General features: G+C 55.7%; 60 protein-coding genes and 2 tRNA genes (2 of these 62 only partly in view). 36 read left to right on the top strand and 26 right to left on the bottom strand.

All coding sequences use genetic code 11. The features are described 5' to 3' along the window. From rsxC to gstA, 7 genes are all read left to right on the top strand, one after another. A protein-coding gene (gene rsxC / locus FOY93_RS09875; RefSeq protein WP_136194742.1) for an electron transport complex subunit RsxC crosses the window boundary here: on the top strand, positions 1–1585 show its 3' portion. It extends 437 nt beyond the left edge of the window; 1585 of the gene's 2022 nt are visible here — the last part of the coding sequence; its start codon lies beyond the left edge, outside the window; its stop codon occupies positions 1583–1585. Beyond that, entirely contained in the window at positions 1586–2638 is a 1053-nt protein-coding gene (gene rsxD, locus FOY93_RS09870; RefSeq protein WP_111965669.1) for an electron transport complex subunit RsxD, read from the top strand. 10 nt (positions 2639–2648) lie between these two features. After that, complete coding sequence (rsxG, locus tag FOY93_RS09865) at positions 2649–3269, top strand: electron transport complex subunit RsxG (RefSeq protein WP_143345020.1); 621 nt, start codon at positions 2649–2651, stop codon at positions 3267–3269. Between the two features lie 2 nt (positions 3270–3271). Then, positions 3272–3958, top strand: coding sequence for an electron transport complex subunit E (locus tag FOY93_RS09860; protein WP_023617347.1), 687 nt, complete (start codon positions 3272–3274; stop codon positions 3956–3958). Next, complete coding sequence (nth, locus tag FOY93_RS09855; RefSeq protein WP_008500570.1) at positions 3955–4590, top strand: endonuclease III; 636 nt, start codon at positions 3955–3957, stop codon at positions 4588–4590. The genes FOY93_RS09860 and nth overlap by 4 nt, the downstream gene beginning before the upstream one ends. Positions 4591–5181: 591 nt before the next feature. Next, a complete protein-coding gene (dtpA, locus tag FOY93_RS09850) occupies positions 5182–6690 on the top strand; it encodes a dipeptide/tripeptide permease DtpA (protein WP_063409046.1) in 1509 nt (502 codons plus the stop codon). A 105-nt stretch (positions 6691–6795) separates the two neighbouring features. Next, a complete protein-coding gene (gene gstA / locus FOY93_RS09845; protein WP_133294249.1) occupies positions 6796–7401 on the top strand; it encodes a glutathione transferase GstA in 606 nt (201 codons plus the stop codon). An 87-nt stretch (positions 7402–7488) separates the two neighbouring features. Here gstA and pdxY read toward each other — a convergent pair whose 3' ends face one another. The 5 genes from pdxY to anmK all read right to left on the bottom strand — a co-directional run bounded on the left by pdxY (position 7489) and on the right by anmK (position 12072). Further along, a complete protein-coding gene (gene pdxY, locus FOY93_RS09840) occupies positions 7489–8349 on the bottom strand; it encodes a pyridoxal kinase PdxY (protein WP_143345019.1) in 861 nt (286 codons plus the stop codon). 66 nt (positions 8350–8415) lie between these two features. After that, positions 8416–9690 (bottom strand): tyrosine--tRNA ligase, encoded by a 1275-nt coding sequence (tyrS, locus tag FOY93_RS09835; protein ID WP_136194739.1) that lies wholly within the window; start codon positions 9688–9690, stop codon positions 8416–8418. Positions 9691–9816: 126 nt separating this feature from the next. After that, entirely contained in the window at positions 9817–10473 is a 657-nt protein-coding gene (gene pdxH, locus FOY93_RS09830; protein WP_111965664.1) for a pyridoxamine 5'-phosphate oxidase, read from the bottom strand. A gap of 57 nt (positions 10474–10530) precedes the next feature. Beyond that, positions 10531–10854, bottom strand: coding sequence for a C-type lysozyme inhibitor (gene mliC, locus FOY93_RS09825; protein ID WP_023335447.1), 324 nt, complete (start codon positions 10852–10854; stop codon positions 10531–10533). Between the two features lie 93 nt (positions 10855–10947). Further along, the gene (gene anmK / locus FOY93_RS09820) at positions 10948–12072 is read right to left on the bottom strand and encodes an anhydro-N-acetylmuramic acid kinase (RefSeq protein WP_111965663.1); all 1125 of its coding nucleotides are present in this window, start codon (positions 12070–12072) and stop codon (positions 10948–10950) included. A gap of 254 nt (positions 12073–12326) precedes the next feature. Here anmK and slyB point away from each other — a divergent pair, with 254 nt between their 5' ends. After that, the gene (slyB, locus tag FOY93_RS09815) at positions 12327–12794 is read left to right on the top strand and encodes an outer membrane lipoprotein SlyB (RefSeq protein WP_047348789.1); all 468 of its coding nucleotides are present in this window, start codon (positions 12327–12329) and stop codon (positions 12792–12794) included. A gap of 198 nt (positions 12795–12992) precedes the next feature. After that, positions 12993–14354 carry a sensor domain-containing diguanylate cyclase gene (locus tag FOY93_RS09810; RefSeq protein ID WP_143345018.1) on the top strand — a complete coding sequence of 454 codons (1362 nt, stop codon included), beginning with the start codon at positions 12993–12995 and terminating at the stop codon, positions 14352–14354. Between the two features lie 35 nt (positions 14355–14389). Here FOY93_RS09810 and slyA read toward each other — a convergent pair whose 3' ends face one another. Further along, positions 14390–14830 (bottom strand): transcriptional regulator SlyA, encoded by a 441-nt coding sequence (gene slyA, locus FOY93_RS09805; RefSeq protein WP_111965661.1) that lies wholly within the window; start codon positions 14828–14830, stop codon positions 14390–14392. Positions 14831–15016: 186 nt separating this feature from the next. Between slyA and FOY93_RS09800 the strand changes: the two genes are divergently transcribed. From FOY93_RS09800 to FOY93_RS09790, 3 genes are read left to right on the top strand one after another with little or no spacing between them, the layout of a single operon-like run. Next, the gene (locus FOY93_RS09800; RefSeq protein WP_111965660.1) at positions 15017–15253 is read left to right on the top strand and encodes a DUF1656 domain-containing protein; all 237 of its coding nucleotides are present in this window, start codon (positions 15017–15019) and stop codon (positions 15251–15253) included. A gap of 2 nt (positions 15254–15255) precedes the next feature. Beyond that, positions 15256–16116 (top strand): efflux RND transporter periplasmic adaptor subunit, encoded by an 861-nt coding sequence (locus tag FOY93_RS09795; protein ID WP_115874865.1) that lies wholly within the window; start codon positions 15256–15258, stop codon positions 16114–16116. After that, positions 16116–18149, top strand: coding sequence for an FUSC family protein (locus FOY93_RS09790; RefSeq protein WP_143345017.1), 2034 nt, complete (start codon positions 16116–16118; stop codon positions 18147–18149). The genes FOY93_RS09795 and FOY93_RS09790 overlap by 1 nt, the downstream gene beginning before the upstream one ends. Here FOY93_RS09790 and sodC read toward each other — a convergent pair. From sodC to FOY93_RS09775, 3 genes are all read right to left on the bottom strand, one after another. Next, positions 18128–18646, bottom strand: a complete 519-nt coding sequence (sodC, locus tag FOY93_RS09785; protein WP_143345016.1) for a superoxide dismutase [Cu-Zn] SodC — start codon at positions 18644–18646, stop codon at positions 18128–18130. The genes FOY93_RS09790 and sodC overlap by 22 nt on opposite strands. Before the next feature lie 80 nt (positions 18647–18726). Further along, positions 18727–19623, bottom strand: coding sequence for an aldo/keto reductase (locus tag FOY93_RS09780; protein WP_143345015.1), 897 nt, complete (start codon positions 19621–19623; stop codon positions 18727–18729). Positions 19624–19671: 48 nt separating this feature from the next. Next, positions 19672–19911 carry a DUF1289 domain-containing protein gene (locus FOY93_RS09775; RefSeq protein ID WP_008500587.1) on the bottom strand — a complete coding sequence of 80 codons (240 nt, stop codon included), beginning with the start codon at positions 19909–19911 and terminating at the stop codon, positions 19672–19674. Between the two features lie 149 nt (positions 19912–20060). Between FOY93_RS09775 and eptA the strand changes: the two genes are divergently transcribed. From eptA to rnt, 5 genes are all read left to right on the top strand, one after another. Next, positions 20061–21686: a phosphoethanolamine transferase EptA gene (gene eptA, locus FOY93_RS09770; RefSeq protein WP_143345014.1), complete on the top strand. Its 1626-nt coding sequence runs from the start codon at positions 20061–20063 to the stop codon at positions 21684–21686. Between the two features lie 41 nt (positions 21687–21727). Further along, positions 21728–22327, top strand: coding sequence for a TetR/AcrR family transcriptional regulator (locus tag FOY93_RS09765; RefSeq protein WP_111965654.1), 600 nt, complete (start codon positions 21728–21730; stop codon positions 22325–22327). A 54-nt stretch (positions 22328–22381) separates the two neighbouring features. Continuing rightward, a complete protein-coding gene (locus tag FOY93_RS09760; RefSeq protein ID WP_115874861.1) occupies positions 22382–23479 on the top strand; it encodes an alkene reductase in 1098 nt (365 codons plus the stop codon). Between the two features lie 100 nt (positions 23480–23579). Further along, a complete protein-coding gene (gloA, locus tag FOY93_RS09755) occupies positions 23580–23987 on the top strand; it encodes a lactoylglutathione lyase (protein WP_008500591.1) in 408 nt (135 codons plus the stop codon). Positions 23988–24082: 95 nt separating this feature from the next. Further along, a complete protein-coding gene (gene rnt / locus FOY93_RS09750) occupies positions 24083–24733 on the top strand; it encodes a ribonuclease T (RefSeq protein ID WP_061098432.1) in 651 nt (216 codons plus the stop codon). Positions 24734–24777: 44 nt separating this feature from the next. On the opposite strand, the gene grxD is transcribed toward rnt, so the two are convergent. Next, positions 24778–25125 carry a monothiol glutaredoxin 4 gene (gene grxD, locus FOY93_RS09745; protein ID WP_003832760.1) on the bottom strand — a complete coding sequence of 116 codons (348 nt, stop codon included), beginning with the start codon at positions 25123–25125 and terminating at the stop codon, positions 24778–24780. Between the two features lie 338 nt (positions 25126–25463). Here grxD and FOY93_RS09740 point away from each other — a divergent pair, with 338 nt between their 5' ends. Beyond that, positions 25464–26237, top strand: coding sequence for a C40 family peptidase (locus FOY93_RS09740; RefSeq protein WP_133294243.1), 774 nt, complete (start codon positions 25464–25466; stop codon positions 26235–26237). A 122-nt stretch (positions 26238–26359) separates the two neighbouring features. Then, positions 26360–26941: a superoxide dismutase [Fe] gene (sodB, locus tag FOY93_RS09735; protein ID WP_023311353.1), complete on the top strand. Its 582-nt coding sequence runs from the start codon at positions 26360–26362 to the stop codon at positions 26939–26941. A gap of 38 nt (positions 26942–26979) precedes the next feature. Here sodB and FOY93_RS09730 read toward each other — a convergent pair whose 3' ends face one another. Beyond that, positions 26980–28146, bottom strand: coding sequence for an MFS transporter (locus tag FOY93_RS09730; protein WP_115874859.1), 1167 nt, complete (start codon positions 28144–28146; stop codon positions 26980–26982). 163 nt (positions 28147–28309) lie between these two features. Further along, positions 28310–28399, bottom strand: a complete 90-nt coding sequence (cydH, locus tag FOY93_RS09725; protein ID WP_008500596.1) for a cytochrome bd-I oxidase subunit CydH — start codon at positions 28397–28399, stop codon at positions 28310–28312. Positions 28400–28696: 297 nt separating this feature from the next. On the opposite strand from cydH, the gene purR reads away from it, so the two are divergent. Then, positions 28697–29722, top strand: coding sequence for an HTH-type transcriptional repressor PurR (gene purR / locus FOY93_RS09720; RefSeq protein WP_008500597.1), 1026 nt, complete (start codon positions 28697–28699; stop codon positions 29720–29722). 17 nt (positions 29723–29739) lie between these two features. On the opposite strand, the gene punR is transcribed toward purR, so the two are convergent. Further along, on the bottom strand, positions 29740–30651 hold the full coding sequence (gene punR / locus FOY93_RS09715) for a DNA-binding transcriptional activator PunR (RefSeq protein ID WP_048222755.1): 912 nt from the start codon (positions 30649–30651) through the stop codon (positions 29740–29742). Between the two features lie 114 nt (positions 30652–30765). Between punR and punC the strand changes: the two genes are divergently transcribed. Together punC and cfa are read left to right on the top strand one after the other, a co-directional pair. Then, entirely contained in the window at positions 30766–31965 is a 1200-nt protein-coding gene (gene punC, locus FOY93_RS09710) for a purine nucleoside transporter PunC (RefSeq protein WP_143345013.1), read from the top strand. A gap of 298 nt (positions 31966–32263) precedes the next feature. Beyond that, complete coding sequence (gene cfa, locus FOY93_RS09705) at positions 32264–33412, top strand: cyclopropane fatty acyl phospholipid synthase (protein WP_143345012.1); 1149 nt, start codon at positions 32264–32266, stop codon at positions 33410–33412. 31 nt (positions 33413–33443) lie between these two features. Here cfa and FOY93_RS09700 read toward each other — a convergent pair whose 3' ends face one another. Further along, on the bottom strand, positions 33444–34085 hold the full coding sequence (locus tag FOY93_RS09700; protein WP_095442481.1) for a riboflavin synthase subunit alpha: 642 nt from the start codon (positions 34083–34085) through the stop codon (positions 33444–33446). A 225-nt stretch (positions 34086–34310) separates the two neighbouring features. Between FOY93_RS09700 and mdtK the strand changes: the two genes are divergently transcribed. The 4 genes from mdtK (at position 34311) to FOY93_RS09680 (ending at position 37710) form a co-directional block, all read left to right on the top strand. Then, positions 34311–35684, top strand: coding sequence for an MdtK family multidrug efflux MATE transporter (gene mdtK, locus FOY93_RS09695; RefSeq protein WP_111965646.1), 1374 nt, complete (start codon positions 34311–34313; stop codon positions 35682–35684). A gap of 153 nt (positions 35685–35837) precedes the next feature. Further along, positions 35838–35914: transfer RNA gene (locus FOY93_RS09690), tRNA-Val, on the top strand. Between the two features lie 4 nt (positions 35915–35918). Continuing rightward, positions 35919–35995: transfer RNA gene (locus FOY93_RS09685), tRNA-Val, on the top strand. A 119-nt stretch (positions 35996–36114) separates the two neighbouring features. After that, complete coding sequence (locus tag FOY93_RS09680) at positions 36115–37710, top strand: FAD-NAD(P)-binding protein (protein ID WP_143345011.1); 1596 nt, start codon at positions 36115–36117, stop codon at positions 37708–37710. Positions 37711–37738: 28 nt separating this feature from the next. Here the strand turns inward: FOY93_RS09680 and FOY93_RS09675 are convergent, their stop codons facing one another. Together FOY93_RS09675 and FOY93_RS09670 are read right to left on the bottom strand one after the other, a co-directional pair. After that, positions 37739–38374, bottom strand: coding sequence for a carbonic anhydrase (locus tag FOY93_RS09675; protein WP_109844381.1), 636 nt, complete (start codon positions 38372–38374; stop codon positions 37739–37741). Positions 38375–38446: 72 nt separating this feature from the next. Beyond that, positions 38447–39229 carry an MBL fold metallo-hydrolase gene (locus FOY93_RS09670; RefSeq protein ID WP_133294236.1) on the bottom strand — a complete coding sequence of 261 codons (783 nt, stop codon included), beginning with the start codon at positions 39227–39229 and terminating at the stop codon, positions 38447–38449. 125 nt (positions 39230–39354) lie between these two features. Between FOY93_RS09670 and FOY93_RS09665 the strand changes: the two genes are divergently transcribed. Then, positions 39355–39495, top strand: coding sequence for a hypothetical protein (locus FOY93_RS09665; protein ID WP_003857665.1), 141 nt, complete (start codon positions 39355–39357; stop codon positions 39493–39495). Between the two features lie 94 nt (positions 39496–39589). On the opposite strand, the gene FOY93_RS23525 is transcribed toward FOY93_RS09665, so the two are convergent. After that, entirely contained in the window at positions 39590–39757 is a 168-nt protein-coding gene (locus FOY93_RS23525; protein ID WP_038419198.1) for a hypothetical protein, read from the bottom strand. Positions 39758–40002: 245 nt separating this feature from the next. On the opposite strand from FOY93_RS23525, the gene FOY93_RS09660 reads away from it, so the two are divergent. The 4 genes from FOY93_RS09660 to FOY93_RS09645 are packed head-to-tail and all read left to right on the top strand — an operon-like array spanning position 40003 to position 43097. After that, on the top strand, positions 40003–40833 hold the full coding sequence (locus FOY93_RS09660; protein ID WP_172621914.1) for an ABC transporter substrate-binding protein: 831 nt from the start codon (positions 40003–40005) through the stop codon (positions 40831–40833). Between the two features lie 2 nt (positions 40834–40835). After that, positions 40836–41651, top strand: coding sequence for an amino acid ABC transporter ATP-binding protein (locus tag FOY93_RS09655; protein WP_143345010.1), 816 nt, complete (start codon positions 40836–40838; stop codon positions 41649–41651). Then, a complete protein-coding gene (locus FOY93_RS09650) occupies positions 41651–42427 on the top strand; it encodes an amino acid ABC transporter permease (RefSeq protein WP_127730517.1) in 777 nt (258 codons plus the stop codon). Before FOY93_RS09655 ends, FOY93_RS09650 begins: the two co-directional genes overlap by 1 nt. Beyond that, positions 42411–43097, top strand: coding sequence for an amino acid ABC transporter permease (locus FOY93_RS09645; protein WP_127730515.1), 687 nt, complete (start codon positions 42411–42413; stop codon positions 43095–43097). Before FOY93_RS09650 ends, FOY93_RS09645 begins: the two co-directional genes overlap by 17 nt. Here FOY93_RS09645 and fumD read toward each other — a convergent pair. From fumD to FOY93_RS09625, 4 genes are all read right to left on the bottom strand, one after another. Beyond that, positions 43078–43287: a fumarate hydratase FumD gene (gene fumD, locus FOY93_RS09640; protein WP_008500615.1), complete on the bottom strand. Its 210-nt coding sequence runs from the start codon at positions 43285–43287 to the stop codon at positions 43078–43080. The two genes, FOY93_RS09645 and fumD, sit on opposite strands and share 20 nt — an antisense overlap. A gap of 110 nt (positions 43288–43397) precedes the next feature. Next, a complete protein-coding gene (locus FOY93_RS09635; RefSeq protein WP_008500616.1) occupies positions 43398–44210 on the bottom strand; it encodes a MetQ/NlpA family ABC transporter substrate-binding protein in 813 nt (270 codons plus the stop codon). Between the two features lie 23 nt (positions 44211–44233). Beyond that, positions 44234–44902 (bottom strand): methionine ABC transporter permease, encoded by a 669-nt coding sequence (locus FOY93_RS09630; protein ID WP_008500617.1) that lies wholly within the window; start codon positions 44900–44902, stop codon positions 44234–44236. Next, positions 44895–45917: a methionine ABC transporter ATP-binding protein gene (locus FOY93_RS09625; RefSeq protein WP_045910313.1), complete on the bottom strand. Its 1023-nt coding sequence runs from the start codon at positions 45915–45917 to the stop codon at positions 44895–44897. The genes FOY93_RS09630 and FOY93_RS09625 overlap by 8 nt, the downstream gene beginning before the upstream one ends. A gap of 400 nt (positions 45918–46317) precedes the next feature. Between FOY93_RS09625 and FOY93_RS09620 the strand changes: the two genes are divergently transcribed. The 5 genes from FOY93_RS09620 to lpp all read left to right on the top strand — a co-directional run bounded on the left by FOY93_RS09620 (position 46318) and on the right by lpp (position 51190). Then, positions 46318–47688: a pyridoxal-phosphate dependent enzyme gene (locus FOY93_RS09620; protein WP_143345009.1), complete on the top strand. Its 1371-nt coding sequence runs from the start codon at positions 46318–46320 to the stop codon at positions 47686–47688. Between the two features lie 11 nt (positions 47689–47699). After that, positions 47700–48845, top strand: coding sequence for a trans-sulfuration enzyme family protein (locus FOY93_RS09615; protein ID WP_143345718.1), 1146 nt, complete (start codon positions 47700–47702; stop codon positions 48843–48845). Positions 48846–49020: 175 nt separating this feature from the next. Continuing rightward, positions 49021–49215, top strand: coding sequence for a protein YnhH (gene ynhH, locus FOY93_RS24035; protein WP_418721936.1), 195 nt, complete (start codon positions 49021–49023; stop codon positions 49213–49215). A gap of 7 nt (positions 49216–49222) precedes the next feature. Further along, entirely contained in the window at positions 49223–50644 is a 1422-nt protein-coding gene (pykF, locus tag FOY93_RS09610; protein WP_023311333.1) for a pyruvate kinase PykF, read from the top strand. Between the two features lie 309 nt (positions 50645–50953). Beyond that, on the top strand, positions 50954–51190 hold the full coding sequence (gene lpp, locus FOY93_RS09605) for a murein lipoprotein Lpp (RefSeq protein ID WP_001082307.1): 237 nt from the start codon (positions 50954–50956) through the stop codon (positions 51188–51190). Between the two features lie 60 nt (positions 51191–51250). Here lpp and ldtE read toward each other — a convergent pair whose 3' ends face one another. From ldtE to sufC, 5 genes are all read right to left on the bottom strand, one after another. Beyond that, on the bottom strand, positions 51251–52264 hold the full coding sequence (ldtE, locus tag FOY93_RS09600; RefSeq protein ID WP_133294230.1) for a L,D-transpeptidase LdtE: 1014 nt from the start codon (positions 52262–52264) through the stop codon (positions 51251–51253). Between the two features lie 97 nt (positions 52265–52361). Beyond that, on the bottom strand, positions 52362–52778 hold the full coding sequence (gene sufE / locus FOY93_RS09595; protein WP_136194726.1) for a cysteine desulfuration protein SufE: 417 nt from the start codon (positions 52776–52778) through the stop codon (positions 52362–52364). A gap of 14 nt (positions 52779–52792) precedes the next feature. After that, positions 52793–54013: a cysteine desulfurase SufS gene (gene sufS / locus FOY93_RS09590; RefSeq protein ID WP_143345008.1), complete on the bottom strand. Its 1221-nt coding sequence runs from the start codon at positions 54011–54013 to the stop codon at positions 52793–52795. Further along, complete coding sequence (gene sufD / locus FOY93_RS09585; RefSeq protein ID WP_143345007.1) at positions 54010–55281, bottom strand: Fe-S cluster assembly protein SufD; 1272 nt, start codon at positions 55279–55281, stop codon at positions 54010–54012. Before sufD ends, sufS begins: the two co-directional genes overlap by 4 nt. After that, on the bottom strand, positions 55256–55629 hold the 3' portion of the coding sequence (gene sufC / locus FOY93_RS09580; RefSeq protein WP_014831592.1) for a Fe-S cluster assembly ATPase SufC. 373 nt of this gene lie beyond the right edge of the window; only the last 374 of its 747 coding nucleotides appear in the window; its start codon lies beyond the right edge, outside the window — the gene reads right to left on this strand; its stop codon occupies positions 55256–55258. Before sufC ends, sufD begins: the two co-directional genes overlap by 26 nt.

The raw sequence follows: 55629 nt of genomic DNA, 5'->3' as shown, positions 1-55629 counted from the left end.
CCTCGGCGGCGCAGGCTTCCCGACAGGCGTCAAGCTGCGCGGCGGTGGCGATAATATTCAGACGCTGATTATCAACGCCGCCGAATGCGAACCGTACATTACCGCTGACGATCGTCTGATGCAGGACTGCGCCGCCCAGGTGGTGGAAGGCATCCGCATCCTGGCGCACATTCTGCAGCCGCGGGAAGTGCTGATCGGTATCGAAGACAATAAACCTCAGGCTATCTCGATGCTTCGCGCCGTGCTGGCCGGTAGCCACGATATCAGCCTGCGCGTCATCCCGACCAAGTACCCCTCTGGCGGTGCTAAACAGCTGACGCAAATCCTTACCGGTAAGCAGGTGCCGCACGGCGGACGCTCTTCGGATATCGGCGTGCTGATGCAGAACGTCGGCACCGCGTACGCCGTGAAGCGCGCGGTGATCGACGGCGAGCCGCTGACCGAGCGCGTGGTAACGCTGACCGGGGAATCGGTCTCTCGTCCGGGCAACGTCTGGGCACGACTGGGTACGCCGGTGCGTCACCTGCTGGAGCAGGCTGAGTTTTGCCCGGGCAGCGACCAGATGGTGATCATGGGAGGCCCGCTGATGGGCTTTACCCTGCCGTGGCTCGATGTGCCTGTAGTGAAAATTACCAACTGTCTGCTCGCCCCTTCCCCGACCGAGATGGGCGAAGAGCAGGAAGAGAAAGGCTGCATCCGCTGCAGCGCCTGCGCCGATGCCTGCCCGGCGGATCTGCTGCCGCAACAGCTGTACTGGTACAGCAAAGGGCAGCTGCACGACAAGGCAAAAGCCCATAACCTAGCCGACTGCATCGAATGCGGCGCCTGCGCCTGGGTCTGCCCAAGCAACATCCCGCTGGTGCAGTATTTCCGCCAGGAGAAGGCTGAGATTTATGCTATCTCCATGGAAGAAAAACGCGCCGCGGAAGCTAAGGCACGTTTCGAAGCGCGCCAGGCGCGACTGGAGCGCGAAAAAATCGCCCGTCAGGAGCGCCATAAGCAGGCCGCGGTTCAGCCCGGCGAGAAAGATCAGGATGCCATTAACGCCGCACTGGCGCGCGTTCGTGAGAAAAAAGCGACAGCTGCGCAGCCTGTGGTGATCCCGGCCGGCGAGAAGCCTGACAACAGTGAAGCCATCGCGGCGCGTGAAGCTCGCAAAGCCCAGGCTCGCGCTCGTCAGGCTGAAAAAGCGCAAACGGTCCAGACGGATGCCGAGGTTGACCCGCGTAAAGCGGCCGTTGAAGCGGCAATAGCCCGCGCCAAAGCGCGCAAAGCCGGCGAGCAGAACGTGGTGGTTGAGCAGGAAGCGGTCGACCCTCGCAAAGCGGCCGTCGAAGCGGCGATTGCCCGGGCCAAAGCGCGCAAGGCGGCGCAGCAGACGCCAGCTGCAGAAACAGAAGCACCGGTCGACCCGCGTAAAGCCGCCGTCGAAGCGGCGATTGCCCGGGCTAAAGCCCGTAAGGCGGCGCAGCAGGAAGAGCAGCCGCAGGCCGCCAACGATGACCCGCGCAAAGCCGCCGTGGCCGCCGCCATCGCGCGCGTTCAGGCGAAGAAAGCCGCACAGCAAGCAGTTAACGAGGATTAAATGGTTTTCAGAATCGCAAGCTCCCCTTACACCCACAATCAGCGCCAGACGTCGCGCATTATGATGCTGGTCTGCCTGGCGGCGCTGCCGGGCATTGCCGCTCAGTGCTGGTTTTTCGGCTGGGGAACCCTGTTCCAGATAATCCTGGGCTGTGCCAGCGCCTTAGCGGCGGAAGCCCTTGTGCTTAAGCTGCGCAAGGCGGCTGTCTCCCGTATTCTTGCCGACAACTCCGCGCTGCTGACCGGCCTGCTTCTCGCCATCAGTATTCCGCCGTTTGCCCCGTGGTGGATGGTAGTGCTCGGCACCGTGTTTGCCGTGATCATTGCCAAACAGCTGTATGGTGGACTGGGCCATAACCCGTTTAACCCGGCGATGATTGGCTACGTGGTGCTGCTGATCTCCTTCCCGGTGCAGATGACCAGCTGGCTGCCACCGCACGAGATTGCGGCCACGGTTCCGGGCTTTATGGATGCCCTGCACGTCATCTTTACCGGCCATACGGCACTCGGTGCGGATATGAACGCGCTGCGCATGGGCGTGGACGGTATCAGCCAGGCGACGCCTCTCGATACCTTTAAAACATCCCTGCATGCCGGGCACAGCGTTGAGCAGATCATGAAGTCCGCGATCTACAGCGGCATGCTGGCGGGCGCGGGCTGGCAGTGGGTCAACCTGGCGTATCTGCTGGGCGGCCTGTTCCTGCTGCAGCAGAAAGCCATCCGCTGGCATATTCCGGTCAGCTTCCTCGTGACGCTGGCGGTGTGCGCCACGCTGGGATGGGTCTTTTCTCCTGAATCACTGGCCAGCCCGCAGATGCATTTGCTCTCCGGTGCCACTATGTTAGGAGCCTTCTTTATCCTGACGGATCCGGTGACGGCGTCAACGACTAACCGCGGCCGCCTGATCTTCGGCGCGCTGGCGGGCCTGCTGGTCTGGCTCATCCGCAGCTTTGGCGGGTATCCGGACGGTGTGGCCTTTGCCGTCCTGCTTGCCAACATTACCGTTCCGCTCATCGACTACTACACGCGCCCTCGCGTGTATGGCCATCGCTAGGGGTTTCGCCATGTTAAAAACGATGCAAAAACACGGCGTCACGCTGGCTGTCTTCGCCGCGGTCCTGACGGGGCTAACGGCACTGGTTAATGCGCTGACCAAAACGACCATCGAAGAACAGGCCTCGAAGCAGCAAAAGGCGCTGTTCGATCAGGTGATCCCGTCCGATTTCTACGATAACGATCTGCAAAAAAGCTGCTTTGTGGTAGACGCGCCGCAGCTTGGGAAAGGCCCGCACCGCCTCTTTATCGCCCGCAAAGGGGATAAACCGGTCGGCGCGGTGATGGAAGCGACCGCGCCTGACGGCTATTCCGGCGCCATTCAGCTGCTCGTGGGCAGCGATTTCTCCGGCACCATACTGGGCACCCGCGTAACGGAACACCATGAAACGCCGGGTCTTGGCGATAAAATTGAAACCCGTCTTAGCGACTGGATTTTGTACTTTGCCGGTAAAGCGATCCATGGCGAAGGTGACACCGCGTTTGCGGTGAAAAAAGATGGCGGCGAGTTCGACCAGTTCACCGGTGCGACCATCACCCCACGCGCGGTGGTAAATGCCGTAAAACGAGCCGGGCTGTACGCTGAAACGCTGCCCGCGCAGATCAACAATCTTCCGGTCTGTGAGGAGTAATCATGAGCCAGGTTAAAGAGGTTATTGTCCAGGGATTGTGGAAGAACAACTCCGCGCTGGTGCAGCTTCTGGGGATGTGCCCACTGCTGGCGGTAACGTCCACCGCCACCAACGCGCTCGGTCTGGGTCTGGCAACCACCCTGGTATTGACCCTGACCAACCTCTCCATCTCTGCCCTGCGACGCTGGACGCCGTCGGAAATTCGTATTCCGATTTACGTCATGATCATTGCGTCGGTGGTCAGTATTGTTCAGATGCTGATTAACGCCTACGCGTTCGGCCTGTACCAGTCGCTCGGGATCTTTATTCCTCTTATCGTCACCAACTGTATCGTCGTTGGGCGTGCGGAAGCGTTCGCGGTGAAAAATAGCCCCGCCATGTCGGCGCTGGACGGTTTTTCCATAGGCATGGGCGCCACCTGCGCCATGTTCGTGCTGGGCTCTCTGCGCGAAATCCTCGGCAATGGTACGCTGTTCGACGGCGCAGATGCGCTGCTGGGCGGCTGGGCCAAAGCCCTGCGCGTTGAAGTGTTCCACACCGATACGCCATTCCTGCTGGCGATGCTGCCGCCCGGCGCGTTTATTGGCCTTGGCATGATGCTGGCGATAAAATACCTGATTGATGAGAAACGTAAGCGCCGCGCGGCTGAGCGCAGCGTTCTGGAAGGGACACCCGAGAAGGCTTCATGAATAAAGAAAAGCGCATTGCGATCCTGACCCGTCTGCGGGACGAGAACCCGCACCCGACGACGGAGCTGAATTTTACCTCCCCGTTTGAGCTGCTGATCGCCGTGTTGCTCTCCGCACAGGCTACCGACGTGAGCGTCAATAAAGCCACCGCCCTGCTCTATCCGGTCGCCAATACGCCGAAGGCCATGCTGGAGCTGGGCGTGGAAGGCGTGAAGTCGTATATCAAAACCATCGGCCTGTTTAACAGCAAAGCCGAGAACGTCATTAAGACCTGCCGGATCCTGCTCGAACAGCATGGAGGGGAAGTGCCGGAAGATCGCGCCGCGCTGGAAGCCTTACCGGGCGTGGGGCGTAAGACTGCCAACGTGGTGCTCAACACCGCGTTTGGCTGGCCCACTATTGCCGTAGATACGCATATTTTTCGCGTCTCTAACCGAACCAACTTCGCGCCGGGGAAAAATGTCGAGCAGGTCGAAGAGAAGCTGCTTAAAGTGGTTCCGGCTGAGTTTAAGGTTGATTGCCATCACTGGCTGATTCTGCACGGTCGTTACACGTGTATTGCCCGTAAGCCTCGCTGCGGCTCCTGTATTATTGAAGATCTCTGCGAATACAAAGAAAAAGTGTATCCCTGAATGTCACAATCCCTTACCAAAAGAAGGGCTACCAGAAGCCCTTCTTTTGCCCGCTATTTGTCCGCCTTTCGTTTACCCTCACCTGTCACTTCTTCGGTTGTTTAACGCTCAAACAGGTTAATAGTTTTTTCATAGCCAAAAATTTCTATACATCTGTGATCGCGATCACCCTGATAACTTCATGTTGTATTTTTGTTGTCAAAATCAGCCTAAACCCTTTATCTGACAAGACACTCTTCTTTTTTTGCCGACGATAAGACCATCTATTTTTCAGAATATGGGCTATATCACTGCCAGAAGCAGCAAATAGCAGAACATATCGCCAAACACCGGTCCTGACGGGGCTCTGCCAGTCGAAAAAACTACCTTTATACATCGTATAAAATTTAACGCTGAATAACATTTGCATGAACCGACGATTATACCACTTCAGATATATGTAACAGATTATTACAAACGTATTGCCAGATGGGGCAGGATAGTGAACATTACCCGCCGTTTCTCCTCCCAATATAACTATAAGGCGTATGGACTACGGCCATCACGCTATGAACACCCCCGTTAATATGGGATGTAAAAAAAGAGGTATATGTGTCTACTGCAAACAATAAACCAACAGATGAAAGCGTGAGTCTTAACGCTTTTAAACAGCCTAAAGCGTTCTATCTCATCTTCTCTATCGAGTTATGGGAGCGTTTTGGTTATTACGGCCTGCAAGGGATCATGGCGGTTTACCTGGTCAAACAGCTGGGTATGTCTGAAGCTGATTCCATCACGCTGTTCTCCTCCTTCAGTGCCCTTGTCTATGGTCTGGTTGCTATCGGCGGCTGGCTGGGTGATAAAGTTCTGGGTACTAAGCGCGTCATTATGCTGGGCGCGATTGTACTGGCAATTGGCTATGGCCTGGTTGCATGGTCAGGGCACGATGCCGCTGTCGTGTATATGGGCATGGCAACGATCGCCGTGGGTAACGGTCTGTTCAAAGCAAACCCGTCTTCCCTGCTCTCTACCTGCTACAGCAAAGATGACCCGCGTCTGGACGGTGCATTTACCATGTACTACATGTCCATCAACATCGGTTCATTCTTCTCGATGCTGGCAACCCCATGGCTCGCCGCGAAATTCGGCTGGAGCGTGGCGTTTGCGCTGAGCTTCGTGGGTATGCTGATCACCGTTGTGAACTTCCTGTTCTGCCGCAGCTGGGTGAAAGACTACGGTTCAAAACCTGACTTCGAGCCTGTACACATGGGCAAACTGCTGGCGACTATCGTGGGCGTTGTTGTCCTCGCGGCAATCGCCACCTGGCTACTGCACAACCAGGGTATTGCTCGCGCCGTTCTGGGCGTGGTTGCGCTGGGTATCGTGGTTATCTTTGCGAAAGAAGCGTTCGCCATGCAGGGTGCTGCCCGTCGTAAGATGATTGTGGCGTTCATTCTGATGCTGGAAGCGATTATCTTCTTCGTGCTGTACAGCCAGATGCCAACCTCACTGAACTTCTTCGCCATTCGTAACGTTGAGCACTCTATTCTGGGCATCGCGTTCGAGCCGGAGCAGTATCAGGCGCTGAACCCGTTCTGGATCATGATTGGTAGCCCGATTCTGGCGGCTATCTATAACAAGATGGGTGACCGTCTGCCAATGCCGCACAAGTTCGCAATCGGTATGGTACTGTGCTCAGGCGCGTTCCTGGTGCTGCCGCTGGGTACCAAGTTTGCCACTGACGCAGGCATCGTCTCCGTTAACTGGCTGATCCTGAGCTACGCGCTGCAGTCTATCGGCGAACTGATGATCTCCGGTCTGGGCCTGGCGATGGTTGCACAGCTGGTGCCGCAGCGTCTGATGGGCTTCATTATGGGTAGCTGGTTCTTGACCACTGCCGGTGCGGCAATCATTGCGGGTAAAATTGCGAACCTGATGGCTGTGCCTGAAAACGTCACTGACCCACTCGTCTCCCTGAACGTCTACGGTACCGTGTTCATGCAGATTGGTATCGCGACAGCGGTGATCGCTGCGCTGATGCTGCTGACCGCGCCGAAACTGAATCGTATGACTCAGGACGACGACAAGACGGCTGAAGCGACCAAAACCGCTACTGCGTAAGATTATTGAGAAACGACTGAACAGAAGCCGCTAATGCATTAGCGGCTTTTTTTTTGGCCGTTCGCGCACTAACATAGCTGAAACCTCAGCAAAAAGGAGTTACCGATGAAACTGTTCTACAAACCGGGCGCGTGCTCTCTTGCTTCCCATATCACCCTGCGCGAGAGCGGCAAAGATTTCACGCTGGATGGCGTTGATCTGATGAAAAAGCGCCTGGAAAATGGCGATGACTTTCTTGCCATTAACCCGAAAGGACAAGTTCCGGCGCTCCTGCTGGATGACGGTACTCTGCTGACCGAAGGCGTGGCGATTATGCAGTTTCTGGCCGATAGCGTGCCCGATCGCCAGCTGCTGGCACCGGTCAGTACCATTTCTCGCTATAAGACGCTGGAATGGCTGAACTACATTGCCACCGAGCTGCACAAAGGGTTTACCCCCCTGTTCCGCCCGGATACGCCGGAAGAGTTTAAGCCGACCCTGCGTGCGCTTCTTGAGAAAAAGCTGCAGTACGTTAACGAATCACTGAAAGACGGACAGTGGATTGGCGGGTCGCGCTTCACGATTGCCGATGCGTATCTGTTCACCGTGCTGCGCTGGGCTCGTGCGGTTAAGCTGAATCTGGAAGGGTTAGACCACATTGCATCGTATATGAAGCGTGTGGCAGAGCGTCCTGCGGTGGCTGCGGCGCTGAAAGCGGAAGGGTTGAACTAACCGAGCGGCCTCTGTTGCCGGGTGGCGCTGCGCTTACCCGGCCTACAAAATTCACAGCCCCTCACGCGCAGCGCCACCCGGTATCGTTTAAAGCTGGGTTGCGCTGAAATAGTGCTCCGGCTTCGCGATACGATCCTGTGCCGCAACCACCTGCAGCTCATATTCCTGCATCTCTTTCGTCGCCATCATAATTTCGTATACTGCCGCAGTCACATGCTCCAGCGCATCGCGCAGCGTTGCCCCCTGAAGTAATTTCACCAGCAGCAGGCCGCTGGTCACATCCCCCACGCCCACCGGCTGGCGTTTACCAAAATCCACCAGCGGACGGCTGATGTGCCAGGCATCGTCTTTCGTCACCAGCAGCATCTCAAAGCGATCCTGACTTAGCCCTGCGCGTGCGAGATGTTTTACCAGCACAACCTCAGGCCCCTGCGCGATCAGCTCGCGAGATGCAGTTACTGCCTCTTCTACGCTGTTAACCGGATGCTCGCAGAGGATCTCCAGTTCCACCAGGTTTGGCGCAATGATATCGCTGGCGGGCAGAGCGTGGCGGACGTGGAACTCCGCAACGCCTGGCGCCACGATGCAGCCTTTTTCCGGATGACTCATAACCGGGTCGCAGAAGTATTTTGCCGACGGATTTGCGGCTTTCACCTGGCGTACGATGCCGAGGATATGCTCCCCCTGCTCCGCTGAACCAAGATAACCGCTCAGTACGGCATCACAGCGCTTGAGCTGGTCGATATCGGCAATGCCCTGCACAACCTCGGTAAGGTGCGAAGGCGGCATCACGCAGCCGGTCCATTTGCCGTACTGCGTGTGATTGGAAAACTGGACGGTATTGAGGGGCCAGACGTTGGCGCCGAGGCGACGCATCGGGAATTCCGCTGCGCTATTGCCAGCATGTCCAAAAACGACGTGGGACTGAATGGCGAGGATGTTCTTCATTATTTTCTTACCAAACCCTGAAAAAACAAAAGGGGCGTGGTTTCCCACGCCCCTGGAGACTGCTAATTACTTCCAGCAGACAAGGCAGTAGTTTTTCTTGCCGCGACGCAGCAGCGTGTAGCGACCATACAGACGATCGCCGTCAACGAAGGTGTATTCCGGGTCGGCCTGTTTCTCACCGTTGATGGTGATCGCGTTAGACGCGATGGTTTTACGCGCCTGACCGCGGGAAGGCTGGAGCTCAGAGTCCACCAGCGCCTGCATCAGGTCAGCCCCTCTCTCCATCTCAACCATTGGCACGCCGTCCTGCGCCAGCTGTTCAAAGTCCGCTTCGCTCAGATCGCTCAGGGTGCCGTTAAACAGGCTAGCGGTAATGCGTTTTGCCGCGGCCAGACCTTCTTCACCGTGAACCAGTTTGGTCACTTCATCCGCCAGCACGTACTGCGCGCGTGGCGCTTTACCGCTGTTCTTATCTTCTTCTTCCAGCGCGTTGATCTCTGCGATATCCATGAAGGTGAAGAACTTCAGGAAGCGATAAACATCGGCATCCGCCGTGTTGATCCAGAACTGGTAGAATTTGTACGGACTGGTTTTCTTCGGATCGAGCCATACCGCGCCGCCCTCAGTCTTACCAAATTTGGTGCCGTCTGCTTTGGTAATCAGCGGAACGGTCAGACCAAACACCTGGTTCTGGTGCAGACGACGGGTCAGATCGATACCGGAGGTGATGTTGCCCCACTGGTCAGAACCGCCAATCTGCAGGGAAACGCCGTGCAGTTTGTTCAGGCAGGCAAAGTCATACCCCTGCAGCAGGTTGTAGGAGAACTCGGTAAAGGAGATACCCTGGTCGTCACGGTTCAGACGCTGCTTCACAGCCTCTTTGTTAATCATCTGGTTAACAGAGAAGTGTTTGCCGATGTCACGCAGGAAGGTCAGCACGTTCATGCTGCCAAACCAGTCGTAGTTGTTGGCGGCAATCGCGGCGTTATCACCACAGTTGAAGTCGAGGAACGGCGCAACCTGTTTGCGGATCTTATCCACCCACTCCTGCACGGTATCTTCGGTGTTCAGTTTACGCTCAGCGGCTTTAAAGCTTGGGTCACCAATCAGACCGGTCGCGCCGCCCACCAGGGCAACAGGCTTATGGCCCGCCATCTGGAAGCGTTTCAGGCATAACAATGGAACAAGATGCCCCAAATGCAAGCTGTCAGCGGTGGGATCGAAGCCGCAATAGAGCGCGATCGGGCCTTGCGCCAGTCGCTCTGCTAACGCTTCCTCGTCCGTCACCTGGGCCACGAGGCCCCGCTCTTGCAATTGTTTAATCAAGTTACTGCTTGCCATCAAATTCTCCATGTATAAACGACTGCACCTTTGCCGGTACACGACTTTTCGCCTGATGCGAAAGGACCCATAGAATAAAGCGCAAGCGCGGCGTGCGCTAGCGCTAAAATCAACAAATTTCGGGGATTACGGTGCCAGTCTGTCGATTTTCCAGCCGCCATTCTCGCGCTGGTATAAAAAGCGGTCGTGCAGGCGATGTTCGCCCCCCTGCCAGAACTCAATCTGATCTATCGGGATGCGGAAACCACCCCAGAAGCTCGGCAGCGGGATTTCACCCTGCTGGAACTTCTGCTTCAGCTCCAGGAATTTACTTTCCAGCACGCCGCGTGCGGAAATGCGGCTCGACTGTTTTGATACCCAGGCGCCAATCTGGCTGTCACGCGGGCGGCTGTGGAAATACTTCACCACTTCCAGCGTCGAAAGACGTTCCGCTTTGCCGGTCACCATGACCTGACGTTCCAGCATGTGCCACGGGAACAGCAGGCTGATACGCGGATTGTTTTCCAGATGGTGCGCTTTGCGGCTGCCAAGGTTGGTGTAGAACACCAGTCCTTTCTCGTCATAATGCTTGAGCAATACGATGCGCTGATAGGGTTGACCGTTTTCATCCACCGTCGCGACAACCATGGCCGTTGGGTCGGCGAGCTTCGCTTCGCAGGCCTGTTTCAGCCAGCGTTCAAAAAGCACGAGGGGTTCAGCGGGAAGATCCTGGCGACGCAGGCCGCCTTTGGTGTATTCACGGCGCAGATGCGCAATTTGCTGCAGTTCGTCGTTATCTGACATGGCGTTAGCTGACATTGAGAGTGGGTGGCGCTATTGTGCGCCGCCCCTGTAAAAATCTCAACGCTTAGGATTTTCAAGCTGGCAATTGTTCAGCACAATGCGGTCGCGTTTGTAGACCGTGGCGCTGTCGCCTTTCGACCAGAAGACATAGATACCGTCAGTGTAGCGGGCGCCTGAGGCTGACATGCCCTGCTTCAGCGTAAGCAATTTATTGTCGTAAACAAAACTGGCTTCCTGGCGTGGATTGTTCAGCTTCACGGTCAGCGGTTTTTCGTCGCAGCGATACTCCAGCGTATCGGTCTGCATGCGCTCAAGGAGCTGGTTGTAGACGCTGCATCCTGACAGCAACAAAGGAGCGGCAATAAGAAGAAGTTTTTTCATGGGCGTATTCCGAAGACTTTCCTGGTCCTGGAGGGCATGTCCGCCCTCCTGTTTCGTTCCATTCTAACGGCGACGCACCGCGCTGAATTTCAGTTAACTCTGATTATGACGCGGATTCGCCGGGAAAATCGCCCCAAGAACGCTCGCCTCGCGAGCACCGGTTACCGACGGCAAATTGCCCGGCAGCCCGGCAATGGTGCGCCAGGCAAGCCAGGCGAAAGCCAGCGCCTCCATGTCATCCCCGCTGATGCCAGCCTCATCGGTCGTAGACACTTCGGTACCCGGCAGTAGCCCCGCAAGACGCGCCATCACCAGCGGGTTACGGCTTCCCCCGCCGCACACCAGCAGGCGTTCGCATCCGCCGCTGAGGAGCACCTGTTCGGAAATCGACACGGCCGTGAGCTCGGCAAGCGTCGCCTGGACATCCTGCGGTGCAAGCGCCGGGAATGATGCCAGCTGGCGCTCAAGCCAGCCAAAGTTGAAGTATTCACGCCCCGTACTTTTCGGTGCCGGTAAGGCAAAATAAGGGTCGCTCAGCATGGACTGCAGCAGCGGGATAATCACCTTACCCTCGCTCGCCCACTCCGCGTTTTTATCATAAGGTTGACCGCACTGACGCCAGATCCAGGCATCCATCAGCATATTGCCCGGGCCGGTATCGTAGCCGCGCACCGGCTGCCCCGGGATCAGCATCGACAGATTGGCGATCCCACCAATGTTGAGCACCATACGACGTTCTGAAGGGTGCGCCAGTAGCGCCTGATGGAACGCAGGCACCAGCGGCGCGCCCTGTCCGCCAAGGGCGATATCGCGACGACGGAAATCGCCAACCACCGTCACGCCCGTCTTCGCCACAATCTGGTTGTTATCACCGATTTGCAGCGTATGCGGGGCATCTCCTCCTGGTTCATGCCAGACCGTTTGTCCATGACACCCGATGGCCACCACATCCTGCGGGCGAAGATGTTCTTTCTGCATTAAAGCCAACACCGCATCCGCAAACAGCGCCCCCAGGCGAACATCAAGCTGTCCAAGCTGGGAGAGGGTCAGCTGCTGCCCCTGACAAATGCTCAGAATATCCTCTTTCAGTGAAATGGGGATTGGCCAGGTCAGGCTCGCCTGCTGTGCCACCATGTTTTCGTCAATGGCGGCCAGAACGACATCTACCCCATCCAGACTGGTGCCTGACATCACACCAATGTAGCGACCCGATTTCATGCGCTTTCCTTACGTTGCGTGGGCTAAGGATACCCACTCAACCATAAACGGCGCAGCTTTGCCATCCGGCGATAATATTTTTTAACAATGTCAGACGCGTAACGCGGGCGGTTCCTGTTTATCTCTCGTTAAGTCAAATTCAAGTACAATTTTCTTATTGTTAGTGCAAAGATATGAACTATGGCTCCTTATGCCATATAATTTAGCCATAACGGATGCCCCAACCGGGCGTTTTTGGTGAACAGGAGATTCAAATGATTTTACGTGTACTGGGCGTTTCGCTGATTGGTTTAACTCTGGCTGGCTGTGTGAATGACAGTTCACTCTCTGGCGACGTTTACAGCGCTTCTGAAGCGAAACAGGTTCAGAACGTAACTTACGGTACCGTTGTTAACGCACGCCCTGTACAGATCCAGGGTGGTGATGAAAACAACGTGATGGGCGCAATCGGCGGTGCCGTCCTGGGTGGTTTCCTGGGTAATACCGTCGGCGGTGGCACTGGCCGCTCGCTGGCGACGGCCGCAGGCGCCGTTGCAGGTGGTGTAGCTGGCCAGGGCGTTCAGGGCGCAATGAACAAAACTCAGGGCGTAGAGCTGGAAATTCGTAAAGACGATGGCAGCACTATCATGGTTGTCCAGAAACAAGGCAACACTCGCTTCTCTGCAGGCCAGCGCGTCGTTCTGGCAAGCAACGGAAGCCAGGTGACCGTTTCTCCACGTTAATTAAAAATGGATGTGGTCATCGGACCACATCCATTTACAATATATATCACTCCCACAAATATATTTACAAAATAAATTCACCCCGCCAATTTTTAACCACATCATATATTGTTTTTGCGCAAAGTATTTAGCAGGCTAATTGATTAAACTCTCGCAATTACCTCACCTTAATTCATTATAAAGCCATTAAAAACGTATATGTTTTCTAATCATCGTTCCGTAAAGGGTCGTTATACCTCGTTCTGTCTGGGTTGTATTGTTGTCATTGGCATATTACACGCCCTGTTTTCGAAAATTGCCGAATGGGTACCTAGCTTCTCGTCTCATTTGTTCCCTACGCTCACCATTTTTTTGCTGGTGTTTAACCTGTTTATTGCCTTCTTTATGGCAATGAAATACTGGTGTGACCGAAAACGGTTGTATCTGGTAGCGATCGCTTTTGCCTTTGCCGGGGCGGCATCGCTGATGGTCGGAACGTTGTCCTGCTTTCCCGCCTGGCTGGACCTCTATCAGTTCAACGCTGTAAACTACAACGATGCGATGATCTTCTATATGTTCCGCCATCTTTTAATGGCGGTGCTAATAATCGTTTCGGCAATACTCTATACCACGCGCAATTGTCCTCTTTCACGACTGGCGCATATCCTTATTGTGGGCGGCGAGTTTCTCTTTACCGTCTTTGCAGTTGGGTTGGCCTGGATGTATTCCAGTCACTCTTCATTTTTATCCATTGATCTGGTGGATAATGAAACCCGTGAGTTTATGGTTCTCTGGAGCCACTTCATTAATATTGCATTAATTGCACTCTGGGTGGTGACATTAGGAACGCTGATGTTTATTACGCGCATACGCAACTTATTCTGGGTGGGCGGTAATTTTCTGTGCGTCTGCTATATCGTCACGCTCACAATGCTGTTAGCGGGTGGAAATGTCGAAGATGTCTCCTGGTATCGCGCCCGCTTATTTGAGACTGTCGCCACGCTGCTGCTCATTTTTGTTCTGCTCTACGATGTTTTCAGGCTGTATCGCGACTCGCACGTCAAGTATCAGCAGTCGTACCAGAACTCAATTCGCGACCCGCTGACGCGCCTTTATAACCGCAGCTATTTTTATGAAACATTAAAGCAGGCGCTGGATATTGCCAAACCCAGCCGCCCTGTTTCCGTCATCGTCAGCGATCTCGATCGCTTCAAGCGTATCAACGACACCTACGGGCATCTTCAGGGCGACAAAGTCCTTCAGTTTGTCGCTAACCTGCTGATGGATTCCGTACGCCCGCAGGACATCGCGGCCCGTATCGGTGGTGAGGAGTTTGTTCTGATGCTGGCCAACACCTCATCAGAAGCAGCGCACCAGGTGGCGGAGCGCATACGGTTAAATCTGAGCAGCTTCGATAACACCAGCAGCGGCGGTCAACTACCGGAGCCAGTCACCATCAGCATGGGGGTGTATACGGCGACGTCACCCGCGATAGCCGCAGAAACGTGCGTGGAAAACGCCGACAAAGCGATGTATGAAGCGAAGGAGACGGGACGTAATCGTGTGGTCGTCTTTAAATAAAAAAAGGCCTTGCTGCTGCAAGGCCTTGGTGTTTATTAGTCGCGAGAATGCAGCTCATGGATGTTTTGCTCAAGGCGAGCAATAAGGCTGATGAGCATTTCCAGCTCCGCGGGTGAAACGCCTGACAGGATTTCACCGCGCGTCCTGGTGATCACGGCTTCCATTTCCGTGATGATTGGCGCCGCTTTCTCGGTGAGTTTAATCCGCTTGGCGCGACGATCGCTGGCGCAGGTTTGCCGCGAGATCAACCCCTTCTCTTCCAGCTGGTCAAGCGTGCGCACCAGCGACGGTTGCTCAATCCCTATCGCTTTTGCCAGCTGAATTTGCGACTGATCGGGCGGCAGCTGATGGATGTTGTGCAGCGTGACCCAATGCGTCTGTGTGAGTTCCAGAGGTTTCAGGCGATGGTCAATCAGAGCACGCCAGACGCGTACCAACCTTGCCAGATCAGAACCTAATGGCGATTCCAATTTCATCTCCTTATAATTAGCTTGCTAAGTTATTATACTGATTTTAGAATAGTGTGCAGCATTTGTATTGCCAAAACAAATGCAATACTGCATTCATCGAACTTAAAAGTATGACTTACACTGAATTGTTATGCTTCATCATACTAAGACAAGCCAACGCGGCATTCTGTTCACTGCAAAGGATTTCTGCCCGTGACGTTTTTTCATCGCTCAGAGGGGTTGCCCCTTCAGGACCTGATCTTCGGTGCGTCAGTCTATTTTCCTCCGCTGTTTAAGGCCGTTCTGGTGGGTTTTCTGCTCTGGCTCATCGCGCATCGTCTGCTTCGCGACTGGATGTACTCCGGTGAAATCTGGCATCCCATGCTGATGGATCTTTCCCTGTTTGCCCTTTCCGTATGCCTGGGCCTTGCCGTTTTGACTGTGTGGTGAATATGTCCTTGAAAACGCTAAAGTACTTTTCCACCCTTTTTGTCCTTGCCCTCGCGCTGGTTGCGGGGTGGTGGATGTGGAATTTTTATATGCAGTCGCCCTGGACGCGTGACGGCAAAGTTCGCGCTGAACAGGTCAGCATTACTCCTCAGGTGTCGGGAAGTATCACAACGCTTTTAGTTAAGGATAACCAGTTTGTCAAAAAGGGGGACGTTTTATTCCGTATCGACGATACCCCGTACCACATTGCGATTCTGAACGCCCAGGCCCAGCTGGCAAAAGCCCAGTCGGATCTGGCAAAGGCCAACAACGAGGCCAATCGCCGCCGTCACCTGTCGCAAAACTACATCTCAGCGGAAGACTTAGATACCGCCAATATCAACGTGAAGGCAATGCAGGCTAACGTCAACGTGGCGGAGGCGACGCTGAAGCAGGCGCAGTGGCAGCTGACCCAAACTGTGATTACAGCACCTGTCGATGGATGGGTGACCAACCTCTCCGCCCGCGTGGGGAATTATGCCACCACGGGACAACCGATATTCGCCCTCGTCGACAGTCACTCCTTCTACGTCGTGGGCTATTTCGAAGAGACCAAGCTTCGGCATATTCGCGAGGGCTCGCCAGCCACGATAACGCTTTACAGCGGCTCTCAGAGGTTACAGGGTCACGTATCCAGCGTTGGCCGTGCCATTTACGATCAAAGCGTTGAAACGGATTCAGGTCTTGTGCCGGATATTAAGCCGAACGTACCCTGGGTGCGTCTGGCCCAGCGCGTTCCGGTTCGCGTGGAGTTTGACCGTTTACCGCAGGACATTACGCTGGTGTCCGGCACCACCTGCACAGTCTCCATTGGAACCCGTTAATGAAGCTGCAGGGGATCGCCTGGCAAAACACGCCGTGGATGAAAGCGACGCGCCCACAGTGGCGCTACGCCCTACGTAACGGCATTGCCATGTGTCTGGCGCTGACCGTCGCCTATTACCTGAACCTGGATGCGCCCTACTGGGCGATGACGTCTGCGGCGGTGGTTAGTTTCCCAACGGTGGGCGGGGTGATCAGTAAAAGCCTTGGCCGTATCGCAGGCAGCCTGCTGGGCGCCACCGCAGCGTTAATTATCGCCGGGCATACGCTGAACGATCCGTGGCTGTTCCTGCTCAGTATGGCGGCATGGCTGGGGGGCTGTACCTGGGCCTGCGCCCATTTTACTAATAACGTCGCCTACGCTTTTCAGCTGGCGGGCTATACCGCCGCCATTATCGCCTTTCCGGTAGTTAACGTGCTCGACACCACCGAGCTGTGGAATATCGCCCAGGCGCGCGTCTGTGAAGTGATTGTCGGGATCCTCAGCGGCGGCTTCATGATGATGATCCTCCCCAGCACATCCGACGGCACAGCGCTTATCACTGCGCTAAAAACCATGCACACCCGGCTACTGGAACACGCGAGCCTGCTGTGGCAACCGGATAACAGCGACGATATCCGCCTCGCGCATGAAAAGGTTATCGGACAGATTCTGACGATGAATCTGTTGCGTATTCAGGCGTTCTGGAGTCACTACCGCTTTCGCCGCCAGAACACCCTACTTAACTATTTGCTGCATCAGCAGCTGCGCATGACCAGCGCCATATCCAGCCTGCGCCGGATGCTGCTCAACTGGCCGACGCCGCCGGATAACACCCGTGCCGTTATCGAAACGCTGCTCGCGGCACTTGCGCGCCCGGATGCGGACATCTACACCGTTGCGAAGATCATCGCCCCGCTCGCCCCTGTTGATGAGTACGACTACCGCCATCGCGCCTTCTGGCAGCGCCTGAACTACTTCTGCCGTCTGTACCTGCGCAGCAGCCGCTGGATTATGGCCGTCGAAAATGCGACCCCATTGACGGAGTTCAACGTCCCCGGCAGCCCGGCACTTGCACGCCATACCGACTATCTTGAAGCGTTGTGGAGCGGTTTTCGCACCTTCTGCGCGCTGATGCTGGTGGGAGCATGGAGCATTACCACGCAGTGGGAGTCCGGTACGGCAGCCCTGACGCTTGCCGCCATCAGCTGCGTGCTATACTCCGTCGCGGCATCGCCGTTCAACTCTCTTACTCTCCTGTTGCGCACGCTGGTGCTGCTATCGCTGTTCAGCTTCGTGGTGAAATTTGGCCTGATGGTGCAGATAAGCGATCTTTGGCAGTTCCTGCTGTTCCTGTTTCCCCTGTTGACCACCATGCAGCTTCTGAAGCTGCAGATGCCGAAGCTGGCGGGCCTCTGGGGACAGCTGATTGTCTTTATGGGCTCGTTTATCTCCGTAACGAATCCGCCGGTTTATGATTACGCCGACTTTCTCAATGACAACCTGGCAAAGATCCTTGGCGTGGGGCTGGCGTGGCTGGCATTCGCGGTGTTGCGTCCCGGCTCCGATGCACGCAAGAGCCGCAGGCATATCCGAGAGTTACGCAGAGGGTTTGTCGACCAGCTCAGCCGTAAACCACACATGAGTGAAAACGAATATGAATCGCTGGTTTATCATCACGTCAGCCAGCTGAACAGCAGCCAGGACGCACTTTCCCGGCGCTGGCTACTGCGCTGGGGCGTGGTGCTGTTGAACTGCTCGCACGTGGTCTGGCAGCTTCGCGGGTGGGAAACGCGTTCCGACCCGCTGTCGCAGGTTCGTGATGTTTGCATATCCCTGCTGCGCGATGTGATGAGCGAACGCGGTGTTCAGCAGCGCCCGCTGGCAACCACGCTGAATGAACTGCAGCGGATCTGCGATACGCTTGCACAGCATCATCTGCCCGCAGCCCGTGATTTGGCCTCGATAATCTGGCGGCTGCACTGCTCGCTGTCGCAGCTGGAGCAGGCACCACCGCCGGGAACGATTGGAGATCAGATCACGCCGCACGCATAGCGTGCCCCTCCGCCGCCAAGCGGTTTAGGCCGATCGGACATATTGTCGCCGCCGACATGGATCATCAGCGCTTTGCCTTTCACCTCATCCAGCTTTTTCAGACGCAGCGCGACGACGGGTTCGGTGGCTTTACCGTCGTTATTGACCACCAGCACGGGCAGATCGCCTAAATGCCCCATTCCATCCGGGCCTTCATGCTTACCGGAATGCTGGGGATCGAGGTGCCCCCCTGCCGCTTCCGCCGCCGACGGTTTACCTTCTTTTAAAGCGGGCTGACAGCTGCCTTTGGCATGAACATGGAAACCATGCTCACCGGGCGGGAGTGCTTTGAGGCTGGGGGCAAACTCCAGTCCTTTATCGGTTTCCGTGATTTTCACCGTCCCGATGGACTGACCCACTCCTTGTGGGGTGACGAGATTCATTTCCACTTCGTCGCTGGCTGCCTGCGCCCCTGCGCAAACAACCAGCGTGATCAGTGCCAGAGCAAAACGCTTCATATGACCTCCGCGGGTTATTTTTTGCCCCTTAAGTGTATACCAGGGGCAAAGATTTCACCGGAAAGTCACCTTCTGGCGGTTTATGGCACGTCGTAACCCAGAGCGGCTTTGCGGATGCGGAACCACTGCTGGCGGGTCATCTGCAGCTCTTCAGCGGCCAGTGCAGAACGCACGCGTTCTATTTTGCCGGAACCGATAATGGGCAGCGGTTTTGACGGCAGGCGCAGGATCCACGCGTAAACCACCTGTTCGATGCTTTCCGCGTTCAGTTCGCGGGCGATCGTCTCAAGCTCGTTGCACAGCGGCTGGAATTCATCATCATTAAACAGGCGTCCGCCCCCCAAGCAGGACCAGGCCATCGGGCGAATGCGCAGCTGTTGTAGCTGATCGAGGGTACCATCCAGCAGCAGCGGCTGGTGAACCGGGGAGATCTCAACCTGGTTTGTGGCCAGGGTAAACGGCAGACGAGACTGAAGAAGCGCAAACTGCGCCGGGGTAAAGTTAGAAACGCCGAAATGACGCACTTTCCCACTCTGATGCAGGTTCAGGAAAGCTTCGGCCACCTCGTCAGCATCCATCAGCGGGTCGGGGCGGTGGATTAACAGCAGGTCGATACGATCGGTCGCCAGATTGACCAGCGACTGCTCGGCGCTCTTGATGATATGCGCGCTGTCGGTGATGTAATGACCGAGGGCGTGTTCAGGTTTTGCCGTGGTGGCAATCCCACACTTCGTGACAATTTCCATGCGATCGCGCAGTGCCGGAACCAGCTTAAGCGCCTCGCCGAACGCGGCCTCGCACTGGTAGCCACCGTAAATATCAGCATGATCGACCGTGGTGATGCCTAAATCGAGGTGCTCTTCAATAAAGCTCGCCAGCTGGAGCGGAGACATATTCCAGTCCATCAGGCGCCAGTAGCCCATCACAAAACGGGAGAATTCTGGCCCCTGGGGGGCAAGGGTAATTCGCTGAACCATAACATTTTCCTCAAGGACGTGATGTCATGAGTATACGCAATTACCGTGTTAAAAAAGTGAAGGTTGCTGGGGTTCTTCGGTCTCACCCGCTTTGTTTGCGCGTATTTTGCGCAGAAGGCGCTGTCGACAGAGGCGTAGTACCTCCTGCTTTTGCGTGTCGCTAAAGTTTTGCCAGTTGAAACGCTCGTCACGGGTACGCATGCATCCACGGCAATATCCGCGTTCATCCACCTGACAAATACCCCGGCACGGGCTCTGGATGGGGAAAAACTCCAGCTGCTCTGCCACACTCACCTCCAGATAGCCACTCTCACCTACAGTGAAGACGCTAAACGCGCCACGTGCAAGGCCTATAGCACAGATTTGTGGCATTAAGGTTTCACTAATCTTCCCTCTCTATACTCGGCCCATCATGACAATAACAGGTTTACCGATCGATGTGGTCAATCAAAAAGTTACACTGTAACGACATTAAATTTACTCTGGGTTGTGCTCTCTTCTTTACGTTAATCAACGGGCTGTTTATCCAGCGCAGCTGGGCCATTATCGGCCCAATTCATCTGCACGACTTCCTCTTTGCCGCCTCCGTACCGCTGGTGCTGTTTTGCGGCTGGGTGATTGTCTTTAGCCTGCTTAATATCCCGTATATCCGTAAACCGCTGCTGATTGTTTTAACCATCGGTTGCGCCGCTGCGACGTATTTTATGTACACCTACGGCGCGGTGATCGATCAGAATATGATTGTGAACGTCTTCGAAACCAACTCTCAGGAAGCGACCGCCCTGGTGACCCCGCAGATGATTCTGTGGATTGTTATCGCAGGCCTTGTTCCCTCGGTGGTGCTGGCTCTTACCCACATTCGTACCGGGAAATGGTGGTATGCCCTGCTGACGCGGGTTGCCGCGATGCTCGGCGCCCTGCTGGTAATTATCCTGATTGCCGCCGTGTTTTATAAAGATTACGCCTCGCTGTTTCGCAACAACAAAAGCATCGTCAAAATGGTGACCCCGGCCAACTATGTCAGCGCCGTGGTGAAGTACAGCAAAATGCGCTGGTTTGCCGGCGATCAAACGCTGGTACGGATTGGCGAAGATGCCCATAAAGGACCGTTGATTTCAGGTCAACAAAAGAAAACCGTTCTGGTACTGGTTGTTGGGGAAGCCTCCCGCGCGGCGAACTACTCCCTGAATGGTTACGATCGTGAAACGAACCCGGAGCTGAAAAAGCAGGATGTCATTAACTTCCCGCAGGCCTCCTCATGCGGCACTGAAACCGCGGTTTCCGTTCCGTGCATGTTCTCCGGCATGACGCGCAGCAAGTACGATGCCGACCTTGCACACCATCAGGAAGGTCTGCTCGATGTGCTGAAGCATGCGGGAATCAATCTACTGTGGCGCGACAACGACGGCGGGTGTAAAGGTGCCTGCGATCGCATCCCCCATACCGATATGACGCAGTGGAATCTGGATCAGTTCTGCAAAGATAAATCCTGTATTGACGACGTGAACTTCTACCGTCTGGACAACGTGCTGGATGGCGTGAAGCAAGATACGGTGCTGGTTATCCACCTGATGGGGAGTCATGGACCGGCGTACTATCGCCGTTACCCGGACAATTTCCGGAAATTCACCCCAACCTGCGACACCAATGAAATTCAGGATTGCGACCATCAGGCGCTGGTAAACACCTATGACAACACTATCCTCTATACCGACAGCATGGTCAGCAAAACCATTGATGCGCTGAAAGCGCGACAGGCAAGCATGAACACCGCGCTGATTTACCTTTCGGATCACGGTGAATCACTGGGTGAAAGCGGTATTTATCTGCACGGCACGCCGTACATGCTGGCGCCGGAGCAGCAAACTCATATTCCGTTTATGTTCTGGCTGTCACCGAATTATGCAAAAAACTTTGGCATCAACGGACAGTGTTTGCGTGACCAGGCAGCAAAAAATGCGGTTTCCCAGGACAATTTGTTCTCAACCGTATTGGGTATGATGGACGTGAAATCAATGGTTTATCAACCGCAGCTGGATATACTGAGTGCATGTCGTCAGTAAACTCGCTTGCATTAGACCGAACGGTCTATTAGAGTGCGGCCATGAGCAGAAATACTGAACACGATACCCGCGAACATCTACTGGCAACCGGCGAGCAGCTTTGCATGCATCGCGGGTTTACCGGTATGGGGTTGAGCGAGTTATTAAAAACCGCTGAGGTACCGAAGGGGTCGTTTTATCACTACTTCCGGTCCAAAGAGGCCTTTGGCGTGGCGATGCTGGAGCGTCATTATGCTGGCTATCACCAGCGTCTGGCGACCCACTTTGCGTCGGGTGAGGGAAACTACCGGGATCGTGTTCTGAATTACTATCAGGAAACGCTGAACCAGTTCTGCCAGCAGGGCATTATCAGCGGATGCCTGACGGTCAAACTGTCTGCCGAAGTGTGCGATCTTTCCGAAGATATGCGCTCGGCGATGGATAAGGGTGCCCGCGGCGTAATCGCCCTGCTGGCCCAGGCGCTGGAAAAAGGCCGCGAAGAAAAAACGCTGGCCTTTTCCGGCGACCCCTTAATGCAGTCTCAGGTGCTCTACTCCCTCTGGTTAGGAGCCAACCTGCAGGCAAAAATTTCGCGCAGTGCCCTGCCGCTGGAAAGCGCGCTGGCACATGTGAAAAACAGTATTACTGCGCCAGGCGTATAACGGGCGCTTTTTATTTACCTTATTACTAGTCGACTGGTCTACTCAGGAGTCTTTATGTCAGCTGAAAAACTGTTTACCCCATTGAAAGTGGGTGCCGTCACGGCGCCAAACCGCGTGTTTATGGCTCCGCTGACCCGTCTGCGCAGCATTGAGCCGGGTGACATCCCCACCCCCCTGATGGGCGAATACTATCGTCAGCGCGCAAGCTCTGGCCTGATCATTACGGAAGCCACACAGATTTCTGCTCAGGCGAAGGGTTATGCGGGCGCGCCGGGCCTTCACAGCCCGGAACAGATCGCCGCATGGCAGAAAATTACCGCAGGCGTTCACGCTGAAGAGGGTCGCATTGCGGTCCAGCTGTGGCATACCGGTCGTATCTCTCACAGCAGCATTCAGCCTGGCGGCCAGGCTCCGGTCTCCGCTTCGGCCCTCAGTGCAAATACCCGCACTTCCCTGCGTGATGAAAACGGTAATGCGATCCGCGTGGATACCTCTATGCCACGTGCCCTGGAGCTGGATGAAATCCCGGGTATCGTTAACGACTTCCGCCAGGCCGTGGCCAACGCTCGTGAAGCCGGTTTTGACCTGATTGAGCTGCACTCCGCGCACGGCTACCTGCTGCACCAGTTCCTGTCACCGTCGTCTAACCATCGCACCGACCAGTACGGCGGCAGCGTCGAAAATCGCGCTCGCCTGGTACTGGAAGTGGTTGATGCCGTATGTCAGGAGTGGAGCCCGGATCGTATCGGGATCCGCGTTTCCCCAATCGGTTCTTTCCAGAACGTCGACAACGGTCCGAACGAAGAAGCCGATGCACTGTACCTGATCGAAGAACTGGCTAAACGTGGCATCGCTTATCTGCACATGTCCGAGCCGGACTGGGCCGGCGGCAAGCCATACACTGAGGCTTTCCGTCAGAAAGTGCGCGAACGTTTCCACGGGGTCATCATTGGTGCAGGGGCGTATACGCCGGAGAAAGCCGAAGATCTGATTAATAAAGGGCTGATTGATGCCGTCGCGTTTGGCCGTGACTACATCGCCAACCCGGATCTGGTTGCTCGTCTGCAGAAAAAAGCAGCGCTCAACCCGCAGCGTCCGGAAAGCTTCTACGGCGGCGGCGCGGAAGGCTACACCGACTACCCTTCACTGTAATCTCGCCATTGTTCATTGATAGCGGCGACAGTTCGCCGCTATACTAAAACATCGTTTCTGATCAAAAAGCTTTTTTATTCCATTGGTTAATGAGGAAATTATGCGCCTACTTCACACCATGCTGCGCGTTGGCGACCTGCAACGTTCTATCGATTTCTACACTAACGTCCTGGGCATGAAGCTGCTGCGCACCAGCGAAAACCCGGAATACAAATACTCGCTGGCGTTCGTGGGTTACGGCCCGGAAACGGATGAAGCAGTGATCGAGCTGACCTACAACTGGGGCGTTGACAGCTATGAGCTGGGCACGGCCTACGGCCATATCGCGCTGGAAGTGGATAACGCGGCCGATGCGTGCGAACGCATTCGCAAAAATGGCGGTAACGTTACGCGCGAAGCGGGCCCGGTAAAAGGCGGCACCACCGTGATTGCGTTTGTTGAAGATCCGGACGGTTACAAAATCGAGCTGATTGAAGCCAAAGACGCCGGTCGCGGTCTGGGCAACTGATCCCTCAGGGCGCAACGTGCGCCCGTAGTTTTACTGCATCACCCCGCAAAATTTGCCATAATGCGCTCTGCTTTTTCCCCATGTAAGAGACCCTGATGTCCGATAACGCTCAATTTAGCGGTCTGTGCGACCGTTTTCGTGGTTTTTATCCCGTTGTCATTGATGTAGAAACAGCCGGATTTAACGCTAAAACCGATGCGCTGCTCGAAATTGCCGCCATCACGCTGAAGATGGATGAACAGGGCTGGCTTACACCGGACACCACGCTGCATTTCCACGTTGAACCTTTCGAAGGGGCAAACTTACAGCCGGAAGCGCTGGCGTTTAACGGTATCGATCCGCATAACCCGCTGCGCGGTGCCGTCAGTGAATATGATGCGCTGCACGCCATTTTTAAAATGGTGCGTAAAGGCATGAAAGAGAGCAACTGCAGCCGCGCCATTATGGTGGCCCATAACGCCACCTTCGATCACAGCTTTACCATGGCTGCCGCGGAGCGCGCATCGCTCAAACGCAACCCCTTCCACCCTTTTGTCACCTTCGACACCGCCGCATTGAGCGGCCTGGCGCTGGGACAAACGGTGTTATCTAAAGCCTGCATTACGGCTGGCATTCCGTTCGACGGAACGCAGGCGCACTCCGCTCTATACGATACGGAGCGCACCGCAGAGCTGTTCTGTGAGATCGTCAACCGCTGGAAGCGTCTTGGCGGCTGGCCGCTGCCGATGGGTGACAGCGAAGAATAAAAAAAAGCGACCTTATCTGGTCGCTTTTTTATTTGCGCAGAAAATTACTCTGCGTCCGGCTCTTCCGTTTTGTACTTCGCCGCCGTCTCTTTGATCAGCTGCTGCAGTTCGCCGCGCTGATACATTTCAATCAGGATATCGCAGCCGCCAACCAGTTCGCCGTCAACCCACAGCTGTGGGAAAGTCGGCCAGTTAGCGTACTTAGGCAGCTCAGCGCGGATGTCCGGATTCTGCAGGATATCAACGTAAGCAAAACGCTCACCACAGGCTGACAGCGCCTGAACCGCTTGTGCGGAGAAGCCGCAGCTTGGCAGCTTCGGAGAACCTTTCATATACAGCAGAATCGGGTTTTCAGCGATCTGGCGCTGGATTTTTTCAATAGTGGTGCTCATGTCTTGCTTCCTTTAACTTCTGTTACGGCATTCGTCTGACATTGTAGCGGTTCAGACTGGCATCGGAAAATAACATTTTTGTCACGTTTATATATTCTACCCCGAGTCACGAAAAGTTGCATTGCAAATGGTGTTTACCCCTGCCGCATTCAGGGTTTTGCTTAGGGAGCGGGCAAATGTGCGACAGAACGATGAATTTTTTTGCACTTGCTAACGAAACACGATTGTAGATTGAAAAATGCTATTAACTTTCTGGCTTTTTATAGATTAGAATCGACGGGCTTTGTAAATCACACGCGGGTATTATTGATGACCTGCATTTATCAGGGGACTGCCCAGTGGCGCGGATAAATAAAATCTCGATCACGCTCTGTGCTTTACTGTTTACTTCACTCACTTTCACGCCAGTGGCAAACGCCTCTCAGCAGGCGCGGCATTCTGCTGTACAAAAAAACCATCTGGTGAAAGCCACAGAACGTAAGAAAAAAACCACCGCTAAGAACGACAAGAAAAAAACACCGGCTCAGACGAAACAGACCGCTTCCAGCAAAACAAAAACAAAACCTTCCCGCACTGCCCACTCTGCCAAAAGTAAAGCTTCGCAAACCGCCTCTAACCTCGTTACTGAAAAATGCATCACGCGTAAAGGCCATAAGGCGAAATGCACGAAGGTCACGAAAATTGCGGAAGTGCATAAAGTGCGCGTACAGAAAGCGCAAAAAACCGCGATGAATAAGCTGATGGGGCAGATTGGTAAACCTTATCACTGGGGTGGGACTTCGCCGCGTACCGGTTTTGACTGCAGCGGCCTCGTCTATTACGCCTATAAAGATCTGGTCAAGTTCCGCATTCCGCGCACCGCCAACGAAATGTACCACCTGCGCGATGCCTCACCGGTTGACCGCGGTGAGCTGGAAAATGGCGATCTGGTGTTCTTCCGCACCCAGGGCCGCGGGACGGCTGACCACGTTGGCGTCTATGTCGGCAACGGAAAATTCATCCAGTCTCCACGTAGCGGTCAGGATATTCAGATCACCTCTCTCAGTGAAGACTACTGGGTACGCCACTACGTCGGCGCGCGCCGCGTGATGACGCCGAAAACCATTCGCTAACCCCTACCCTGCCACACCCGTGGCAGGGTAAGTTCCTCTTTTGCATACCCTTTCAATTTGCTATCCTGTCCTTGTTGTCTGTGTGGTTATTGGCAACGCAAAATACAATAAGGAGAGAAGCAATGTCGTTCGAATTACCTGCACTACCGTATGCAAAAGACGCCCTGGCACCGCACATTTCTGCGGAAACCCTGGAATATCACTACGGCAAACATCACCAGACTTACGTCACCAACCTGAACAACCTGATCAAGGGCACCGATTTTGAAGGCAAAACGCTGGAAGAGATCGTCCGCAGCTCAGAAGGTGGCGTATTCAACAACGCCGCTCAGGTGTGGAACCACACCTTCTACTGGCACTGCCTGGCGCCGAATGCCGGCGGTGAACCTGCCGGTGAACTGGCTACCGCCATCAACGCCGCCTTTGGCAGCTTCGCGGACTTCAAGGCGAAATTCACCGATGCCGCCATCAAGAACTTCGGTTCAGGCTGGACGTGGCTGGTTAAAGAGGCGGATGGCAAACTGGCTATCGTATCCACCTCTAACGCGGGCACCCCGCTGACCACCAGCGCGAAGCCGCTGATGACCGTGGACGTATGGGAACACGCTTACTACATCGATTACCGTAACGCGCGCCCGAACTACCTGGAACACTTCTGGGCACTGGTTAACTGGGACTTTGTGGCGAAGAACTTCGCCGCGTAAAAGACACGCAGAAGGGTTCGCCCTTCTGCGTTTTTGGTTTATTCCGCAGCGCAGGCTGCTTCTGGCTGTTTACGACCCGACATCATCACCAACAGCAGGCCGAGCGCGGCAATGATTGCCCCCATCACCGGCACAAAGCTGTATCCCAGACCACCTGAAATAACGGCCCCACCGGCCGCCGCACCGAGCGCATTGCCCAGGTTAAAGGCACCGATATTGACCGAGGATGAGAGGCCCGGCGCTTCATGCGCAACACGCATCACGCGCATCTGCAGCGGTGGCACCACGGCGAACGTTGCTGCACCCCAGACGACCATCGCCATCGCGGCGCCAAACTCGTTACGCGCCAGCCACGGAATGGCGATCATGATGACAATCAGCAGGGTTAAGAAGCCCTTCAGCGTCCCGCTCACGGAACGGTCGGCAAATTTCCCGCCGAGATAGTTACCAATCGAGAAGCCCACGCCAATCAGCACCAGCATCGCGGTCACAAAGAGAGGCGTTGCGTGGGTGATATCGTGCAGTACCGGTGAAATATAGGTATAGAGGGTAAACATCGCCCCTGCCCCGAGAACGGTGGTAAGCAGCGCGGAAAGCACCTGCGGGCGCATCAGCACCGCCAGCTCCTTACGCACTTCCGGACGTTCTCCGGCGCTGCCTTTCGGCAGGGAGAAGAACAATGCCACCATCGCGACCACGCCCAGCCCGGCCGTCGCCAGGAAAGACATACGCCAGCCGATCGCTTCTCCCAGCCAGGTTGCAGCAGGAACACCGCCGATGTTAGCGATGGTCAGCCCCATAAACATGGTGGCCACGGCGCTCGCCTGCTTATGTTTTGGCACCACGCTTGCCGCCACGACCGACCCCAGCCCAAAGAACGCGCCGTGGTTGAGGCTTGTCAGAATACGCGACAGCATCAGCGTGGTGTAGTCCGGCGAAATGGCCGAAAGCACGTTGCCGAGGGTGAAAATCGCCATCAGGAAAATCAGCGCATTGCGGCGCGCGCGATGAGAAAGGAGAAGCGTCATCAGCGGCGCTCCCACCATCACGCCGATAGCGTAGGCGCTGATCAACATGCCTGCCGCAGGGATCGAGACGTCCACGCCGCGGGCGATGACGGGCAGTAACCCCATCGGGGAGAATTCAGTGGTGCCAATCCCAAAAGCGCCAATCGCCAGGGCCAGCAGGGGAAAATTGATTTTCATGCGTCAACTCCGGATACCGTGTCATGTGGTGACACAGAACAAAGAAGCGGAAAGCATGACATCAATCACAAAAAATGAGAAGTTAACAAAATGGCAAAAGATTTTTGCCAGAGAAGTAACAATCCGGGGAGTCGGGAGGGAGAAGGCTCTCCCTCCGCGTAAATCAGTGCAGCGCAGCCGTCAGACCGGCCGCAACAATCAGAGCCAGCACAACAACGGTGGTGAACAGCGAAAACTTAAGATCGGAACTCATCAATTTTCCTCCTTTTAATCCCCACACGAAAAGTGAGCTTGCTCATTTTTGCACAGATTACGTCAAAAATCTTCCTGGATTTATACTGATAACCACTTTACCTCTTCCCCTTTTCATCAAGATAGGACAAAATTCCACGCTAAATTTATTAGCGTACCGGCCATTGACCCCCTCCTGACGTCCCGTGTCGTTTTCCCGGCGTGCCGCAATTCAAGATTGCGTGATAAGGGTGAGAGAAGGCAAACGTTTACCTTCAAGTTTTTCAGGAGCTTAGGATATGGTCTGGAGTGACATTTAATGGCAACAATTAAAGACGTAGCAAAACGCGCAAACGTTTCCACTACAACCGTATCACATGTAATTAACAAAACCCGCTTTGTGGCGGAAGAGACGCGCAACGCCGTCTGGGCAGCGATCAAGGAGCTGCACTATTCGCCAAGTGCGGTCGCGCGTAGCCTTAAGGTTAATCACACCAAGTCCATTGGATTGCTGGCGACCAGCAGTGAAGCGGCCTATTTTGCCGAGATCATTGAAGCGGTTGAAAAAAACTGCTTCCAGAAAGGCTATACCCTGATTCTGGGCAACGCGTGGAACAGCATTGAAAAACAGCGCGCCTACCTGTCGATGATGGCTCAGAAGCGCGTTGACGGCCTGCTGGTAATGTGTTCCGAGTATCCGGAATCCGTGCTGTCGATGCTCGAAGAGTATCGCCACATCCCCATGGTCGTAATGGACTGGGGCGAAGCGCGTGCAGATTTCACCGACTCCGTTATCGACAATGCCTTTGAAGGCGGTTATATGGCCGGCCGTTACCTGATCGAACGCGGTCACCGCGAGATTGGCGTGATCCCGGGTCCGCTGGAGCGCAACACCGGGGCGGGCCGTCTTGCCGGTTTTATGAAAGCGATGGAAGAAGCGCTGATCACCGTGCCGGAAAACTGGATCGTGCAGGGCGACTTTGAGCCGGAATCAGGCTACCGCGCAATGCAGCAGATCGTTTCCCAGCCGCACCGTCCGACCGCCGTTTTCTGCGGGGGTGACATCATGGCCATGGGCGCGCTCTGCGCCGCCGATGAACTGGGTCTGCGCGTACCGCAGGATATTTCCGTGATCGGGTATGACAACGTGCGTAACGCGCGCTTCTTCACCCCAGCGCTGACCACCATTCACCAGCCGAAAGATTCGCTGGGCGAAACGGCCTTCAATATGCTGCTCGACAGGATCGTCAACAAGCGCGAAGAGTCGCAGTCCATTGAAGTTCACCCGCGCCTGATTGAACGCCGTTCCGTTGCGGACGGTCCGTTCCGCGACTACCGTCGTTAATCCCTTTACGGGGCCAGCTACGCTGGCTCCCGTAACCATTCCCGGTTCAGCGTTTCGCTGTCCCCCAGATAATCCAGCAGCCAGGCCATGGCGGGGGAGACATCATTTTGTTGCCAGGTCAGGCAGCAGGCCGCGTCCGGGAACGGATTTTCCAGCGTCAGTTCAACCCATTCGCCGGTATCGATGCGCGGACGCGCAAAATGAACGGGCACCATCGCGACGCACAGTCCGGCACTGAGGCACGTCGCCGACGATTCCCAGTCCGGAGCCACCACCCGCCGCTGGTTGTCCAGAAGCCAGGTGATACGCTTGGGCAATGAACGGGACGTATCCTCCAGCACCAGCGAGGGCCAGTTGCGCAGCGTATCGTCGCTAAGCGGCCCGTCCATCGCTGCCAGAGGATGATCGCTGGCCACCACGCATTTCCAGCTCAGCATCCCCATGTCGCGAAAGGCGTAACGTCCCCCGACCGGGATCGCCTGCGTCGCGCCAATCGCCATCTCCGCCCTGCCGTCCGCCAGCGCATCCCACACCCCGTTGAACACCTCCTGCGAGACCCGCAGCTCAACGTCAGAGAAATGACGATAGAAATCGACAATCATCTGTCGGGTGCGTTCCGGCTTCACGATGTTATCCACCGCGATGGAAAGATGTCCCCGCCAGCCGTTGGCGATCTGCTGGCACTGTTCGCGGGTGATCTGCATTTTTTTGATAACAGAACGCCCTTCCTTCAAAAACCACGCCCCGGCGGGCGTCAATTCCACGTCACGATGCCGCCGCTCAAACAGCGGAACCGCCAGCCACTCCTCCAGTTGACGCACCGTGTAGCTGATGGCCGAAGGGACGCGGTGCAGCTCCTGCGCCGCACCGCTGAAGCTGCCGTTACGCGCGACAGCATCGACCACTTCAAGAGAATAATCTGACCACATTTTCTGCCTGCAAAAAATTTGAATGCACCCGCCAAATATTAGCGTTTCACAAGCGGCTTTGCACTCCCTACACTCAGCGCCAATGTATACCTGCCTCCTCAGGAGAATAAAATAATGCAACCCAGGAACGGTTTTTTAGTCTGGCTCGGCGGCTTAAGCGTGCTGGGCTTTTTGGCCACCGATATGTACCTGCCGGCTTTTGCCGCGATGCAGGAAGATTTGCAAACCCCCGCTGCCGCCATCAGTGCCAGCCTGAGTTTGTTCCTCGCCGGTTTTGCTTTTGCACAGCTGCTCTGGGGACCGCTCTCGGATCGCTTTGGTCGTAAACCGGTACTGCTGCTGGGTCTGGCCATTTTTGCGGTGGGGTGCCTGGGGATGTTATGGGTACGCGACGCCACCTGGCTGCTGGTGCTGCGCTTCGTTCAGGCCGTGGGCGTCTGTGCCGCGGCCGTGACCTGGCAGGCGCTGGTGACTGACTACTACCCGGCTAACCGCACAAACCGTATTTTCGCCACCATTATGCCGCTGGTGGGCCTCTCCCCTGCCCTGGCTCCGCTGCTGGGCAGCTGGATCCTCGCGCACTTTGACTGGCAGGCCATTTTTGCCACGCTGTTTGCCATCACGCTGGTGCTGATGCTGCCGGCGTTTGCCCTCAAGCCTGCGCATAAAAAAGAGGCGCATGCCGACGCGAAGCCGATTACCTTCACCTCACTGTTGAGCGCCAAAGCGTATCGCGGGAATGTCCTGATCTATGCCGCCTGCTCGGCAAGCTTCTTCGCATGGCTCACCGGCTCGCCGTTCATTCTGCACGATATGGGCTACAGCCCGGCAGCCATCGGCCTGAGCTATGTTCCGCAGACAATCGCGTTCCTTGTGGGCGGGTACGGCTGTCGCGCGGCGCTGCAAAAATGGGAAGGCCAGCAGATGCTGCCATGGCTGCTGGTGCTCTATGCGCTGAGCGTCATCGGGACCTGGGCCGTTGGCTTTATTCCGGGTGCCGGTCTGGCCGAAATTTTGATCCCGTTCTGCGTGATGGCCATTGCGAACGGGGCGATTTACCCTATCGTTGTGGCGCAGGCGCTGCGTCCATTCCCGCAGGCAACAGGCCGCGCCGCCGCGCTGCAGAACACCCTGCAGCTGGGTTTGTGCTTCCTGGCAAGCCTGGTGGTCTCGGCGCTGATTGCTACGCCGCTTTTGACCACCACCAGCGTGATGCTGTTCACCGTAGCGCTGGCGGTATTGGGCTATCGCATGCAGGCCTCCGCGCAGCGTGAGCAGGATAACGGTGCTCAGGTGGAAACCTCGCATGCCTGATTGCGCCAGAAATCATGTTATATTTCAGTGATTAGGTTGCTAACAATTTTCTATTGAATCACCAAATTTTGAAGCCTATACTAAATTTGGTTCGATTAAATACGATAAATATTAAGTGTTAACGGGAGCCGGAGTGCTCCCGTTTTACCATGGAAGGCATTTCGGCAAGGGTTATCTCCCTTCCTCTGTTCTACGTCGGATACTAGCCTCGCGGTATTTACCGTGAGATTTCTCACAAACCAAAAAAAGCGTCTACGCTGTTTGAAGGTTCTGATCACATCAGGGTGATGGAGAAGCTATGAGTTCATCGTGTATAGAAGAAGTCAGCGTTCCGGACGACAACTGGTCCCGGATCGTCAGTGAACTGTTAGGTCGAGCAGGCATCACTATCAACGGATCTTCGCCATCCGATCCCCAGGTTAAACATCCCGACTTTTTTAAACGCGTGTTGCGGGAAGGGTCGTTAGGCCTGGGAGAAAGTTATATGGACGGCTGGTGGGATTGTGAACGGCTGGATATCTTTTTTGCCAGCGTGTTGCGTGCCGGTCTGGAAAATCAACTCCCCCGCAATCTGAAAGACACTTTGCGTGTCGCCTCTGCCCGACTGTTTAACTTGCAAAGTAAAAAACGCGCCTGGATCGTCGGCAAAGAGCATTACGATCTCGGCAATGACCTGTTCAGCCGCATGCTGGACCCTTTCATGCAATACTCCTGCGCCTACTGGAAAGAGGCCTCGACGCTTGAAGAGGCTCAGCAGGCGAAGCTGCGTCTGATTAGCGAGAAGCTGCAGCTACAGCCCGGCATGCGCGTGCTGGATATCGGCTGCGGCTGGGGTGGGCTGGCATATTTTATGGCGAAGCATTATGGCGTCAGCGTGGTCGGCGTGACGATCTCAGCGGAACAGCAAAAAATGGCGCGGGAGCGCTGCCAGGATCTCGATGTGGATATCAGGCTGCAGGACTACCGTGACCTGAATGAACAGTTTGACCGGATTGTTTCCGTCGGCATGTTCGAGCACGTGGGGCCAAAAAACTACGATACCTATTTTGAGGTGGTGGACCGGAATCTGAAACCGGACGGCATCTTCCTGCTGCACACCATCGGCTCTAAGCGGACCGACAACAACGTTGACCCGTGGATCAACAAATACATCTTTCCGAATGGCTGTTTACCGTCCGTTCGCCAGATTGCCAACGCCAGTGAACCCCATTTCGTGATGGAAGACTGGCATAACTTTGGCGCGGACTACGACACCACCTTAATGGCATGGCATGAACGTTTCCAGAAAGCCTGGCCAGAGATTGCGGACAACTATTCTGAACGATTCAAACGAATGTTTAGCTATTATTTGAATGCCTGCGCGGGGTCGTTTCGCGCACGGGATATTCAGCTCTGGCAGGTGGTATTCAGCCGTGGGATAGAACACGGACTGCGTGTCGCACGCTAAAAAAATAACCCCGGATATCCGGGGTTATTTTTTATTCTTCTTCGGCGGTCTTTATTATTGCGGCTTCTTTTGCTGCCAGCACGCGCTCAACCGTATCAACCACAGCCTGGGTCTGCGGATCGATTTCGATATTCACGCGATGCCCCAGTTTTTTCGCGCCCAGCGTGGTGCGCTGCAGCGTTTCAGGAATTAAATGCACGCAAAAACGCGTTGGCGTCACTTCCCCTACCGTCAGGCTAATCCCGTCAATGCCAATAAATCCTTTATAGAGAATGTATTTCATTAATGACGGGTCCTGCATTTTAAACCAGATTTGACGGTTATTTTCCGAGGTCACGATTTTCGCCACTTCGGCGGTGGTCATGATGTGCCCCGACATAAGATGACCGCCAATCTCATCGCTGAACTTCGCCGCGCGCTCAACGTTGATGGTATCGCCTACCACCAGCTCGCCCAGGTTAGTGATCCGCAGCGTCTCTTTCATTAAATCAAAGCTAATCTGGTTGCCGTTAATTTCGGTAACGGTCAGGCAGCAGCCGTTATGGGCAATCGACGCGCCGGTTTCAATGCCCTCAAGCATATATTCCGGCAGCTCAACAACATGAGTACGGAAATTAGGTTTTTCATCAATGGACACCACTTTGGCAGTGCCCTGCACAATACCAGTAAACATGCTTACAACTCCTGTTTTTTCCAGACGGTGGTGGCACCGTTTAATCCCTCCACAATAACAGTTGGAAAAACAGGTTGCCAGCAGAGCGCATTTTCTGGCGATTTTTTCACTAGATAAATAGCTAAAGCCCGCTACAATAGCTGGCACCCCCCTGCATTTTCTTCTTGCTGCCAGTTTCGGCGCCTTTTTTAGTCTCTCATATAACTACAAAATAAAGGTGTTCACGTGCAGAAGTACATGAATGAAGCGCGCCAGCTATTGGCACTGGCTATACCAGTGATCGTCGCGCAGGTGGCCCAGACCGCAATGGGATTTGTGGATACGGTAATGGCAGGTGGCTACAGCGCCACCGACATGGCGGCCGTTGCTATCGGCACGTCAATCTGGCTTCCGGCCATCCTGTTCGGCCACGGTCTGCTGCTCGCACTCACCCCTGTTATCGCTCAGCTCAATGGTTCGGGGCGCCGCGAGCGCATTGCCCATCAGGTCCGCCAGGGCTTCTGGCTGGCAGGATTTGTCTCGGTGCTGATTATGGTCGTGCTCTGGAACGCGGGCCATATCATTCGCGCTATGCATAATATTGATCCGGCACTGGCGGACAAAGCCGTGGGTTATTTGCGCGCGCTGCTCTGGGGTGCGCCTGGCTACCTCTTCTTCCAGGTGGCGCGTAACCAGTGTGAAGGCCTGGCGAAAACCAAGCCCGGCATGGTGATGGGCTTTATCGGGCTGCTGGTCAACATTCCCGTTAACTATGTCTTTATTTACGGTCATTTCGGGATGCCGGAGCTGGGCGGCGTCGGCTGCGGCGTGGCGACGGCCGCCGTTTACTGGGTAATGTTCTTCTCGATGCTTACCTTCGTGAAGCGCGCCCGCTCCATGCGCGATATTCGTAACGAGCACAGATTCAGCACGCCGGACTGGAACATCATGACGCGTCTGGTGCAGTTAGGGTTGCCGATTGCCCTCGCGCTGTTCTTTGAGGTGACCCTGTTTGCCGTGGTCGCCCTGCTGGTCTCCCCGCTGGGCATTGTGAACGTCGCCGGGCACCAGATCGCGCTGAACTTTAGCTCCCTGATGTTCGTCCTGCCGATGTCGCTGGCGGCGGCGGTGACGATTCGCGTAGGCTTCCGCCTGGGCCAGGGCTCAACGCTCGATGCGCAAACGGCCGCCCGAACCGGACTGGGCGTCGGCGTCTGCATGGCGATCTGTACTGCGCTCTTTACCGTTGCATTACGCGAGCAGATCGCTCTGCTCTATAACGACAATCCGGAAGTCGTCACGCTGGCATCGCACCTGATGCTGCTGGCCGCGATTTACCAGATTTCTGACTCCATTCAGGTGATTGGCAGCGGCGTGCTGCGCGGCTATAAAGACACGCGTTCCATCTTCTTTATCACTTTCATCGCCTACTGGGTGCTGGGTCTGCCGTGTGGCTATATTCTGGCCCTGACCGACCTGGTGGTTGAGCGCATGGGGCCGGCAGGGTTCTGGATGGGCTTTATCATCGGCCTGACCTCGGCGGCGATTATGATGATGATGCGCATGCGCTTCCTGCAGCGCCAGCCATCAACGGTCATTTTGCAACGCGCTGCACGTTAACGACGCAGTAGCCGCCGCCTGGCGGCTACTTTCTCTTCACTTTGCGCGGTAATACAGCAATCGCGTGAAATCAGAGAGAAAATTGCATTTTCCCTCTTGCCACCTCGATGCTGTGCCGCTAATATTCGTCCCCGTTGTCACCGACAACACGTTGCGTTCATAGCTCAGTTGGTTAGAGCACCACCTTGACATGGTGGGGGTCGTTGGTTCGAGTCCAATTGAACGCACCATTCTGCGTCCGTAGCTCAGTTGGTTAGAGCACCACCTTGACATGGTGGGGGTCGGTGGTTCGAGTCCACTCGGACGCACCATTTCAGTCCTGAAATGGTGCAACTCCTCTTCTGATATCCTGAATTTTCCTAATCCCTTATTTTCTTCATTGTTCTCCTGCTACGCTTTTCCTATGGAAAAAAACACAGGAAACGTGTTGATGAAGAAGATCGCGATTATCGGCTCCGGCCCCACAGGGATTTACACCTTTTATCACCTGCTTAAGAACAGCACGCCGCTCTCCGTTTCCGTTTTCGAACAGGCCGATGAAGCCGGCGTGGGAATGCCCTATAACGACGACGATAATTCCCGGCTGATGCTGGCGAACATTGCGAGCATTGAAATCCCGCCCATTTTTATGACCTACCTCGACTGGCTCAAGGAACAGAGCGACGCCCATCTGTCGCGTTTTAAGGTTGATAAAGCCAGCCTGCACGATCGGCAGTTCCTGCCGAGGATCCTGCTGGGGGAGTATTTTCGCGACAGCTTTCGATCAATCGTAAAAGAGGCGAAAAAGCTGGGGTTCCAGGTTGAGATCCATGAATCAGCGAAGGTCACCGACATCAACCCTTCGACAACCGGCGTGACGATTTCGGTCAACGACCGCGCCCTACCGGATAAATTCGACCTGGCGGTTATCGCCACCGGCCACGTCTGGCCAGAGGAGGATGAAGCCACGCGCACGTTCTTCCCAAGCCCGTGGTCCGGCCTGATGGATGCCAGCATTCCCCCTTGCCGCGTGGGCATTATGGGCACCTCGTTGAGCGGTCTCGACGCGGCTATGGCGGTGGTGATGCAGCACGGTGAGTTTAGTAACGGTAAATTCATCCTCGACAACGGCAGCGAAGGGTTACACATTACGCTGATGTCCCGGACGGGCATTCTGCCGGAAGCCGATTTTTACTGCCCTATTCCTTACGAACCGCTGTCGGTTTTGACCGAATTCGTGGTGGAAAGCGAGATAGCCAAAGGACCGGATGGCCTGCTTGACCGCATTTTTGCCCTGATGGTCAAAGAGCTTCAGCTTGCCGATCCGGCATGGTGCGAGAAAATGTCTCTGCATACGCTGAATGCGGACACTATTCGTGAGGCCTGGTTTGAGGATCGTAAACGCCACGGCCCCTTTACCTGGGCGGAAGAGAATCTCAACGAGGTTGAACGCAACAAACGGGAACGCCGTACCGTGGCCTGGCGCTATACCGTGCTTCGGCTGCATGAAGTGGTTCAGGAAATCGTCCCCCATCTCGATGAGCAAGACGGTGAACGCTTCAGTCAGGGGCTGGCTCGGGTATTTATCGACAATTATGCCGCCATTCCTCCGCAGTCTATCCGCAGGCTGCTCGCACTTCGCGAAGCCGGCATCATCAGCGTGGCCGCGCTCGGTGACGACTACACGCTCGACGTTGGCAGCGATCGAACGGTGATAACCACAAAAGAGACCGTCTATCGTTTCGACGTATTTATTGACGCACGCGGACAAAAGCCGCTCAAAACGAAAGATCTGCCCTTCCCGACGCTGCGAAAACAGCTGGAAGCAACGGGAGATCGGATACACGATATCGGCGAGGATTACACCTTAAAAGCGCCTGACACCGTGCGCGGACGCATCGCCTTCGGCGCGATACCGTGGCTGATGCACGACCGTCCCTTCGTTCAGGGGCTGGCAGAATGTGCTGAGATTGCAGAAGCGATGGCGAAGGCGGCTGAAAAACCCGCGTCGGGATCGCGGAGAAGGTTACCGTATATTGAGATCTGACAGGGCTTCCATGCCCTGCTGTTGGTAATTACTCGAAGAAGACTTCCGGGTTTTCCGACAGCGAAACGAAACTTTTAGTCGCTTTATCCAGCGCGAGGATTTCGCCGCTTTCAATATCGTACACCCAGCCGTGCAGTCGGATGGAGTTATTACGCAGGCCCACCGCAACGGACGGATGGGTCTTGATGTTGCTCAGCTGCGCAAAGACGTTTTCCTGCACCATCGCATTGACCTTATCGATCGGCTTATCCCAGGTTTTCTTCTCAACCACGGCTTTTGCCGCGTCGGAATAGCGCAGCCAGTGTGACACCGCAGGCATCGGCTCCAGGTTCGCGTTATCGGCAATCGCCTTCATCGCGCCGCAGTTGGAGTGACCGCAAATCACGATATCCGTGACGCCCAGCGCCACGACGGCGTATTCGATGGTTGCGGACACACCGCCTGGCTCCGGTCCGAACGGCGGCACAATGTTGCCAGCATTACGAATGACAAAGAGTTGTCCAGGCTCTTGCTGGGTGACCAGTTCCGGGACCAGACGGCTGTCGGAGCATGAGATGAACAGCGCTTTGGGATTCTGGCTGGACGCTAAACTGCGGAAGAGTTCTTTACGTTGCGGGAAAATCTCTTTTTGAAAGCTGAGAAAACCTTCAATGATATGTTGCATAGCAATGTCTCTTTTATCTGTTTTAGTTTAGGCATGATCGAGATCACACTCGTAAAGTTTACCCATCGTGGTTTACTTCAGACAAGCAATATATTTCTGGCCCGACCGCTGCACGATCTCGTCCGCACTGGCCAGGATGTTCTGCCCTTCGAACGCGCCGTAAAGACGTTCAAAGGTTTTGCCTTCGAGATGGCTCACCACCGACGCCACCGTTCGGGCCGGCAGCGGGAGATAATTCGGATAGCTCCACATAAACGAGACGGCGTCTTTACCCGGCGTGACCTGCAGAATATCGCCCACCAGCAATACCCCGTCCCCCTCCTGCCAGTGCAGCACCGTCCCCCCGGCAAAATGCCCGCCCAGACGCAGCAGGGTAACCGACGGGCAAATCTCCAGCGCATCCCCCTCCCAGAAATGAATGGCAGGGCTGTCGCGCATGACCCACTCTCTGTCGCTGGCGTGCAGGTACACCGGCGCGTCAAACGCCGCAGCCCACTCCTGCATCGTGGTGTAATAGTGCGGGTGTGAAATCGCAATCGCGCTGATGCCGCCGAGCGAGGCGATGAGGGTTTGGGTTGCGGCATCGAGGTTGGCGATACAGTCCCAGAGAATGTTGCCGTGCGGCGTTTGCAGAAGCAGCGCCCGCTGGTTAATCGCAAACGCCGGGACCGTTTTGATACCGAACAATCGCGGCTCCAGCTGCTGCCATTTGTTGCTGTGCGTCGCGTTGACGGTATCGAGATCGGTCCACGCCTGCCCAGTGATGGGCACATACTGGCGTTCATCCTCACAAATTGGGCATCTGTCCGGCTGCGTATCGTAGGCGGTTCCACAGGTTTTACAGAGTGTAATCATGTGCTCTCCTCAGCGATAAAGCACTGAGTATGGCAGGGATTATCCTTATGTGCTGCGAGGTACATTGCTGGCTTTTTTTGCCCTATACTGTGCCAGTATCGAAAACTGAACAGAGCAGGTGCAACATGGAAATTGATCTCGATAACTTAGTCTTTAACGGTCTGGATGAAGCAGAAGAGCGTAATGCGGAACGTCTGGACGATGCAGACAAAAAAGCGCAGGCGATTGTCGCCGACGACGACTGCGGCGACGCCTGCAAGATCTAATAAAAAAAGCACCGGGAAACCGGTGCTTTTTTTATTTCACTCGTTAAACGTCACGCACACCTCGTTCCAGTAGGTTTCGCGCGTGCGGCGCAGTTCAGCGTGACGTTTTATCATGGAACCACTCCGGGTCAATGTTGGCAACGTCTACGCCATACAGGCTGGCGACAGGCAGTATCGACTCAAGAACACGTTGCGCGCTGTTCTCCGCATTCGCTGGCCGGGCCGCAAAAAACCGCCGTAACGTGCTGATCCACTTTTTCATCGTCTTACCCTCTCTCGCCGTGTCTGACCTCAGTTAAGCACCCCAATCCCGTGCAGGGGAAATACCAAAATCCACTGTCTATGTGCAGGATCTGCAAATAGCACCCCGTCCTTTTCACGCTTCATTAACACCTTGTTCACTAATGCTTTTTTGCTCATAGCAAAGAACGATTTCTTATTTGGCGATAGCTTTCCCTTATGGGAGCGTAACGGGGTAAAACAAAAACAACGGGATGGCGAATGACTATGGCAGCAAATATGAAAGGGTTTACCAAACGGACACTGGTTCTGGGATTACTGGCGGCGGGGAGCCTGCTTTCAGCGCAGGCACAGGCCGATCAGCTGGCGGATATTAAGGCAGCAGGGGTGGTGAAAGTGGCCACGTTTGACGCCAACCCGCCGTTTGGCTCGATTGATGCCAAAACGCATGAGATCGTGGGTTATGACGTGGACTTTGCCAAAGCGCTGGCAAAATCGCTCGGCGTGAAGCTTGAACTGGTTGCCACCAATCCGGCCAACCGCATTCCGCTGCTGCAGTCCGGCAAAGCCGACCTGATCGTGGCGGATATCACCATCACCCCGGAACGCGCACAGGTCATTGATTTTTCTACGCCTTACTTCGTTACCGGCCAGCAGTTCCTCGTTCCGGCAAAATCACCGGACAAGCTTGATGACTATAGCCGGGCGCGCATTGGCGCAGTCAAAGGAACGACGGGCGAGCAGGCGCTGCACCAGCGTTTCCCACAGTCCCGCGTCCTCTCTTATGACGACATCCCGCTGGCGTTGACCGCACTGCGCAATGGCAACGTCCAGGCCATTACCCAGGACAGCACCATTCTGGCCGGCCTGCTGGCGCAGGCGCCGGACAAAGCCAACTTCAAAATCCTGCCCGACCTGCTCAGTAAAGAAGAGATTGGCGTAGGGGTGAAGAAAAGTGAAACGGCGCTGCTGAAGGCCGTTAACGACGAACTGGTTAATCTCGAGAAGACCGGTCAGGCGGCAAAAATCTATGATGTCTGGTTTGGTCCTGGCACCCCTGCTCCACAGCCGCGCGCCTTTAAAATAGAAGCCAGGTAATTATGCTCTCAGGTTTATTTTCACACTCCGCGGCCGGTGCCGCGGATTTTTCACATCTGGAACAGGCCAGCGTCGAGTTTCGTCATGTGGACAAACGCTACGGTGACCATCAGGTTTTGAACGACATTAACCTCACCATCACGCCCGGTGAAGTGGTTGCCATCCTCGGCCCTTCAGGCTCCGGTAAATCCACCCTGATCCGTCTTATCAACAAGCTTGAAACCCTGAGCGGCGGGGAGATTCTGGTCGACAACAAGCCTACCGGAAAGCTCTCCGGTACCGGGCTGCGTCAGCTGCGAAGCCGCGTGGGGTTTGTGTTCCAGCAGTTCAATCTTTACGCCCATCTCACCGCCAGCCAGAACATCACCCTGGCACTGGAGCACGTTCACGGCTGGAAGCCGCATCCTGCTCAGGAGCGTGCGCTGGCCCTGCTGGAGAAAGTCGGGATGCTGGAAAAGGCCCACCATTACCCGGCAGAGCTTTCCGGCGGGCAGCAGCAGCGCGTGGCGATAGCCCGCGCCCTCGCCTCTTCACCGCAAATCATTCTGTTTGATGAACCCACCTCCGCGCTGGATCCGGAGATGATTGGTGAAGTGCTGTACGTGATGAAAGCCCTCGCCCACAGCGGGATCACGATGATCGTGGTGACCCATGAGATGCAGTTTGCCCGTGAAATTGCCGACCGGATTGTCTTTATCGACGGCGGGCAAATTCTGGAAACCGCGCCGCCGGCGCAGTTTTTCAGCCAGCCAGCGCATCCGCGCGCGCAGCGCTTCCTGCAAAAGGTGCTCAACCCGCTGCATCAGGAGCATCTGTAATGCCCGCGCTCGACTGGCAGGGGGTACTGACCGGACAGCCTCTGCAGTGGATACTCTCCGGATTCCTCACCACCCTGTGGGTGACGCTGGCGGGGATCGTGCTGGCCAGCCTGCTCGCACTGCTCTTTATGCTCCTGCGCCTTTCCGGGGGACGCGTCGGGAAAGCGATCGTCAGCGGCTGGGTATCACTCTTTCGCAATACCCCGCTGCTGGTGCAGCTACTGTTCTGGTATTTTGCCGCCTGGAACGGGCTGCCGCAGGCGTTTCGCGAAGCGGTCAACGCCGATCACAGCTGGTCGATTCTGCCCGGCGACGTCTGGTGGTTTACGCCCGAATTTTTATGCTCTGCCTGGGGGCTGGGCGTTTTTACCTCGGCGTTTTTAATCGAAGAGGTGGAAGCAGGATTGCGTTCCGTGCCCGCCGGGCAGCGGGAGGCGGCGCTCGCCCAGGGATTCTCCGCGTGGCGCTTGTTTCGCTTCATCCTTCTGCCGCAGGGCCTGGCCAACGCCTGGCAGCCCGTTGTGGGCCAGTATCTCAATCTGATGAAGCTCTCCTCGCTCGCCAGCGGGATTGGCTTCGCCGAGCTCACCTATCAGGTCAGGCAGATCGAAAGCTATAACGCGCACGCGCTGGAGGCGTTTACCCTCGGTACCGTGCTCTATCTGCTGACCGGCCTGGTCATGGGGATGGTGCTGGTACGCCTTGGGCCACAGGCGAAACGTAAACGCCCGAACGTCGTCATCGCAGGGAGTGAAAAACATGATTGCCGGACTTAATGTCATCACCGATAACCTCGATTATCTGCTGTGGGGACGCGCGGCAACGGGTGAACCGGGAGGCGTACTGCTTTCGTTAATGATGGCAGCAGGCGCTGCGGTTATCGCTCTGCCCGGAGGGATACTGCTCGCGTGCCTGGCCTGGCGCTTTACCGGGCTCGTGCGAAAAGTCCTCTTTTTATGGGCAGAGCTGATTCGCGGTATCCCGCTCATCTTCGTAATTTTCTGGATGTGGTATCTCCTGCCGCTCATCACCGGGGGCGATCTGCCCGGGGCGCTGACCGTCACGCTGGCACTGGCCTGGTTTACGGCGGCCACCGTGATGCACTCGGTGCTGGCCGGGCTGAGCGCACTGCCGACCGGGCAGTACGAGGCCGCGCTGTCTCAGGGCTTCAGCACCCAACAAACCCTGTTGCACGTGCTGCTGCCGCAGGCGCTGAGGAATATTCTGCCGTCGCTGGTGGGGATTTTTATTAGCCTGCTGAAGGATACGTCGCTGGCGTTTATCGTGAACGTCCCGGAACTGACCACGGTGGCGGGACAGGTCAACAACCGGGTGCAAATCTACCCGGCGGCCATTTTTATCTTTACGGGCGTGGTTTACTACCTGCTCTGCTGCTCGCTCGAGCAGCTTGCGAAGCGCTGGCGCCTTACCCGGCCAGCGCTTTAACCACCGTTTCCATTGCTTCGGTTGTCAATTCACTGCGTTTAACGCGCTGGTTCGCCAGCGCGGTACGCAGTACCCCGGCAATGACAATATGCTTTGGCTCCTGCCCTAAATCACGCATCTCGAGCACCACCTTTCCGACCACCCGGCACATCTCCTGGTACAGCGCTTCATCTTTGGTCACGTTACCCATCGTCATCACTCCATTGCCTTTTAAACGTTGAGCTTAAATGATTCTCCAGCCGGATACAAAAAAGAAGCCCGGCGAGAGACTCGCCGGGCTTCATCAGCAAAATCAGTAAATTAGTTGTTTACAGGAATAACCGCGCCTTTGTACTTGGTGCGGATCCAGTCCTGAATCTCTTTCGAGTGCAGCACGTTCACCAGCGCGACGATATCTTTCTTCTTCTCGTCACCGCGGTGTACGGTAATGATGTTGGCGTACGGGTTGTTTTCACCGCTCTCTACCGCAATCGGGTCGTGAACCGGATCCAGACCGGCGTCAATCGCGTAGTTGGCGTTGATCACCACCGCATCGCCTTCGTTGTTGTTGTACATCTGCGGCAGCAGAGACGCTTCAACGTTAGGCGTGAACTTCAGCTTTTTCGGGTTCTCGACGATGTCGCTGATGCGCGCGGTCACTTTATCGATGCCCGGCTTCAGCTTGATCACGCCCTCTTTCTCGAAGATGGAAAGAATACGCCCCTCTTCAGAAACCGCGTCACGCATGATGATCTTGCCGCCTTCCGGCAGGTCTTTCAGCGACTTGTATTTTTTGGAGTAGATGCCGATTGGCTCAATGTGGATCGCGCCCGCACTGACAAAATCGTAGTCCTTATCGCCCGCATGATCTTTCAGCACGCTGTTCAGGTAAGGAATATGCTGGAAATAGTTCGCGTCGATGTCATGACCCGCCAGCGCGGTATTCGGCAGAATGTAATCCTGGAACGGTTTAATCTCCAGGTCGATACCCTGCTTCGCCAGAATCGGCTTTGCCTGCTCCAGAATTTCCGCATGCGGCGTGTTGGATGCACCCACGGTCAGGGTGTCGGCCCAGGAGGCGAAGCTCAGGGCGCTCAGGGTTGCAGCGGCGATCAGTGTCAGTGTCTTTTTCATGATGTGGTTCCTGTGTGTATTTATTAGCGTTTATCTAACAGTGAAGTAATGACATCGCCACAGAACTGGATAATGAAAACGATGATCAGAATGGTCACCGTTGCCACCAGCGTGACGTCACCATGGTTGCGCTGGAATCCTTCCAGATAAGCCAGATTTCCCAAACCACCGGCGCCAATCACCCCCGCCATTGCGCTGTAGCTCACCAGCGCAATCAGCGTCACCGTAATACCTGATACCAGTGCGGGTGATGATTCCGGCAGTAAAACCCGAAACACGAGCGTGCTCAGTCGTGCGCCCATCGAGCGCGTCGCTTCAATCACGCCTTTATCCACTTCACGCAGGGCGATCTCCACCAGGCGTGCGTAGAACGGTGCGGCACCCACTATCAGGGCCGGCAGCGCCGCGTTGGCGCCAAGAATGGTGCCGACGACGGTCTTGGTGAACGGGATCAGCAGCACAATCAAAATGATGAACGGAATCGAGCGGAACACGTTCACCACAATCGAAATCACGCTGTAGACCGTGCGGTTATGGAACAGACCGCCGCGCGCGGTTAAAAACAGCGCCAGACCCAGCACGATGCCCAGCACAAAGGTCGCCACGCCGGACAGCGCGGTCATGTACAGCGTCTCAAGCGTCGCCGCCCAGAGCTGATCCCACTTGAGATGCGGAAAGAGATTCTCAGCCATGTTTAATCACCTCGCCTTCAATATCGCTGTGCTGCAGGTCGGCGAGGATATTGTTCAGTTGTTCGTCAGATGCCACGACGTGCACCCAGAGTTGACCAAACACGCCGTGAGCGGTTTGGGTCATTTTTCCGTGCAGGATGTTAAACGGCAGGCCGTAGCGCAGCGTCAGTTCGCCCACAATCGGCTTATGCGTGCTGTGCCCGGTAAAGGTCAGCCTGATGACCGTCCCTTCCAGATCGTTTGCCAGTTCGGTATTGAACGTTTCTTCTTCAGCGTACTGGCTCACTTGACGCACAAACTGCTGCGTAATCGGCTGCTGCGGATGGGTAAAGACGCTCAGCACGTCTCCCTCTTCTACCACCTTACCGTTCTCCATTACCGCCACGCGGTCGCAGATTTTGCGCACCACGTGCATCTCGTGGGTGATCAGCACGATGGTCAGCTTAAAGCGGCGGTTAATATCCAGCAGCAGATCGAGGATCTGATCGGTGGTCTGCGGGTCAAGCGCGGAGGTGGCTTCATCGCAGAGCAGCACATCCGGGCGATTAGCCAGCGCACGCGCAATACCCACGCGCTGCTTTTGACCACCGCTCAGCTGCGACGGATAGGCATGCTCGCGGCCTTTCAGGCCAACGAGTTCAATAAGCTCGGCCACGCGGGCCTTAATTTCGGCTTTCGGTACGCCGGCAATTTGCATCGAGAACGCAATATTCTCGCTGACCGTGCGCGACCACAGCAGGTTAAAGTGCTGAAACACCATGCTGATCTTCAGACGCGCCTGGCGCAGCGCTTCACCTTTTGCGGCAGAAATGTTCTGCCCGTTGATGGTTACGCTGCCGCTGCTCGGTTTTTCCAGCCCGTTGAGCAGGCGGATAAGCGTACTTTTACCTGCGCCGCTGTAACCAATGATCCCGTATATCTGTCCCTGTGCTATCGTCAAATTGACGTTATCAACGGCTGTGAGTGCCACCTTTCCGTTGTCAAAAACTTTCGAAATATTGCTCAGTACAATCATTCTTATTCATTATCCGTGCCGCCCGTGGCGGTTTAGCAGTATGGATGTCCAAACGATAGTAAACAGCCGTTACCCGCTTTTAAATGAACAAAAAAGAATGTGTTATAACTTTCCGAAATAAACAGCGGATTTACCGGGTGGGAAGCATTTAGACCAATTTCAGCAATGATTATCTGCCGGATGCATATCTGCTGGCGGACGGGCGCAAAAAACGGTCATTTTTGCAGCATTTTATCCCGATATAGCCATCCTCACATCCAGACAACTTTACGTCTTGCTGTCCTGCCATCCAGAAATGGCATTTATATTCCTTTCTGTTCTAAACGGCAGTGAATGGTTCTTTATTGAGAAAATTTCACCGCCCTATCATCCCGTCATGACATCCAGAAAGGAAAACATCATGACGATTTATCACTCCGTCACCGAACTGATTGGTCGTACCCCGCTGATCCAGCTGCATAAGCTTGATACCGGTCCCTGCTCGCTCTTTCTGAAGCTGGAAAACCAGAACCCGGGCGGTTCGATTAAGGATCGCGTTGCGCTGTCGATGATTAACGAAGCGGAACGTACCGGTAAACTGAAGCCTGGCGGCACGATAATTGAGGCTACAGCGGGCAATACCGGTCTCGGCCTGGCCCTAATCGCCGCCCAGAAAGGCTACTCGCTGATTCTGGTGGTGCCGGACAAAATGAGCCGCGAGAAGATTTTCCACCTGCGCGCGCTGGGTGCCCAGGTGGTGCTGACCCGCTCCGACGTCAATAAGGGCCACCCGGCCTATTACCAGGATTACGCCCAGCGCCTGGCCAGTGAGCTGCCCGGCGCGTTTTACATCGACCAGTTCAACAACGAAGCCAACCCGCTGGCGCACCGCACAACCACGGCGCCGGAACTGTATGAACAGCTTGACGGCCGGATCGACGCCATCGTCGTGGGCGTCGGCTCAGGCGGCACGCTGGGCGGCCTGCAGGCGTGGTTCGCCGAGCACTCTCCGCATACTGAATTTGTCCTGGCAGACCCGGCCGGATCCGTTCTGGCCGACCAGGTGGAAACCGGACGCTACCACGACGCGGGCTCCTGGCTGGTTGAGGGAATTGGCGAAGACTTTATTCCTCCGCTGGCCCACATTGAAGGGGTGAATCGCGCCTGGCGCATCACCGACCGCGAAGCCTTCACCACCGCGCGCGAGCTGCTGAAAACGGAGGGCATTCTGGCGGGCTCCTCCAGCGGCACGCTGCTTGCGGCCGCGCTGAAGTATTGCCAGGCGCAGACCACGCCGAAGCGCGTGGTGACCTTCGCCTGCGACAGCGGCAATAAGTATCTTTCGAAGATGTTCAACGACGACTGGATGCGACAGCAGGGGCTCATCACGCGTCCTCAGGCCGGCGACCTCTCTGACTACATCGCCCTGCGCCACGATGAAGGCGCCACCGTTACCGCGGCCCCGGACGACACGCTTTCCACCGTTCTGGCACGCATGCGTCTGTATGACATCTCCCAACTGCCGGTGCTGGATGACGGCAAGGTGGTCGGCATTATCGACGAGTGGGATCTCCTGCGGCATATCGGCGGCGACGGCGATCGCTTCGCGCTGCCGGTGACGGCAGCCATGACGCGTCAGGTGGAGTTTCTTGATAAACACGCCCCGGAAAGCGCCCTGCACGCCATCTTCGACCGCGGCCTGGTGGCCGTCATTAATGACAACGACCGTTTTCTCGGTCTGATTACGCGCAGCGACGTTCTGACCGCCTGGCGCAACCGTCTTCAGCAATAAAGGAACAGATGATGAAAAACCTGGCTACCCTGAGCGTCCACAGCGGCGAGTTCAACGACCAGCACGGCGCCGTCATGCCGCCGATTTACGCCACCTCGACGTTTGCGCAACCGTCACCCGGCGAGCATACCGGCTATGAGTATTCGCGCAGCGGCAACCCTACCCGCCACGCGCTGGAAACCGCGATCGCCGAACTGGAAGGCGGCACGCGCGGCTACGCCTTCGCCTCCGGCCTGGCGGCCATCTCCACGGTGCTCGAACTGCTGGACAAAGACAGCCATATCGTCGCCATTGATGACGTTTACGGCGGGACGTACCGCCTGATTGAAAACGTGCGCAAGCGCAGCACCGGCCTGCAGGTCAGCTGGGTTAAACCGGACGACCTCGCCGGGCTCGAGGCCGCCATCCGCCCGGATACGCGTATGGTGTGGGTCGAGACGCCGACCAACCCGCTGCTGAAGCTGGCGGATCTGGCGGCCATCGCGGCAATCGCCCGTCGTCGTAACGTCATCAGCGTGGCGGATAACACCTTCGCGTCGCCGGTGATCCACCGTCCGCTGGAGTCGGGTTTCGATATCGTGGTGCACTCCGCCACCAAATATCTGAACGGCCACTCTGACGTGGTGGCCGGGCTGGCGATTGTCGGGGACAACAGGGAACTGGCGGATAGGCTGGGCTATCTGCAAAACGCGGTGGGCGGCGTTCTGGATCCGTTCAGCAGCTTCCTGACGCTGCGCGGTATTCGCACGCTCGCTTTGAGGGTAGAAAAGCACAGCACCAACGCGCTGGCGATTGCGCAATGGCTGGATCAGCATCCTCTGGTCGAAAAGGTGTTCTATCCCGGCCTGGAATCGCATCCACAATATCAGCTTGCCCGCACGCAGATGGCCCTGCCCGGTGGGATGATTTCCATTGTGGTAAAAGGCGATGCGCAACGCGCCACCGAGGTGATTCGCAACCTGAAGCTGTTCACCCTCGCAGAAAGCCTGGGCGGCGTGGAAAGTCTGGTGAGCCAGCCTTACAGCATGACGCACGCCTCCATTCCGCTGGAGCAACGCCTGGCAAACGGCATTGTGCCGCAGCTGATCCGCCTGTCAGTCGGGATTGAAGATCCGAAAGACCTGATTGCCGACCTCAGCCAGGCGCTGCAGAAATAAGCAAATGGCGGCAGGTCCATCACCTGCCGCCACAAGTTGTCATCATGGCTTAACGCCTTGATAACAATATTATGAGAAACAGCACAGATTATTTCTGAAACACCGTTTCCATTTTCCTTTTATCTTAAAATCAGCGTATAATGCGCGCCAAATCCCTGGTGAATGGTTTCAGCGCTTGGAATACAAAAAACAACGTACAACATCTCCTCTCCTTCGTTGGGCTGTCACTCAGGCACACTTTCTTCTGCACGCTCATTTGATGTCTCCTATCCTTAGTGCGTGTCATATACTCTTTTGCAACACAGGTTTGACTCCGCGGCGGTGCGCCCCCGGAGCGAGATTTCCATATCCTTCCCAACTTAAAGACTAAGACTGTCATGAAAAAGACGAAAATTGTTTGTACTATCGGCCCGAAAACCGAATCTGAAGAGATGCTGACCAAAATGCTGGATGCCGGCATGAACGTGATGCGTCTGAACTTCTCCCACGGTGACTACGCAGAACACGGTCAGCGTATCCAGAACTTGCGCAACGTGATGAGCAAGACCGGTAAAAAAGCCGCGATCCTGCTGGATACCAAAGGTCCAGAAATCCGTACTATCAAACTGGAAGGCGGTAACGACGTCTCTCTGAAAGCTGGCCAGACCTTCACCTTCACCACCGACAAATCCGTTGTCGGCAACAGCGAAATCGTTGCAGTGACCTATGAAGGCTTCACCAACGATCTGTCCGTTGGTAACACCGTGCTGGTAGACGATGGTCTGATCGGTATGGAAGTTACCGCTATCGAAGGCAACAAGGTTATCTGTAAAGTACTGAACAACGGCGACCTGGGCGAAAACAAAGGCGTTAACCTGCCGGGCGTTTCTATCGCACTGCCAGCGCTGGCTGAAAAAGACAAACAGGACCTGATCTTCGGTTGCGAACAAGGCGTTGACTTTGTTGCGGCATCCTTCATCCGTAAGCGTTCTGACGTAGTTGAAATTCGTGAGCACCTGAAAGCGCACGGCGGCGAGAAGATCCAGATCATCTCCAAAATTGAAAACCAGGAAGGCCTGAACAACTTCGACGAAATCCTCGAAGCGTCTGACGGCATCATGGTTGCACGTGGCGACCTGGGTGTAGAAATCCCGGTTGAAGAAGTGATCTTCGCGCAGAAGATGATGATCGAGAAATGTGTTCGCGCGCGTAAAGTGGTTATCACCGCAACGCAGATGCTGGACTCCATGATCAAAAACCCACGCCCAACCCGCGCAGAAGCAGGCGACGTGGCAAACGCCATCCTCGACGGTACCGATGCCGTTATGCTGTCCGGCGAATCCGCGAAGGGTAAATACCCGCTGGAAGCGGTGACCATCATGGCTACCATCTGCGAACGTACCGACCGCGTAATGAAAAGCCGTCTGGACTACAACAACGACAGCCGCAAGCTGCGCATCACCGAAGCGGTTTGCCGCGGTGCGGTAGAAACGGCTGAGAAACTGGAAGCACCACTGATCGTGGTTGCCACCCAGGGTGGTAAATCAGCTCGCGCGGTGCGTAAATACTTCCCGGATGCAACTATCCTGGCGCTGACTACCAACGAAACCACGGCTCGTCAGCTGGTGCTGAGCAAAGGCGTGATCCCTCACCTGGTGAAAGAGATCGCGTCTACGGATGATTTCTACCGTCTGGGTAAAGAAGTGGCTCTGGAGCTGGTGGATCGCGGTCTGGCACAGAAAGGTGACGTTGTGGTCATGGTTTCTGGCGCACTGGTACCAAGCGGCACAACCAATACCGCATCTGTTCACGTGCTGTAATAATTCCCGAACCAATTAATTTGGATAAAAAGCGCCCTCCGGGCGCTTTTTTTATTCCTCGTATTAGCCAAAGTCATTCAAAATGCAAATCGGGTTTTTCTATTTAATTGCGATTTATCTAAGATGAATCCGATGATAAATGCCTTTTTTTCCTTAGATTTTTGCCCGAAAAGGGCTGATTCGATGCTTCTTTGAGCGAACGATCAAAAATAGGTGTATTCCCATCAAAAAAATATTCTCAACCCAAAAAACTTTGTGTAATACTTGTAACGCTACATGGAGATTAACTCAATCTAGAGGGTATTAATAATGAATCGTACTAAACTGGTACTGGGCGCGGTAATCCTGGGTTCTACTCTGCTGGCTGGTTGCTCCAGCAACGCTAAAATCGATCAGCTGTCTTCTGACGTTCAGACTCTGAACGCTAAAGTTGACCAGCTGAGCAACGACGTGAACGCAATGCGTTCCGACGTTCAGGCTGCTAAAGACGACGCAGCTCGCGCTAACCAGCGTCTGGACAACCAGGCTACTAAATACCGTAAGTAATAGTACCTGTTAATAAAATGGCGCACATTGTGCGCCATTTTTTTTGCCTGAGTCAAACGGCTACTGCGTCACCTTCTCCACTTCATCTTCCGCTACCGCAGCAGACACCCGGCTGTTCTGCACCGACAATACGCTATTGCTGGCTGAAGGACCGCTCCCTGACGACACGATAACCGGGATGCCCGCACGACGTGCCAGGGCTTTCTCAATCAGCGCCTTATCGCTTCCCGCCTGAGAAACAAAAGTCGCAAAGTCCGCGGAATGGGCAATTGGCGAGACCTGCGGATTTTCCCCCTCAACCTGCGCCAGCGGACGGTGGACCTCAATATAGCGTTTACCGTCCGGCTCCACGGAGAACTTCACGGGTTCATTAATAATCTGTACCCGCGTGCCAACCCGCACCTGTTCGAACAGCGCTTTGATATCCGGGGCGTTCATCCGCATACAACCGGAGCTGACCCGCAGGCCGACGCTGTCCGGCGCGCTGGTGCCGTGGATGAGATATTCCCCGTTGCCCACGCCTAAACGCAGCGCGAAGCGTCCCAGGGGGTTATTTGGCCCGGCAGGAACCACCGGAGGCAATTTGATGCCCTGCTCCAGAGAACGTGCTCTGATGCCCGGCGTGGGCGTCCAGGTGGGATTAGGGATCTTCTGGCTCACCCGCGTGGTCGTCACCGGCGTTTCCAGCCCCAGCTGACCAATGCCCAGCGGGAAAACCTGAACAATGTTTTGCCCCGGCGGGAAATAGTAGAGCCGAAGCTCAGCGAGATTCACCACAATCCCCTCGCGCGGCGTATCCGGCAACAGCATTTGCGACGGAATGGTAATGACGGTTCCCGGCGCAGGGTTAACCGGCGCAATGGTATTGTTGGTTTCCAGGATCACCTGCGCCGCCGTATTAAACCGACGGGCGATGGTCTGCAGCTTATTATCCCCTTCCTGTATCGTGTAGGTTTGATTTTGCCCAATCAGACGACTGCCCGCGGGCGGCAACGGATAGTCCATCGCGCGGGCCGAATTAAGGGCACCGAGCGAACTGAGGAGTAATAGAGTTATGAGAGACGCGCGCTTCATGCTGAGATTCCTTATTCACTGACAGAACGCCAGAAAGCTGAAAAACCAGCGAGGCGGGAACCACCTCGCGAAACAGAATGAATGCTGTTCTGTAAGTCTAGCTAAGGATTGAAGCTTTGGCGCGGATGGCGCGAATCATCGCTTCCAGTCCCTGAGAACGGGACGGGGTGAGGTGTTGGGTTAAGGCCATTTTTTCAAACCACGGGCGGACATCGAACGCGACAATATCCTGCGCCGACATCTGCTGATAAAGGCTAAAGACGACCGCAATAAGCCCTTTTACAATGGCGGCATCGCTGTCGCCGCGCAATTCTATCGTGCCGTCATCAGACTGCGTCATCACAATCCAGACCTGGCTCTGACAGCCCTGAATAATATTTTCCGGGTTATGCGCCTCTTCACCGAGCGGCGGCAGACGCTGCCCCAGCTCGATGATATAAAGGTACTTCTCTTCCCAGTTTGCGCAACGCCCAAAGTTGCGCAGCAATTTGTCTCTGTCCGGCAGTTCTGCCATCGTTTGCCTCTCCGTTAGCCCAGCAGCTGGTGTATGCGCTTAAGCCCCGCCACCAGCCTGTCGACCTCTTCCGTCGTGTTGTACATCACCAGCGACGCGCGGCACATTGCCGGCACCTGGTAAAACGCCATCAGCGGCATGGCGCAGTGGTGCCCGGTGCGGACAGCCACGCCGTAGTTATCAAGGAAACTGCCCACGTCATAGGCGTGGTGTTTCCCGAGATTGAACGCGATCACCCCTTGCCGGTCGACAGGCCCGTAGAGGGTCAAATCCGGCACGCTGGCAAGCTCCGCAAGCGCATAGTGCATCAGCAGCCGTTCATACTCCTGAATGGCATCAAGACCGATGGCAGAGACGTAAGAGACCGCCGCCCCCAGACCGATAATCCCACCGGTGTTGGGCGTGCCCGCTTCAAAACGCCACGGCGCGCGCGCGTAGGTCGTGCCTTCCGTCAGGCTGACGGTGGCGATCATCGACCCGCCCCCTTCCCACGGCGGCATCGCCTGCAGAATGTCTTCTTTTACATACAGCACGCCTATCCCGGTCGGCCCATAGAGCTTGTGGCCTGAAAAGACGTAGAAATCACAGTCCAGCGCCTGAACGTCAACCGCGTGGTGCATTACCGCCTGGGCGCCGTCAATCAGGACCTTTGCGCCCGCCTGATGGGCCTTTTCGACGATCTCTGCCACCGGGTTTTCTGTCCCCAGCACGTTGGAGACCTGGGTAACCGCCACCAGCCGCGTGCGGTCATCCAGCAAGACGTCAAGCTGCTCAAGCTGAAGCGTCCCGTCAACGTTGAGCGGAATGACCCGCAATTGCGCACCAACGCGCTCGCAGAGCATCTGCCACGGCACGATATTGGCGTGGTGCTCCATCTGGGTGATGATGATGTTATCCCCCGCGTGGACCTGCGCGTTGCCCCAGCTGTTAGCGACAAGGTTGATTCCTTCGGTGGTTCCGCGCACGAAGACCAGCTCTTCCGGCGAACGTGCATTGAGGAAGGCGGCAAGCTGCGTGCGTACGTTTTCCATCCGCTGGGTCGCCTCGGCGCTCAGGGTATGAATACCGCGATGCACGGCGGCATAGCCATGGCGATAAAACTCGGCTTCGGCATCCACCACCTGATTCGGCTTCTGCGCGCTGGCCGCGCTGTCCATATAGGCCAGAGGAAGACCGTTCACTTCACGGGTCAGAACCGGGAAATCTGCCCGTACTTTCTCTACGGGAAAACTCATGCTTCGCCTCCAGGCAGACGCTGACCGATACGCGCCAGCACCTGCTGTTTTAACTGACCATCGTGCAGCGCTTCCGTCAGTTCGGCGGCAAACGCATAGATAATCATTTTCTGCGCCGCCTGCTTGCCGATGCCGCGGGAACGCAGGTAGAACATCTGTTCGTCGTCGATTCGCCCGACCGTCGCACCGTGGCTGCACTTCACGTCGTCGGCGTAGATCTCCAGCTGCGGTTTGGTGTTCACCTCCGCCAGTCGGCCCAACAGCAGATTGTTGTTGGTCATCTGCCCGTCGGTTTTAATGGCGTGCTGCGCCACGTTAATCAGACCGTTAAACACCGCTCGCCCTTTATCACTCACGATGGTTTTGTGCAGCTGGCGGCTGTTGCAGTAGCCTTTGTTGTGCTCCAGCCACGTGCGCGTGTCGCACACCTCAGATTTAACCGGCATCGCCAGGCTGTTGATACGCAGCGTGGTGTTTTCACCGTTAAGCTGCGTGCTGGTATTGTGGCGCAGCACCGACCCGCCGAGCAGGAAGCTATGGCTGTACGCCGCCGCATCCTGGCCCAGGACAATGTCGTTATGGGCAAAGTGGTGGCTCTGCGCATTCTCAAACGCCAGCTTGATATGGTGTAGCTGGGCATTGGCCGCCACGTTCATCGTCAGACGCGACCCGGTAAAATGGCGCGTCTCGTTGAGGCTGACGTAATGTTCAATCACCGTGGCCTCAGCCCCCTCCGCCAGCTCAAGATGATGGCGATAGTGCGCGGTGTTGATTTCGTCGCCGCCCAGCCCCTGGGTGATGTGCATCAGCAGCAGCGGCTTTCCCGGACGCTGGTTACGCTTCACGCCGATATGCGTCACGCTGCGGGCCAGGCTCTCGGTCAGGTGCAGGAAAACCTCAGGCTGAACCGGGGCGCTCAGTGGCTGGCGATCGTCGTTTATCTCAATCTCAAATCCGCTCCCCTGAAGGGCGTCGCTCAGTTCCGGACGGAACTCACCGTCGACAAAAACCAGGCGCACGGCATCCACGTTTACGGCCAGCGCGTCACGCTGCGCCGGGGTGAGATCCGCCAGACGGGTCACAAACTCGGCGTTTAGCAGGCCATCGAGCGGAGTATATTTCCAGTTCTCATGCTTACGCGTCGGCAGACCAAGACGCAGCATCTGCTGCAGATGCTGCTGCGCCTGCGCCGAGCGCGTGCCGTCCTGGGCTTCAAACAGCCGGTGCCACTGCTGGAGCGCATTACTGCTGTTCGGTAAGCCAGCCATAGCCCTGCTCCTCCAGTTGTTTAACCAGCGTGAAATCACCGGATTTGACAATACGCCCCTGATAAAGCACGTGAACGTAATCCGGCTTGATGTAGTCCAGAATGCGCTGATAGTGGGTGACGATGATGAATGAACGCTTGCCGTCGCGCAGGGAGTTGACGCCGTCAGCGACAATCTTCAGGGCGTCGATGTCCAGACCGGAGTCGGTCTCATCCAGAATGCACAGCTCGGGCTCCAGAACGGCCATCTGCAGAATGTCATTACGCTTTTTCTCGCCGCCGGAAAAACCGACGTTCACCGAGCGGGTGAGCAAATCTTCCGGCATTTTCAGCAGCTTGATTTTCTCTT

The organism is Enterobacter sp. 18A13 (assembly GCF_007035975.1).
In the GTDB taxonomy this organism is placed as follows: Bacteria; Pseudomonadota; Gammaproteobacteria; order Enterobacterales; family Enterobacteriaceae; genus Enterobacter; species Enterobacter vonholyi.
Note: the sequence above shows the minus strand (reverse complement) of the source record. Positions and strands in the feature narration are given on the sequence as shown.

Coding starts and splice junctions, on each gene's coding strand:
- rsxD (WP_111965669.1), top strand. CDS start 1,586: ATGGTTTTCAGAATCGCAAGCTCCCCTTACACCCACAATCAGCGCCAG.
- rsxG (WP_143345020.1), top strand. CDS start 2,649: ATGTTAAAAACGATGCAAAAACACGGCGTCACGCTGGCTGTCTTCGCC.
- FOY93_RS09860 (WP_023617347.1), top strand. CDS start 3,272: ATGAGCCAGGTTAAAGAGGTTATTGTCCAGGGATTGTGGAAGAACAAC.
- nth (WP_008500570.1), top strand. CDS start 3,955: ATGAATAAAGAAAAGCGCATTGCGATCCTGACCCGTCTGCGGGACGAG.
- gstA (WP_133294249.1), top strand. CDS start 6,796: ATGAAACTGTTCTACAAACCGGGCGCGTGCTCTCTTGCTTCCCATATC.
- pdxY (WP_143345019.1), bottom strand. CDS start 8,349: ATGAAGAACATCCTCGCCATTCAGTCCCACGTCGTTTTTGGACATGCT.
- tyrS (WP_136194739.1), bottom strand. CDS start 9,690: ATGGCAAGCAGTAACTTGATTAAACAATTGCAAGAGCGGGGCCTCGTG.
- pdxH (WP_111965664.1), bottom strand. CDS start 10,473: ATGTCAGATAACGACGAACTGCAGCAAATTGCGCATCTGCGCCGTGAA.
- mliC (WP_023335447.1), bottom strand. CDS start 10,854: ATGAAAAAACTTCTTCTTATTGCCGCTCCTTTGTTGCTGTCAGGATGC.
- anmK (WP_111965663.1), bottom strand. CDS start 12,072: ATGAAATCGGGTCGCTACATTGGTGTGATGTCAGGCACCAGTCTGGAT.
- slyB (WP_047348789.1), top strand. CDS start 12,327: ATGATTTTACGTGTACTGGGCGTTTCGCTGATTGGTTTAACTCTGGCT.
- FOY93_RS09810 (WP_143345018.1), top strand. CDS start 12,993: ATGTTTTCTAATCATCGTTCCGTAAAGGGTCGTTATACCTCGTTCTGT.
- slyA (WP_111965661.1), bottom strand. CDS start 14,830: ATGAAATTGGAATCGCCATTAGGTTCTGATCTGGCAAGGTTGGTACGC.
- FOY93_RS09795 (WP_115874865.1), top strand. CDS start 15,256: ATGTCCTTGAAAACGCTAAAGTACTTTTCCACCCTTTTTGTCCTTGCC.
- FOY93_RS09790 (WP_143345017.1), top strand. CDS start 16,116: ATGAAGCTGCAGGGGATCGCCTGGCAAAACACGCCGTGGATGAAAGCG.
- sodC (WP_143345016.1), bottom strand. CDS start 18,646: ATGAAGCGTTTTGCTCTGGCACTGATCACGCTGGTTGTTTGCGCAGGG.
- FOY93_RS09780 (WP_143345015.1), bottom strand. CDS start 19,623: ATGGTTCAGCGAATTACCCTTGCCCCCCAGGGGCCAGAATTCTCCCGT.
- eptA (WP_143345014.1), top strand. CDS start 20,061: ATGTGGTCAATCAAAAAGTTACACTGTAACGACATTAAATTTACTCTG.
- FOY93_RS09765 (WP_111965654.1), top strand. CDS start 21,728: ATGAGCAGAAATACTGAACACGATACCCGCGAACATCTACTGGCAACC.
- FOY93_RS09760 (WP_115874861.1), top strand. CDS start 22,382: ATGTCAGCTGAAAAACTGTTTACCCCATTGAAAGTGGGTGCCGTCACG.
- gloA (WP_008500591.1), top strand. CDS start 23,580: ATGCGCCTACTTCACACCATGCTGCGCGTTGGCGACCTGCAACGTTCT.
- rnt (WP_061098432.1), top strand. CDS start 24,083: ATGTCCGATAACGCTCAATTTAGCGGTCTGTGCGACCGTTTTCGTGGT.
- grxD (WP_003832760.1), bottom strand. CDS start 25,125: ATGAGCACCACTATTGAAAAAATCCAGCGCCAGATCGCTGAAAACCCG.
- sodB (WP_023311353.1), top strand. CDS start 26,360: ATGTCGTTCGAATTACCTGCACTACCGTATGCAAAAGACGCCCTGGCA.
- FOY93_RS09730 (WP_115874859.1), bottom strand. CDS start 28,146: ATGAAAATCAATTTTCCCCTGCTGGCCCTGGCGATTGGCGCTTTTGGG.
- cydH (WP_008500596.1), bottom strand. CDS start 28,399: ATGAGTTCCGATCTTAAGTTTTCGCTGTTCACCACCGTTGTTGTGCTG.
- purR (WP_008500597.1), top strand. CDS start 28,697: ATGGCAACAATTAAAGACGTAGCAAAACGCGCAAACGTTTCCACTACA.
- punR (WP_048222755.1), bottom strand. CDS start 30,651: ATGTGGTCAGATTATTCTCTTGAAGTGGTCGATGCTGTCGCGCGTAAC.
- punC (WP_143345013.1), top strand. CDS start 30,766: ATGCAACCCAGGAACGGTTTTTTAGTCTGGCTCGGCGGCTTAAGCGTG.
- cfa (WP_143345012.1), top strand. CDS start 32,264: ATGAGTTCATCGTGTATAGAAGAAGTCAGCGTTCCGGACGACAACTGG.
- FOY93_RS09700 (WP_095442481.1), bottom strand. CDS start 34,085: ATGTTTACTGGTATTGTGCAGGGCACTGCCAAAGTGGTGTCCATTGAT.
- FOY93_RS09680 (WP_143345011.1), top strand. CDS start 36,115: ATGAAGAAGATCGCGATTATCGGCTCCGGCCCCACAGGGATTTACACC.
- FOY93_RS09675 (WP_109844381.1), bottom strand. CDS start 38,374: ATGCAACATATCATTGAAGGTTTTCTCAGCTTTCAAAAAGAGATTTTC.
- FOY93_RS09670 (WP_133294236.1), bottom strand. CDS start 39,229: ATGATTACACTCTGTAAAACCTGTGGAACCGCCTACGATACGCAGCCG.
- FOY93_RS09665 (WP_003857665.1), top strand. CDS start 39,355: ATGGAAATTGATCTCGATAACTTAGTCTTTAACGGTCTGGATGAAGCA.
- FOY93_RS23525 (WP_038419198.1), bottom strand. CDS start 39,757: ATGAAAAAGTGGATCAGCACGTTACGGCGGTTTTTTGCGGCCCGGCCA.
- FOY93_RS09660 (WP_172621914.1), top strand. CDS start 40,003: ATGGCAGCAAATATGAAAGGGTTTACCAAACGGACACTGGTTCTGGGA.
- FOY93_RS09655 (WP_143345010.1), top strand. CDS start 40,836: ATGCTCTCAGGTTTATTTTCACACTCCGCGGCCGGTGCCGCGGATTTT.
- FOY93_RS09650 (WP_127730517.1), top strand. CDS start 41,651: ATGCCCGCGCTCGACTGGCAGGGGGTACTGACCGGACAGCCTCTGCAG.
- FOY93_RS09645 (WP_127730515.1), top strand. CDS start 42,411: ATGATTGCCGGACTTAATGTCATCACCGATAACCTCGATTATCTGCTG.
- fumD (WP_008500615.1), bottom strand. CDS start 43,287: ATGGGTAACGTGACCAAAGATGAAGCGCTGTACCAGGAGATGTGCCGG.
- FOY93_RS09635 (WP_008500616.1), bottom strand. CDS start 44,210: ATGAAAAAGACACTGACACTGATCGCCGCTGCAACCCTGAGCGCCCTG.
- FOY93_RS09630 (WP_008500617.1), bottom strand. CDS start 44,902: ATGGCTGAGAATCTCTTTCCGCATCTCAAGTGGGATCAGCTCTGGGCG.
- FOY93_RS09625 (WP_045910313.1), bottom strand. CDS start 45,917: ATGATTGTACTGAGCAATATTTCGAAAGTTTTTGACAACGGAAAGGTG.
- FOY93_RS09620 (WP_143345009.1), top strand. CDS start 46,318: ATGACGATTTATCACTCCGTCACCGAACTGATTGGTCGTACCCCGCTG.
- FOY93_RS09615 (WP_143345718.1), top strand. CDS start 47,700: ATGAAAAACCTGGCTACCCTGAGCGTCCACAGCGGCGAGTTCAACGAC.
- pykF (WP_023311333.1), top strand. CDS start 49,223: ATGAAAAAGACGAAAATTGTTTGTACTATCGGCCCGAAAACCGAATCT.
- lpp (WP_001082307.1), top strand. CDS start 50,954: ATGAATCGTACTAAACTGGTACTGGGCGCGGTAATCCTGGGTTCTACT.
- ldtE (WP_133294230.1), bottom strand. CDS start 52,264: ATGAAGCGCGCGTCTCTCATAACTCTATTACTCCTCAGTTCGCTCGGT.
- sufE (WP_136194726.1), bottom strand. CDS start 52,778: ATGGCAGAACTGCCGGACAGAGACAAATTGCTGCGCAACTTTGGGCGT.
- sufS (WP_143345008.1), bottom strand. CDS start 54,013: ATGAGTTTTCCCGTAGAGAAAGTACGGGCAGATTTCCCGGTTCTGACC.
- sufD (WP_143345007.1), bottom strand. CDS start 55,281: ATGGCTGGCTTACCGAACAGCAGTAATGCGCTCCAGCAGTGGCACCGG.